Source organism: Lacisediminimonas profundi (genome assembly GCF_008831265.1).
Classification (GTDB): Bacteria; Pseudomonadota; Gammaproteobacteria; order Burkholderiales; family Burkholderiaceae_D; genus Lacisediminimonas; species Lacisediminimonas profundi.
Window position 1 is genome coordinate 228,361 of sequence record NZ_VTTH01000006.1, and the last position, 43,840, is coordinate 272,200.

Below are 43,840 nucleotides of genomic sequence, written 5' to 3' on the forward strand. Positions count from 1 at the left end.
GCTCGGTCAGGATTTCACCCTGGCCTTCGTCGGTTTCAGTAGTGTCGACGGCGTAGTCGGCCGGCGGTTCTTCAACACCGGGCGGCGTTTCGACGACGGTATCGACGGTTTCACCGGCATCGTCGATGGTCACTTCCTCGATGCGCGCAGGATCGCCATCGAAATCTGGATCGGCGAAGTGTCGGGTGGCGGTGCCGGTGAAGTCGATGATGTTGAAGTATTCCTTGCCGTAATCGACCTTCAGCCGCGTGCCGCGCCCGATGATTTGCTTGAACTCGGAACGGGAGCCGACCACGCGCGCCAGCACCACATTCTTGACCATCTCGGCGTCGACGCCGGTGGTCAGCAATTGCGAGGTGGTCAGGATCACCGGCGTGAGTTTGTCCACGTCCTGAAAGTGCGCGAGGTGGGTGAGGCCAATGGCGCCTTCGTCGGCGGTCACGCGGCAGACGTAGTCGGGGTATTGCTTGACCAGATCGCTGTTGAGGTTGACCAATTCCTGGCGTATTTCGGCAGCGTGTTCCTGGTCGACACAGAACACGATGGTCTTGGCGAAGCGGTCGGTGCCCTTGAGGAAGTCTGCAAGGTGCTTGGCAATTGCCTTGGTGCGCGCACGCAGGGCGATCACGCGCTCGAAGTCCTTGGTCTGGTATTCGTCGTCCGGCACGGGTCGGCCGAAGCGGTCGAGTTCGTCCTTGGACGGGCGCCAGCCGGCGGCATCCACGGTGGTGATGACGCGGTGCACGCGATAGGGCGCGAGAAAGCCATCCTCGATGCCCTGGCGCAGACTGTAGGTGTAGACCGGATTACCAAAATACTCGTAGCTGTCGCGGGCCTCCTCGCGCAGTGGCGTGGCCGTCATGCCGAATTGCACGGCGGGGGCAAAGTAGTCGAGTACCGCGCGCCAGTTGCTGTCATTGCGGCTGGAGCCACGATGACATTCGTCGATGATGATCAGATCGAAGAAGTCCGGTCGGTATTGGCGAAACACCTCTTCGTTGGCGGTGGACAGTGCCTGATAGATGCCGAAGTACATGTCCCGACTCTGGCTCACATCGCCACCGGCAATCTTGTGGCGGGCGTCTCCGAACGGCGCGAACATCTTGGCCATCGGGTCATCGACCAGGATATTGCGGTCGGCCAGGAACAGGATTTTCGGGCGGCGGTATTCGCCGGTGCGATTCCAGCGGCTGTTCCACAGCTTCCAGCAGAGCTGAAACGCCACGCAGGTCTTGCCGGTGCCTGTGGCCAGGGTCGCGAGGATGCGCTTCTGACCCAGCATGATGGCCTCGACCACGCGGTTGATCGTAATCTGCTGGTAGTAGCGCGGCACCTTGCCGGAGACCAGGTTGAACGGTTCGAGCAAGTGGGGCGTGGCGGGAGCGGGCAGCGCTGTCGCGGCTGTCAGACGCTGCCAGAGTTCGGCCGGTGTGGCGAAGCGGTCCACCTCGCGCTCGATGCCGGTGGTGTAGTCGATCTCGATGATGCGGTGGCCGTTGGTGGCGCGAACTTCAGGCCGAGGATCTCGGCATACTCTTTGGCCTGTTGCACTCCGGTTTCTGCCGGCAGCCCAAGCTCCTTCGCTTCCACGACGGCCAGTGGGTAATCCCGCCGGTAGTACAGCAGGTAGTCGGCACGCTTCTGCTTGCCACGGCGCACACGGCCGCCGGCGACGATGATGCGGCCGTTGGTAAAGGTGCGCTGCTCGCCGATCACGTGCGGAGCGCTGCCCCATCCAGCATCAACCAGCTTTGGCGTGACGAGCTCCCGGCAGGTATCCGCCTCGGTCATGATCTGTGTCGTTGCCGTCATCGAGGCCACCTGTTCTGATCTTCAGTCATCCCCTCTACGGCATGGCGAAGAGGTGCGTTTGGCGCATTGCTTTGGCTCAGAGATCTGTGGTGAGCCAAAATACAAGTCGCGCCAGGACAAAGGGTTACAGCAATTTTTTCGCCTTTTTGCACGACAGCTTGGCGCAAGTCGGGCAGATAGGCCCCGGTTTGAGCCAAATTACGTGAGGCGATAGCGTGTGCCACTGCGCACTCCCTCCTGAGATAGCTTGCCTTCTTTCACCAGTTGCTCGACCGCACGCCGCACCCGGGAGCGGGGGATTTCAATGCCCACCCGCTGGTGAATGTCGCCAATCTTGGTGCCAGGGTAGCGGCCCACGTCTTCGACGATCAGCGCCAACAGGCGATGTGACTCGATGCGCTTGAGCGTGGTGCCGCCAACAAAATTGAGGGTGCGCAGCAGGCCCGGATCGACAAAGTAGCGCGTGGCCTGCGTGCGCCCTGCACTCTGGACCAGTCCCCATTCCAGCAGCCGCTTGAGCCACGGCTGCAGCGCCTCGACCGCAGGCAGCTCCAGTACGGTGGCCAGTTCGCGGGCAGTCATGGCGTCGTGCTGGGCCAGCAGGCCCAAGGAGATACGCTCGCGCTGGGTGAGATGGTAGGTCTGGTCCGCCTTGGCGATGAAGTCGATGACTTCCGGCTTAAGGATACGACGGCGCACCGTCACCTGCACGCGGTCGTGGGTTTCGATCAGATCCGGCGCAGGGCGGCCTTGCGACAGCAGCACTTCAAAGATCTTGTCGAAGCCACTGCCCTCGCGTTCCATCAGCTTCAGGTCGTGGAACAGGCGAGCCAGGTGTTCGTTGCGGCGCACGGTGGTATGCAACACGTTCTGCGGCGTGACGCCCAGTGGCAGCGGGCCGGGGTTGACCACTTCCAATCGGTCCGGGTGCAGATTCAGGAAGATGTCGCCGCGCTGGGTGTAGGGGCGATGGACCAGCGCGTTGACCAAGAGCTCGCGCACCACGATTTCATCGAAGGCTGGCACGTTCTGCCGATACAGGCCATCGGGCAGTTCGTAGCGCTCGCGGAAGTCGGGCACTTCCAGCCAGACCGCCTCAATCAGATCCATCGGGCTTTGCGTGTGGTCGTCCCACACCAGCTTGTTGACCTTCTGGCCGTGCTCGTCGTACTTGATGAACTGAATGACCGGTGAAGTGGTCAGTTGGGCGCGGTGATGCTGGCGGCCAAGGCAGAGCACGCCCAAGTTGGTGAGATCGTGCCCCTGCGCGAGTTGATAGTGATCGAGCACCTCATCGTCGGTCTTTTCCTTGACCGATGCCTTGACGCGGTCGGAGGCGCGCAAGGCCTGCAGCAGCTTGTTGCGCTTGGCGGCATCCGCCTCAACGCGCGGAATATGCAGGGTGGTCTGCGTTTCCCACGGCAGCGCGGAACGCTCGCTGGCCAGCCGCATCACGTCATCGCCCGTGACGGGCTTGCTTTGATCAGCCACGCGCAGAAAGTAGCGGCCGTCGGTGGTGGATGCCACAGCCAGGGCGCGAGGAATGCGCAACTCGATGTACTGACCGCCATTCGGGGCCGTGACAACATCGGGCAGCACAGCAACGTTGACGGTGCGCTCGGCCAGCTTGCGCCGAAGGGTGTCGGGCAGGTCGGCGGGGATGTGCTGACCGGCTGGCGGCGCATCGTGTCCATCCTCGACGCCCAGCAGCAGACGACCGCCCGTTGCATTAGCGAAGGCAATGCAATCCTTGGCGATTTCGTTCCAGTCTGCCGTCTTGCCGGTCACTGCCCGCAAGGACTTCTGGTCGAGGAGTTGTCCCTCCTGACTCACGCGATCCTTCCCCTGCTGTGCTTCATTTTTGTTCGCTCCCGCTCTCCGTCTCGTCGTCGGCGCCGCCTGCGCGCACCCATTCATCGACTTCGGACAGGTGGGATTTCCACAGCCGGCCGATCTTGTGCGCGGGCAGTCCTTTGCGCTCGCGCCAGCGGTAAACGGTGTCCTTTACGACGCCCAGATGCCGGGCGACATCGATTGCAGTGACCCACGGTTCGGAGTTCATGGCATTGGCGCTCAGCTTGTGGCCTCAAAGTCGTTCAAAATCGTCACGAGCCTACCAGAGTGTAGCTATGGTGGCCATCATCACTCCTTCGGTGGCCTCCACATTTTGGATGGCATCACTGCGCGCGCAGCGTGTCTAGTATCTGGAGGCCCTCAGGCGGCGCACGCCGTGCGTAGCCCATCTGGTGGGTGGCTGATTTGCCGGTTTCCGGCGACGAATCGCTCGCAAACTCTCGTCAGCATTGAATTTCCATCCCTGGCAGTTTTTGTGCACTCGGGGTGCAAACCTGCAAACCCGGTACGCACTTCGGTTCGCAGCGTCGCTCCTCCAGAACATCCCGCACACGTCAGCGCTGACGCTGCATTCCACCCCATGGCCCGCGGCACCGGGTGGGAACCGCAAACCCTGCAAACCTTGTTTTTGTGGCAGTCGGTAGCGAAATGCTGCGCTCGCGCCCCCCCGCATTGGAATATCGCCAGGAAGGCCCCCTTTCGCATGGGGCATCTGTGTATGCGCCGACCATAACAATAAACCATCACCACCTTCACAAACTTCACAAGCGTCGGCCCGGTTTGACGGTGGTGATGGTTGTGACGATGCTTCCTCTCTGCTTGGCCCGCAGCACGCACCATACTGACGAATCTGTATCGCGCCGATGTTCGACCCCGTTGTCCTAACAACTTTGCAGCAGACCTCGTTCGGCACGGCGTGCGTGAGCAATTCATCCTGGAATCTAAGCTCGCCGTCCAGGTCTGCAAGTGACGTAGGTATCTCGTCCGGAAAAACCTACACCACGCCTACATGAATCCAAGAAAGCAAAAAGCCCCGCCGGTTGGCGAGGCTAAGTGCTTGAATCTATTGGTGCCGGCTGCAGGACTCGAACCCGCCACCCCCTGATTACAAATCAGGTGCTCTACCGGATGAGCTAAGCCGGCACTTGAAGAGAGACGCGATTATACGCGATTGATGCTATTTGATGCGCGTGAGTGTTGGACGCCCACCACCTGGCCGCGGTGGTTGCGGCGTGTCGTCACCGCCCTCGCCTGGCTTGCGGTCCGGGACTGCGCTGAGCGCGGGCTCTGCAGCCGGGGCATCCTGGTCCTGCGCCACCTCGGCCTCGCCGGGTTTCGTCTGTTCGAACGCCATGCCCTGCCCGTTCTCACGGGCGTAAATAGCAAGTACATTGTCGACCGGAACGATCAGGTCGCGGGCGTGGCCGGAGAAGCGTGCGTTGAAGTAGATATAGTCGTTCTCCATCTTCAGCCCCTTGGTGGCAGTGAAGCTGATGTTGAGCACGATCTCGCCGTTCTTCACGTGTTCCATCGGAACCACGGTGCGGCCATCGACAGCGACCGCAAGGTAGGGCGTAAATCCGTTGTCGGTGCACCATTCGTAAATGGCACGCAATAAGTAGGGCTTGGTCGAAGTCGCCGCCATGTGCGCCTCCAGGGAAAATTGGCCCGCAGATGCGGGCCAGGTCAGGCTTGATTTAACGACGCATCACTTTTTCGGATGGCGTCAGCGCTTCAATGTAGGCCGGACGGGAGAAGATGCGTTCAGCATACTTCATCAGCGGCGCTGCAGTCTTGGACAGTTCGATGCCGTAGTGGTCGAGTCGCCACAGCAAAGGAGCGATTGCCACGTCCAGCATCGAGAACTCGTCGCCGAGCATGTACTTGTTCTTGATGAACAGCGGCGCCAGCGTGGTGAGGCGATCGCGGATTTCCGCGCGCGCCTTGTCGTGCACTTTCTCGGCGCCCTTGGACTTGTCGTTCTCCAGGGTGTGGACGTGAACGAACAGTTCCTTCTCGAAATTGAACAGCATCAGCCGGGCACGTGCCCGCATCAGCGGATCCGCTGGCATCAGTTGCGGATGCGGGAAGCGCTCGTCGATGTATTCGTTGATGATGTTCGACTCGTACAGGACGAGGTCGCGCTCGACCAGGATGGGTACCTGGCCGTACGGATTCATCGTCGAGATGTCTTCCGGCTTGTTGAACAGGTCAACATCGCGCACCTCGAAGTCCATGCCTTTTTCGAACAGGACCAGGCGGCAGCGCTGGGAGAATGGGCAGGTCGTGCCCGAATACAAAACCATCATGTTCGCAGTCCTCAGAAACAAAGAGGGTGAGACCGCTAAACGGCTCACCCTGTTAACCCGGCCCTTCAGGGACGTGTAATTTTTTGACTACTTGACTTCTTTCCAATACGACGCGGAGAGTCTCCACGCCAGAACCATCAGCAAGCTCAGGAACAGCAGGACGATTACGCCCAGTTGCTTGCGCTTTGTCGCGCCGGGCTCAGCCATCCAGCTCAGGTAGGACACCAGGTCCGCAACCGCCGTATCGTATTCGAGGGTGGTCATCTTGCCTGGGGTGACCTGCTCGAAGCCGGCGAAGGCATGCACGGTCTTCTTGGGATCGTGCGGATCTTTTGCATCCACGAATTTCGCGGTGCGCACACCCTGCAACTCCCACAGTGCGTGCGGCATGCCGACGCTCGGGAACACCATGTTGTTCCAGCCGGTAGGCTTGGTGTCATCACGGTAGTAGGTGCGCAGGTAGGTGTAGATCCAGTCTGCGCCGGAACCGTCAGCCGAAGACCTGGCCCGCGTGATCACGGACAGGTCCGGCGGCACTGCGCCGAACCAGGTCTTGGCATCGGCCGGCGACATTGACGTCTTCATCAGGTCGCCAACTTTGTCCGATGTGAACAGCAGGTTGTTCTTGATCTGGTCTTCGGTCAGGCCAATGTCGCGCAGGCGGTTGTAACGCATCGACGCAGCAGAGTGGCAGTTCAGGCAGTAGTTCACGAACAGCTTGGCGCCGTTCTGAAGCGATGCCAGGTCATGCCGCTCCGGTGCACGATCCAGTGGAAAGCCGCCTGCGCTGGCAAACACCAGCGTCGGAAGCAGGGCAGCAGCCGCGATCAGTTTTTTCAGCAATTTCATTCTTGTCTTCCTTTGCGGCTTAGTGCGGATGGAACGTGACACGGCTCGGGACGGGCTTGAACTTGCCCATCGCGCTCCACCACGGCATCAGCAGGAAGAAACCGAAGTAGATGAACGTGCTGATCTGCGCCACCAGCGTGCGGGTTTCGGTCGGCGGCATCACGCCCAGGTAGCCCAGCGCCAGGAATGCAATCCCGAACAGGATGTAGACATACTTGTGCCAGGACGGACGGTAACGCATCGATTTCACCTCCGACTGGTCAAGCCAGGGCAGGCCGGCCATGATCAGCACCGATACGCCCATCAGAACCACACCCCAGAACTTGGCGTCGAGCACCAGCATGCCGAGGACGGCGACCAGTGACACCGCAGCGATCGCGACCTTGGTCTTGAACGAAAGACGCGATTTGAGCCAGATCAGGGCGACATAGCCAAGCACACCGATGATCAGCGCCCACATGAACTGCGACGTGGTGGCACGCAGGATCGAGTAGAACGGCGTGAAGTACCAGACCGGCGCGATGTGCAGCGGGGTCTTCAGCGGATCGGCCGGCAGGAAGTTGTTGTACTCGAGGAAATAGCCGCCCATTTCCGGCGCGAAGAACACGACTGCGCTGAAAATGACCAGGAAGATCGTGACGCCGAACACATCGTGTACGGAGTAGTACGGATGCGAAGGAATCGAGTCGAGCGGATGGCCGTCCGGACCCAGCGTATCTTTTACCTCGATGCCGTCGGGGTTGTTCGAACCCACTTCGTGCAACGCGATCAGATGGGCAGCAACGAGGCCGATCAGCACCAGCGGAATCGCGATCACGTGGAACGCGAAGAAGCGGTTCAGCGTGGCGTCGGACACGACGTAGTCACCGCGAATCCACAGCGACAGGTCAGGACCGATGAGCGGAATGGCGCCGAACAGGTTAACGATAACCTGCGCACCCCAGTAAGACATCTGGCCCCACGGCAGCAGGTAGCCGAAGAATGCCTCGGCCATCAGCATCAGGAAAATCCCGACGCCGAACAGCCAGATCAGTTCACGCGGCTTGCGGTATGAACCGTACAGCAGCGCACGGGTCATGTGCAGATAGACAACGATGAAGAATGCCGAGGCGCCGGTGGAGTGCATGTAGCGCACCAGCCAGCCCCATGGCACGTCGCGCATGATGTACTCGACCGAGGCGAACGCGAGGGCGGCGTCCGGCTTGTAGTGCATCACCAGGAAAATGCCGGTGACGATCTGGATCACCAGGACCAGCATGGCCAGCGAACCGAAGATGTACCACCAGTTGAAGTTCTTGGGCGCGTAGTACTGGCCCCACTGGTCGTTCCACAGCTTGGTGAGCGGGAAGCGGGCGTCAACCCAGTTCAGCGCCTTGGCGGCGGCTGGTGCGTCGTCAGGTAGTTTTTTTTCTACGAATGCCATCGTCAAGCCTCGCCTTTCTCGTCCTTGCCGATCACCAGTTTGGTGTCGCCAACATACATGTGGCGCGGCACTTGCAGATTGTCCGGCGCCGGTTTGTTCTTGTACACGCGACCGGCGAGGTCGAATGTCGAGCCATGGCAGGGGCACAGGAAGCCGCCTTCCCAATCATCGGGAAGCGAAGGCTGGGCGCCCGGCTGGAGCTTGGTCGTTGGCGAGCAACCCAGGTGGGAGCAGATGCCGACGGCGACCAGGTAGTCCGGCTTGATGGAGCGGTATTCATTGCGCGCATAGGGCGGCGTCAGATCGTCCGGGTTACGCTCGGACTTGGGATCGGCCACTTGCGGGTCGGTCTTCTTCAGCGTCGCCACCATTTCGGGGGAGCGGCGAAGGATCCATACCGGCTTGCCCCGCCATTCGACGGTTTTCATCTCGCCCGGCTGCATGCCGGCGATGTCCACCTCGACCGGCGCGCCAGCTGCCTTTGCACGTTCGGACGGCTGGAAGGTCGAAACAAATGCACCTGCCGTGGCCAATCCAGCCACACCGCCCGCCGCGCAGGTAGCGGCGAGCAAGCCTCGCCGACCTGAGTCGACCTGCTTTTCGTTACTCATACCAACCCCAAAAAGTGAATGCGAAATCTGTATAAAGCTAATAGCAACCCTAGATTATAGCCGAGCGTGTGGCTTTTTTTAAAGCAAAACGACGTACTTTGGGGCTTGGGGGAACTCGGGAACGGGTGTTATCGTTGTCGCGGGGCAATGCTGCTTCACAAAAAAACACCATTCAAACAGGGAAAACAGGAAAAAACCATGAGCATGATGAAGGAATTCAAGGCCTTTGCCATCAGGGGCAATGTGATCGACCTGGCCGTTGGCGTCATTATCGGTGCCGCATTCGGAAAGATCGTCGAGTCACTGGTCCAGGACGTCATCATGCCGGTGGTCGGCAGCGTGATCGGCGGACTCGATTTCAGCAACTACTTCATCCCGCTGAACGGCCAGTCATGGACCCTTACCCTGGTAGAAGCAAAGAAGGCCGGCGCCGTGCTCGCCTACGGCAGCTTCATCACCATCATGCTGAATTTCCTGATCATGGCATTCATCATTTTCCAGATGGTGCGACTGATCAACCGCGCCCGGCGCAATGAGCCGGAAGTCACACCGGCGCCGGCACCGCCGCCACCGCCAAATGAGGAAGTGATGCTGCTGCGCGAAATCCGCGACTCGCTCAAGCAAGCCGAGCTCAATACCTGAGCTACTTGCGCAGCTTGGGCAGGTTCATGCGCAGCAGCCCGCGTCGCTGCGCTTCGTACACGGCTTCGCCACGCGAGTGAACCGACAGCTTGCCGTAGATATTCTTCACATGCGTCTGCACTGTGCCAACTGACAGGCACAGTGCGACCGCCACTTCACCGTAACTGTCCCCGCGTGCGATCAGCTCCAGTATTGATGCTTCGCGATTGGTCAGCAGCCCGGGGTTGCGGCGGTCGACTGCTGGCCTTGCCGGAACAACGCCACGCATGCGCGCCAGTACCTTGCGGGCAATGATCGGACTGATCGGAGAGCCGCCGGCGTGCAGGTCCAGCAAGGCCTGCACGATATCGGTACGGCCGGCATCCTTGAGGACGTAGCCCGAAGCGCCAGCCTCGATGCAAGACAGTATCTCGTCCTCGTCGCTGGACATGCTGATGACCATGATGCTTGTGTCGGGGGTATAACGGGCGCAGGCACGTATCACTTCAACCCCCGACCCGTCAGGCAGGCCGAGGTCGGTCAGCAGCAGATCCGGCTGGTTGCTGGCCAGCCAGGCAATGGCCGACCGCGCGCGATCGAACGCGGCGATCAGGGCGAAGGCAGGCTCGGATTCGATTGCCAGTGACAACAGGCTGCGCGTTACCGCGTCATCCTCGACGATGGCAACACTGATGCGCGGCGGCGGTACTGCTTCTTGCCCCATATGATTTCCCGATGAGCTTTGACCGGCGCGATATTAACATATTGACAATCATGTAAGCATTGCCAAATTGGCATCGGTCTCTGCTCGATCTTGTCAACTCACACCGGATTGGGAATATCGATGAAACGGTGCTCCATGCCAAACACATCGGCCAGGTGCTGCCCGAGCGCCTGCACACCATATCGTTCTGTAGCATGGTGGCCGCAAGCCAGGTAAGCAATGCCGCTTTCGCGGGCCAGATGGACGGTCGGCTCGGAAATTTCGCCACTCAGGTAAGTACCTGCACCAGCCGCTGCGGCGTCGCCGAGATATCCCTGCGCAGCACCGGTGCACCATCCTACCGGGCCAAGCGGCGCTGCACGGTCGCCTATTACCAGTGGCTCGCGGCCAAGTACTGCGGCGATCTTGTCAGCCAGTTGCCCGACGGTCCGGATCGCATCATCCGCAGGCTGTCCCAGCCAGCCGATGCCGTCCTCGCCAAAACGGGATGCCGGCAGCAAGCCCAGCTGGCGCGCGAGCTGGGCGTTGTTGCCCATCTGTTCATGCATGTCCAGCGGCAAATGGTAGGCGAACAGGTTGATGTCATTAGCCAGCAATACTTTCAGCCTGCCATGCTTCTGCCCGACCACGCGGCCATCCTCGCCGCGCCAGAAATAGCCGTGGTGCACCAGCACCGCGTCGGCGCCGGCCTCGACCGCCTGTTCAAGCAGGGCCAGACTGGCAGTCACTCCCGTGACAAGCCGCCGGATCCTGTCCCGCCCTTGCACCTGCAAGCCGTTTGGGCAATAGTCCCGAAAGCGGTTAATATCCAGCGTCAGTGCTAGATATTTCTCCATCTCGTCCCTATCTACGCCTTCGTTCATAACTTCCTTTCGACTATCCGGTTCATGCGACGTATCTGGCTGCTGTTTGCGCAAACTGTCACAGTTCTGCTGGCGCTCTGGTTCATTGTAGCGACCCTCAAGCCTGAATGGCTTGCTGGCGGCCCGCGACCGGGCGCCCCACAGGTTTCGTCCTCGGTCGTGCCGCTCCAGGAATCGACGGCCGGGCCGGCCTTACAGTCGTCCTACCGCGAAGCCGCCCGGCGATCCATGCCAGCGGTGGTGAACATCTACACCTCCAAGACGGCACGGCAGGTCCCGAATCCGTTCATGGACGACCCGTTCTTCCGGCGCTTCTTCGGCGACCGCTTGCCGGAACAGGAAAAGCAGGTGAGCCTGGGCAGCGGCGTCATCGTCAGCCCCGACGGCTTTGTGCTGACCAATAATCACGTGGTCGAAGCGGCGGACGAGATCGAGGTCGCGCTGTCAGACGGACGCAAGGCAGCCGCCAAGCTGGTCGGCACCGACCCCGAAACCGATCTCGCGGTCATCAAGGTCAACCTCAAGGATCTGCCCGCCATCACGCTGGGCAACCTGGACCAGACCCGCGTCGGCGATGTGGTCCTGGCGATCGGCAATCCGTTCGGCGTCGGCCAGACCGTCACCATGGGCATCGTGTCTGCGCTTGGCCGCAGCCACTTGGGAATCAACACCTTCGAGAACTTCATCCAGACAGATGCCGCCATCAACCCGGGCAATTCGGGCGGCGCGCTGATTGACACCAACGGCAACCTGCTCGGCATCAATACCGCCATCTATTCGCGCAGCGGGGGCTCGCTCGGCATCGGATTTGCGATACCGGTGACGACGGTGAAAACCGTCATGGAGTCGATCATCAAGACTGGCCGGGTGGTACGCGGCTGGATCGGGGTGGAGCCGCAGGACATCACGCCCGAACTGGCGGAAAGTTTCGGCTTGGGCAATCGATCGGGGACGATCGTGGCCGGCGTGCTCAAGGGCGGCCCGGCGGACCGCGCCGGAATGCGGCCGGGCGACATACTGACCGCAATCGACGGCAAGCAGATCAGGAACACCACCGAGATGCTGAATTCCATTGCACAGCTGACACCCGGCAACCGGGCAAAGCTCACCGTGCTGCGGCGAAACGAGCAGACGACGCTGGACGTGACGGTCGGCACGCGGCCGCGCAAGAAACCCGAGACCGAATAGCACCATGCACGTGCCCGACCTGATCGGCTATCTGTCCGAGCTCGAGCAGAGCAACAACCGGGCATGGTTCGTGATGAACAAGCCGCGCTATGACATATTGCGCGCGGAATTCCTCGAACTGGTCACGGCACTGATACGCGACATCGGCAAGCAGGATCCTGCCGTACTGGGTTGCAACCCTGCCAAGGCGCTGTTCCGGATCCATCGCGACGCCCGCTTCGCGAAAGACAAGCGGCCGTACAAGACCACGTTTTCAGCGGCGATCACGGCCACCGGCCTGAAGAAACCCAGCCAGGGCGGAGGCCCGGCCTATTACTTCCATATCGATTCAAAGGGCATGCTGCTGGTGGCAGGCGGAGAATACATGCCGCCGCCGGAACGGCTGCGCCGGATCCGGCAAGCGATCGACGCCGATCCGGCAGGACTCAGGAAAGCACTGGCCGGGAAGCGATTCCGCAGCAGGTTCGGAGGACTTCAAGAGGAAGGAAAACTGGCGCGTGCGCCAAAGGGCTACGACCCGGGACATCCGGACATCGACCTCATCCGCAACAAGAACTTCATCGCGTGGACCGAAACGGACCTGCGGCGCCAACTGCCAGCCGACTTGAAAAAAGAGATCGTTGACCAGTTCCGCGACGCCTGGCCACTGGTGTCATGGCTGCGCTCGGCTCCACAGGCAGACCAGGCAAGCTGAGCGCAGCCGGGCAGTACCCGGCCACGCGGTCAGCTACCTGAGTCCGCGCTTTCTTCCGGCGCCCGCGTGACGCGGGCAAACAGCGGCGCCAGCAGGATGCCGACTTCATAAAGCAGGCACAGCGGCACGGCCAGGAGCAGTTGGCTCAGCACATCTGGCGGCGTGACGATGGCGGCGATGACGAATGCGCCGACCACAACGTAAGGCCGGATCGCCTTGAGCTTCTCGACCGTCACGAGATTCATGCGCACCAGGATGACCACGACCACCGGGACTTCGAAAGTCAGGCCGAAGGCCATGCACATCATCAGCACGAAATCGAGGTAATTTTCGATATCCGGCGCAACCGAGATGCTTTTTGGCGCGAAATCGTTGATGAAGCCGAACACCGTTCCGAACACGAAGAAGTAGCAGAAGGCGACGCCGGCCAGGAACAGTATCGAAGACGACACCACCAGCGGCAGCACCAGCCTCTTCTCATGGGTGTACAGGCCGGGCGCCACGAAGGCCCATGCCTGGTACAGCACCCACGGCAGCGACACCATGAAGGCGACCAGCAGGGTCACCTTCATCGGCACCATGAACGGGGTGATGACACCGGTGGCAATCATCTTCGAACCGTGCGGCAGCGTGCTCAGCATCGGCTGGGCGACGAAATCATAGAGCGCCGCGGGACCGGGCCAGACTGCAAACAGCAGGATGAAAACCACGAGCACCGCGATCGACGCGCGCACGAGACGCGTGCGCAATTCGATCAGGTGGGAGATGAAGCTCTCCGGTACGCCAGTCTGCTCGTCGGACATTTAGTGGAATGAAAAGTTGGAAGAGCGGCTGCCCGGGGGACGGAATCTGGCGACGCGCGCGGCGCCGGACAGCACGCGGGAGCGACGCCCCGATTGTTGCTTGTACCAGCCGGGAACGGCTGCCTGGCGCAGGATCTTCTTCTTGCGAAAGTCGCGGGCCTTGAGTGCAATCTTCTCGGTGGTAGCCGTGGAGTCCAGCGGCACGTCCAGCGACAGGTCGCGTCCGCCATCCCAGTCGGTGTTCATGTCGCCGACCGAGGTCAGGTCGCTGGAGATGGTCTGCTCGACGCTGCTTGCCGCATCCTTCACGTCTTGCTGCATCTTGCGCAGCTCGTCGAGCTCGATCTCGCGGCTGACTTCGGCCTTTACGTCATTGATATAACGCTGGGCGCGGCCGAACAGCGACCCGGCCATGCGTGCCAACTTGGGCAACTTTTCGGGACCGATGACAACCAGTGCCACCGCGCCGATCAGCGCGATTTTGGTAAGACCGAGATCGATCATGGATTGGGACGGTCAGGACGGGCTGCGCGGGATGGCAGCCGTCGGAAAGCCCCCGATGCGGGGGTATCGATCAGATTTTATTTTTTTCTTTTGCTTCGACGTCGATCGTGGTCTTGCTTTCGGCGACCTGCGAGGGCTGCGCGGACTTGTCTTCCTCGCTGCCTTTCACACCGTCCTTGAAGCCTTTGACGGCCTTGCCGAGGTCAGAACCCATACTGCCGATCTTCTTCGTGCCAAACACCAGCATGATGATGACCAGCACGATTAGCCAATGCCAAACACTAAATGAACCCATCATATTCTCCTGTGGGACTTCGTCCCGTTTTCTGTACTACGCCGCAGGCTTTGCTCAGCGCTGCCCGCGCCATGGTCGTGGACCACCCATGACATGCAGATGAAGATGGTACACCTCCTGTCCGCCGTCGGGTCCGGTATTGAACTGCGTCTTGAAACCTCCGCTGCCATTACCCGTTCCATCGCCTTGGTACCCGCACCCCAATTGCTCTGCGAGCCGGGGCGCCAACACCATCATTCTACCCAACAAAGCCGCGTGCTTCTCGTCGCAATCGCTGAGCGTGGCGATATGTTGCTTCGGAACGATAAGGAAATGAACCGGCGATGCCGGATTGATATCGTGGAAAGCAATCAGGTCGTCATCCTCGTACACGCTTTTCGAAGGGATCTGCTTTGCTGCAATCTTGCAAAAAATACAGTTGTCCATGCTGGTCCTGTCAGTCCTTGCGTTCAGCCTGCTCGCGCTGCTCAAGCTTGCGTGCAGCCTTTTCCTCGATTCCCGAAATGCCTTCCCGGCGCGCCAGCTCATCCAGCACCTGCTGCGGCGTCAGGCCGAACTGCGCCAGCATGATCAGCGAATGGAACCACAGGTCCGCACACTCATACAGAACGGCATCGGTACCGTGGCCGGCACGCGCGTCCTTGGCCGCCATCACCGCTTCGGTAGCTTCCTCGCCGATCTTCTTCAGGATGGCGTCGTCACCCTTGGAAAACAAGCGGGCGACATAAGATTTTTCAGGATCGCCGCCGTTTGCCAGCTTGCGGGATTCGATGATTTCGGCCAGTCGGTTCAGGGTATTGCTCATTTGTTCATTTGCTCATTTCTTGTAGATGCTTGCCGGATCCTTGAGCACCGGATCGACGGCGATCCACTCGCCCTTCTGATGGTCGCCCGAGAATTGCTGGAAGAAACAGGAGTGGCGGCCAGTATGGCAGGCAATGCCCCCGACCTGCTCGATCGTCAGAAGCACCACGTCTTCGTCACAGTCCAGGCGAATTTCATGCACCTTCTGGATGTGACCGGACTCTTCACCCTTGTGCCAGAGTTTCTTGCGCGAACGACTCCAGTACACCGCCTCGCCGAATTCGACCGTGCGGGAAAGCGCCTCGCGATTCATCCACGCGAACATCAGCACCTGGCCGGTGCCCGCTTCCTGGGCGATCACGGGCACCAGGCCATGCTCGTCCCATTTGACCTTGTTGAGCCATTTGTCGCTGACGCTCATGCCAGCCTCATCGGAATGCCCTGCGCTGCCATGAAGCGCTTGGCCTCTCCCACGGTGTGCTGGCCATAGTGAAAGATGCTGGCAGCAAGGACGGCGTCAGCATGTCCCTTCTTGATGCCGTCCGCGAGGTCCTGCAGGCCGCCCACGCCGCCAGAGGCGATGACCGGAATGCTGACCGCGTCCGACACCGCGCGGGTCAATGCGAGATCGAAGCCGGCACGGGTGCCATCGCGGTCCATGCTGGTGAGCAGGATTTCACCAGCGCCCAGTTGTTCCATCTTGCGCGCCCACTCGACCGCATCGAGTCCGGTCGCGTTGCGTCCGCCGCGCGTAAACACTTCCCAGCGTCCGTCGCCTGTCCGCTTGGCGTCGATCGCCACCACGATGCACTGCGAACCGTACTTCTGGGAAGCGTCGAAAACCAGTTGCGGATTGGTGACGGCCGAGGTGTTGATGCTAACCTTGTCGGCTCCCGCATTGAGCAGGCGCCGCACGTCCTCGACCGCGCGCACCCCGCCGCCAACGGTCAGCGGAATGAATACCTGCGACGCAACGGCCTCGATGATATGCAGGATCAGGTCGCGCTCGTCGGATGACGCTGTGATGTCGAGAAAGGTGATTTCATCGGCGCCCTGCTCGTCATAGCGACGGGCGATTTCGACGGGATCGCCGGCGTCGCGCAGCTCTACGAAATTGATGCCCTTTACCACCCTGCCGGCGGTCACATCCAGGCAGGGGATGATGCGTTTTGCCAGTGTCATAAGTCGTCTGTTTCCGGCTCCACGAAGCCGGACAATTCATCGGCCCGCTGCTGCGCCGAGCGCAAGTCCAGCGTCCCTTCGTAAATCGACCTGCCGCAGATGACGCCCTCGATGCCTTCATCCTGCACGGCACACAGTGCTTCGACATCCTTGATGCCATGCACGCCGCCGGATGCAATCACGGGGATGGTCATGCTCTGCGCCAGTTTCACGGTGGCCTCGATGTTGACGCCGCCCATCATGCCGTCGCGGCCGATATCGGTATAGATGATCGCTTCGCAGCCGTAGTCTTCGAACTTGCGGGCGAGGTCGATCACTTCGTGCCCTGACAGCTTGCTCCAGCCATCGGTCGCGACCTTGCCATCCTTGGCGTCCAGTCCGACGATGATCTGGCCCGGGAAGGCGCTGCACGCGTCGTGCAGGAAGCCCGGGCTCTTGACTGCCGCCGTGCCAATGATGATGTACGACAGCCCGCCATCGAGATAGCGCTCGATGGTGTCGAGGTCGCGAATGCCGCCGCCAAGCTGGACCGGTATTTCTTCGACACCGTTGGCTTCGGCAAATTCCCGTACCGCCTTGATGATGGATTTGACGGCGGCTTCGTTCTTCGGCTTGCCGGCGAATGCGCCGTTGAGGTCGACCAGATGCAGCCGCCGCGCCCCCTGCTCAAGCCAGTGCCGCGCCATCTGCGCGGGGTCTTCCGAGAACACGGTGGCCTGGTTCATGTCGCCTTGCTTCAGGCGTACGCAGTGACCGTCCTTGAGATCGATAGCGGGAATAAGCAGCATGTCTTCGGTGCGGGCAAGTGGTGGTTGAAGGGGAAACTGGTGTCGACCGGGAGATCGGTCAAGGATTCCAATGTACGAAATTTTTGTAAAGTTGCAAACCTGCAGCCGCGCTTTTTTCCGGATGAAACTGCGTGGCAAACAGGTTATCGCGTCCTACGACGCTTGCAAACGGTGCGCCATAAACAGTTTCGCCGAATATTTGCGACGCCTCGGCCGGCACCGCATAGTAGCTGTGCACGAAATAGAAGTAACTGTTGTCCGCGATACCGGCCCACAAGGGATGGGAGGAAGTCTGCCGGACCGAATTCCAGCCCATCTGCGGCACCTTGTAGCGCGAACCATCCGCCTGCAACTGTCCGTCCAGCCGGAAACGCACGACTTTCCCTGGCAGCAGGCCAAGTCCGGGCGTATCGCCCTCCTCGCTCCAGTCGAACATCATCTGCTCACCGACGCACACGCCGAAGAACGGCTTGCTGCGCGAGGCCGCGATCAGCGCTTCCTCGACACCCGACTCGCGCAGGCTGCGCATGCAGTCGCGCATTGCGCCCTGGCCGGGCAGGACGATCCGGTCAGCAGCGCGGATGTCATCCACCTCGCCCGAGATACGGATGTCGGCCTCGGGCGCGACATGGCGCAAGGCCTGGGCGACCGAGCGCAGGTTGCCCATGCCGTAATCGACTACTACGATTTTATTCATGATTTGCCAGGCTAAAAACAGCGGGTATGCTGCCTACAGACTGCCCTTCGTGGAAGGAATGGTGCCAGCCGCGCGCGGATCCAGCTCCGCAGCCATGCGCAATGCGCGGCCGAATGCCTTGAACACGGTCTCGCACTGGTGGTGCGCATTTTCGCCGCGCAGATTGTCCACATGCAAGGTGACCAGGGCGTGGTTCACAAAGCCCTGGAAAAACTCGTGCGTGAGGTCGACGTCGAAACTCCCGATCATCGAGCGCTTGAACGGCACATGAAATTCAATCCCGGGACGGCCGGAAAAATCGATGACCACGCGCGACAAGGCTTCATCCAGCGGAACGTAAGAATGACCGTAGCGGCGGATGCCGGACTTGTCGCCGATCGCCTTGGCGACCGCCTGTCCGAGGGTAATGCCGACGTCTTCCACGGTGTGGTGGGCGTCGATATGCAAGTCACCCTTGGCCTCGATGTCGAGGTCGATCAGCCCGTGACGGGCAATCTGGTCGAGCATGTGGTCGAGGAAGGGCACGCCGGTGTTGAGCTTCTGGCGGCCGGTGCCGTCGAGATTGATCGCGACGCGAATTTGCGTCTCGTTGGTGTTGCGAACAATTTCGGCAGTGCGTTGGGTAGACATGGTCAGGATCGTTATGGTGCCAGCGATGCACGGAGGGCATCGAGGAATAGCTGGTTTTCTTCCGGCGTACTTACTGTCACGCGCAAGCAGTTTGCCAGCAATGCGTGCATTTTACCGACATTTTTGATCAACACCTTCCGATCCAGCAGCCGGGAGAACACGCCGTCGGCGTCCGCAACCCGCAGCAGCAGGAAATTTGCCGCCGACGGGAACACTTCCACCCCGGGTAGCGTTGACAGTGCGGCAACCAGCTGCCCTCTCGCCTGCCGCAGTGCAGCAGCCTGCTGGTCCAGCACCTCGATGCGGTCGAGCAGGCATTCGGCGGCGGCTTCGGTCAGCACGTTGATGTTGTACGGCGGGCGCACCTTGTCGAACTCGGCCAGCAGTTCGGCGCTGGCAGACATGTAACCCAGGCGTATGCCGGCCAGCCCGAGCTTGGAAACAGTGCGCATGACGACCAGGTTGGCAAATTCAGGCAGCCGGTCCATGAAACTTGCCTGCGCAAACGGCTGGTAGGCCTCGTCGACGATCACGACGCCATCATTGCCGACAGCGCGCAATATTTCGATCATCTGCCCCGCATCGAACAGGTTGCCGGTCGGGTTGTTGGGGTAGGCAAGGTAGGTAACGGCCGGCTTGTGCTGGCGCACCGCATCAAGCATGGCCGGCAAGTCGAGCGTGAAATCCGCCTTGAGCGGCACGCCGACGAATTCCATGCCGGCGAAACGGGCAGACATGGCATACATGACGAATCCGGGCACCGGCGCCAGCACCTTGGCACCCGGCCGGGCGCAGGCCACGGAAATCATCGAAATCAGCTCGTCCGATCCATTGCCAAGCAGGACATCGAAACCCGCCGGCACGCCCAGATGCGTGCGGATCTTTTCCTTCAGCGCGCTGTAAGTGGGCGTCGGATAGCGGTTGAGCGCGACCTCGGCCAGCCGCTGCCCCAATTCGCGAGCCAGCGCCTCGGGCAGGCGGTAGGGGTTTTCCATCGCGTCCAGCTTCAGGAAACCTGCGGATGCCGGCACATGGTAGGCCGCAAGCTCCCGCACTTCGGGCCGGATTACTTTTTCGCTCAGTGTCATTGCTCGTGCTCGCCTTTGCATTCAGGCCACTTTGGTGGCGCTATCCTTGTCCATGATCTGTTGCGGCCCCTGCAACGCCTCCAGGCGTTTGGCAATCAGCTCGCAGTAAACCGGATTCATTTCAAACCCGGTGAAATCCCGGCCCAGCATCCGCGCGGCCACGGCGGTGGTGCCGCTCCCCATGAACGGGTCCAGCACCAGCCCGCCGGGCGGACAGGACGCCTTGATCATGCGCTCGATGATTTCGAGCGGCTTTTGGGTCGGATGGTCGGCGCGCTCGCGGTGCTCGCGATGCAGCCGGGACACGCTCCAGACGTCTTTCGGGTTGTAGCCCATTTCCAGCCACTTCGCACCCACGAAAATCGATCGCGAGCGCGCTTTCTTGGTTTCGGCGTCATACGGGATGCGTATGGCGTCGAGGTCGAAATAATGATCCCGCGCCCGCGCAAAGAAACCGATGGTGTCGTGCACCGAGGAGTACTTGCGGGTGCCGCCGCCCATCGACGGCACCCGCCGGTCCCAGATGATTTCATTCAACATGGTCATGCGCTGCTTGAGCATGACGAACACCTCGGGCGAATAGCGCCAGGTCAGGAATATGTACAGACTGCCATTGCGCTTGAGCTTGGGCAGGGCCAGGTCAACCCAACGAGTCATCCAGGCCAGGTATTCCTCGGCCTCCATCTTGTCCGAATCATTGCCGTAGTCCTTGCCCAGCCCGTATGGGGGGTCGGCAACCAGCAGGTCGACCACGCCATCCGGTATGCGAGCCAGGCCGTCCAGCGCGTCTTCCGCAAAAATACGGTTGCGCCAGATATCCCGGGGCAGTTCAGCCTGGGTCATTTCAACCGCAGCTCGGCCGAACGCGCATGCGCCTGCAAGCCCTCCCCGTGCGCCAGTTCGGAAGCGATCCTTCCCAGCACCTGGGCGCCCGCTTCGCTGACCTGGATGATGCTGGAGCGCTTCTGGAAGTCATACACGCCAAGCGGCGACGAAAAGCGCGCGGTGCGCGAGGTCGGCAACACATGGTTGGGACCGGCGCAATAGTCACCCAGCGCCTCCGACGAGAAGCGGCCAAGGAACATGGCACCGGCGTGGCGCACCTTGGCGGCCCACTTCCCGGCGTCCATGGCGGAAATCTCGAGATGTTCGGGGGCGATGAAATTGGCGATTTCACAAGCCTCATCCATGTCGCGCACAAGGATCAGCGCGCCACGGTCGGCCAGCGATGTCCGGATGACGCCGGCGCGCGGCATGGTTGGCAGCAGCCGGTCGACGCTGGCCTGGACCCGATCGATATAGGCGGCATCGGGGCACAGCAGGATCGACTGCGCCAGCTCATCGTGCTCGGCCTGCGAGAACAGGTCCATTGCCACCCAGTCCGGATCGGTGGTGCCGTCGCAGATCACCAGTATTTCGGAAGGTCCGGCAATCATGTCGATGCCGACAGTGCCGAATACGCGCCGCTTGGCGGCAGCGACATAGGCATTGCCAGGGCCGACGATCTTGTCGACCGGCGGCACGGTTTGCGTGCCGTAGGCCAGTGCGCCGACTGCCTGCGCGCCGCCAATGGTGAATACCCGGTCCACGCCTGCTATCGCGGCGGCGGCCAGCACCAGGGGGTTCTTGATCCCCTGCGGCGTCGGCACCACCATGACGATCTCGTGCACACCGGCGACCCGCGCAGGTATCGCATTCATCAGCACCGAGGACGGATAGGCGGCCTTGCCGCCCGGCACGTAGATGCCGACGCGATCCAGCGGCGTGACTTTCTGTCCGAGCACGGTGCCGTCAGCCTCGGTGTACAGGAAACCGTCGGACCCGCATTCGGTCTTTTGCCGTTGGTGGTAACTGCGCACCCGGTCCGCTGCCGACTGCAAGGCGGAGCGGCGCCCTGGCGCCAGCTGCTCCAGCGCCGCCCGCAGTTCGGCCTGCGGCAACTCGAGTTCGGAGAGGGAGCTGGCAGCCAGCTTGTCGAAGCGGTTCGTGTATTCCAGCACGGCCGCGTCACCGCGTGACTTGACGTCGGCCAGTATGGTCGCGGCCGCGCGGTCGATCGCTTCGTCCTCGCTCGCCTCGAAGGCAAGCACTGCTGCCAGTTGCTCGCGAAAGCCGGCCTCGGTGGAATCGAGCCGGCGGATGGAAATGGCGGAGTCGGGCATGATGTCAGAGTCCGGATGTCAGAGGGTGGCGGCGGCGGCTCGCTCGAATGCGGCCAGTATCGGCTGCAAGCGCTCCCGCTTCATCTTCATGGCCGCCTGATTTACGACCAGGCGCGACGAAATCTGCATGATCTCCTCGACCTCGACCAGGTTGTTGGCGCGCAGCGTGCTGCCGGTGCTGACCAGGTCGACGATGGCGTCCGACAGGCCAACCAGCGGCGCCAGCTCCATCGAGCCATACAGCTTGATCAGGTCGACGTGCACGCCTTTTGCCGCAAAGTGCTGGCGGGCTGTCTCGGTATATTTGGTCGCAACCCGCAGCCGTGCTCCCTGCCTGACGGCGCTGGCATAGTTGAATCCGGCCGATACCGCAACAGACATGCGGCAACGAGCGATATTGAGGTCGATCGGCTGGTACAGCCCTTCCCCGCCGTGCTCGAGCAGCACATCCTTGCCAGCCACGCCGAAATCCGCCGCGCCATACTGGACATAGGTCGGCACATCGGAGGCCCGCACGATGATCACCCGCACGCCGGGATCGTTGGTCTGGAGGATCAGCTTGCGCGAGGTTTCCGGGTCTTCGGTGACGACGATGCCGGCAGCATTCAGCAGCGGCATGGTTTCTTCAAAGATGCGCCCCTTGGACAGGGCAAGGGTCAGTTGCTGGCTCATGATTTCACTCTTTCGATCCGCGCGCCGACGGCCCGCAGCTTCAGTTCCATCCGATCGTAGCCCCGGTCGAGGTGATAGATGCGGTCCACCATGGTCTCGCCTTTGGCAGCCAGGCCCGCGATCACGAGCGACGCCGACGCCCGCAGGTCAGTCGCCATGACGGGGGCGCCGAACAGTTGCTCGACACCGTCGATGATGGCCGTGTTTCCTTCGATGACGATAGCCGCTCCGAGACGGTTCATTTCCTGCACATGCATGAAGCGGTTTTCGAAAATGGTTTCGGTCACGCGGCTGACACCGTCGGCAATGCTGTTGACCGCCATGAACTGGGCCTGCATGTCGGTCGGGAATCCCGGATATTCGGTAGTGCGAAAGCTCACGGCCTTTGGCCGCGATGCCATTTGCACGCGAATCCAGTCCGGCCCGCTGGTCAGCACGGCGCCGGCTTCCCGCAATTTGTCCATGGCCACGTCCAGCAGGTCGCTGCGGGTGTTGCTCAGCGTGACATCGCCGCCAGCCGCCGCAACCGCGCACAGGAACGTGCCGGTTTCGATGCGGTCGGCAATGACGGCATGGCTGGCGCCGTGCAGTCGCTCGACGCCGTCCACCACCAGCCGGTCGGTGCCGATGCCCTCGATGCGGGCACCCATCTTCACCAGCAAGTTCGCCAGGTCGGTGACCTCCGGCTCGCGCGCCGCGTTCTCCAGCACCGTGCGGCCGTCGGCCAGCGTCGCGGCCATCAGCAGGTTCTCGGTGCCGGTGACCGTAATCATGTCGGTCACGACACGCGTGCCCTTGAGCCGCTTGGCCTTGGCATGGATGTAGCCGGCTTCGATCGCGATCTCCGCGCCCATCGCCTGCAATCCCTTGATATGCTGGTCCACTGGACGCGATCCGATGGCGCAGCCGCCCGGCAGCGATACTTTCGCCTCGCCGAAGCGCGCCAGCAGCGGGCCCAGCACCAGGATCGATGCGCGCATCGTCTTGACCATCTCGTATGGCGCTTCCAGCTTGTCCACGGCGCTGCCGTTAAGCAGGACCTGTTCTGCGTCCCGATCAGCGCGCAGGCCCATCTGCTGCAGCAGCTTGATCATGGTGCTGACATCCTGCAGGTGCGGGACGTTGGACAGCTTGATGTCGTCAGCAGTCAACAGGCCGGCACACAGGATGGGCAGGGCGGCGTTCTTTGCGCCCGATACCGTGATCTCGCCAGACAGACGGTTACCGCCGGTAATCAGCAGCTTATCCATTGCGGGCAAACTCTTCGGGCGTCAGGGTTTTCATCGACAGCGCATGGATCTCCTCACGCATGCGGTCGCCCAGCGCGGCATAGACCAGCTGGTGGCGCTGGATCAGCCGCTTGCCGGCGAAGGCTTCGGAGACGATCACGGCGCTGAAATGCTGTCCGTCGCCCTCCACCTCAAGATGGGTGCAGGACAGGCCCGCGGCAATGTATTGTCTGACGAGGTCGGGTGTAGGCAGCACGATGACGCTTTCGGAATCGGTGAATTTGGTGGAGATGGATCAGGTTACGCGGTAGTTCAGTGGCGCAGCTTGTAACCGCTGCGCAGGAGCTGGATGGCCAGCCCGGACACAACGACGAAGAAGGATCCAACGATAGCAAGGCTGACGAGCGGATTGATGTCCGACTGACCAAAAAATCCGTAGCGAAAGCCGTCAATCATATAAAAAAACGGGTTCACGTGCGACACCGCCTGCCAGAACGGCGGCAGCGAGTGTATGGAGTAAAACACGCCGGCCAGGAAGGTTGCCGGCATGATCAGGAAATTCTGGAAGGCCGCCAGCTGGTCGAACTTCTCCGCCCAGATGCCTGCGATCAGTCCCATGGTGCCAAGGATGCCGGCGCCCAGCAACGCGAAAATGACAATCCACCATGGCGCGACGAAGCTGGGTCGCCCAACCCACGCGGTAATCGCGAAAACGCCCAGTCCTACTGCGAGGCCACGCACCACCGCCGCCAGCACATAGGCGCCGTACAGCTCCCAGTGCGACAACGGCGGCAACAGCACGAACACCAGGTTGCCGGTAATCTTGGACTGTATCAGCGACGATGACGAATTGGCGAACGAGTTTTGCAGCACGCTCATCATCACCAGGCCCGGAATCAGGAATGCCGTGTAGGTGACGCCAGGGTAGACCTGGACATGCTCCTGCAGCACGTGGCCGAAGATCATCAGGTACAGCATGGCAGTCACGATCGGCGCGGTCAGGGTTTGTGTGGCCACCTTCCAGAATCGCAGCACTTCCTTGTAAAACAACGTTTGAAACCCGGTCATTTCTCGCCTTCCATGATCTGGATGAACACATCTTCCAGGTCGGCCTGGTGCAGCTGCATGTCGCCGATCTCGGCGCCGGCCTCGCGTAACGCGGCGAGTATCGGCTCCACTTCGGCGTATTCGTTGACACGCAGTACGTATTTGTTGGCGGGCCCGCCCGCTTCCGGATGCGAAACCAGCGAGCGCAGCGATTCCGGCAACTCGCCCCTGGCCAGCGTCAGCTCGAGCTGGGAGCCGGAAATGCGGCGGATCAGCCCGGCCATCGTATCAAGGGCGACCACCTTGCCCCCCCTGAGCATGGCAACCCGGTTGCACAAGGCCTGCGCCTCTTCAAGGTAGTGGGTGGTCAAAACCACCGTATGCCCTTCCTTGTTCAGCCGCGAAATGAATTTCCACAGAGTCTGGCGCAACTCGACATCGACTCCGGCAGTCGGTTCGTCGAGCACGATCACGGGCGGCTTGTGCACCAGCGCCTGGGCCACCAGCACCCGGCGCTTCATGCCGCCGGACAGGGAACGCATGTTGGCATCGGCCTTGTTCGTCAGATCGAGGTGATGCATCACTTCATCTATCCACGCATCATTCTTCTTCAATCCGAAGTAGCCCGATTGCATGCGCAAGGTCTCGCGCACCGTGAAAAACGGGTCGAACACCAGTTCCTGCGGCACCACGCCGAGACTGCGCCGGGCATTGCGATAGTCGCGAACCACGTCGTGTCCGCGAATGGTGACCGTGCCGGAGTCAGCACGGTTAAGTCCTGCGAGAATGGAGATCAGGGTGGTCTTGCCGGCGCCGTTAGGGCCGAGCAGGCCGAAAAATTCGCCCTCTTCGATGGCCAAGGACACGCCATCGAGCGCCTGCAGGGCGCCGTAACGTTTCTTGACTTCGGTAATCTGGATGGCCGCCATGGTTGGCTGATTCACTCTGGTAATGGATGTCGGCCGGCATCAGCCGTCCGCCCGATACGGGAAGGGGAACCTGCCATTATAAAAGAATTGCTCTCAGCCAGCCTGTGTGCCAGCAGGGAGCCGGCACAGCGGACTCAGGCGGGGAGAAGCCGGGCAACACCATAGAGTTGCGCCAGGCTGGTCAGGTTGGCCGGCGCATTCACCACTGAAAGGACCGCGCCCCGCGCGCGGGCGGCGCGCTGCCACGCAAGCAACGCAGCGACGGCAGTGGAATCGACCTCAGTCACAGCGGACAGGTCAAATGCCGTCTCCCCGGCTTCGATTGCCTTCAGCCCCGCCGCCAGAGCGGCACGGGCGTTGGCAAATGTCAGGGACGGACCGGGCTGGTACATGGCAACTCAGGCAGGCTGACGGGATGCAACCCGGGCTTTGCCGGTGCCGGCCCGGAGCTTGGCATTGCGTTCGGCCAAGGTCTTGATCAGGCCGTCGATGCCGCCCTTGCTGATTTCCGTAGCAAAATTGCCCTTGTAGGTCTCCACCAGCCAGGCGCCGAGCACATTCATGTCATAGATCTTCCAGCCGTTCGGCGTCTTTTCGAGCCGGTAATTCAACTGGATCGGCTCGCCGCGCGATTGCTGGACCTCGGAGCGGACCTCTACTTCATCGTCATTCACACTGCCACGCATGGGCTTGAACACCAGCTTCTGGTCGCGGACCTGGGAGATTGCACCGGAATAGGTATGAACGAGCAAGTCGCGGAACTCGGCGGTCAGGCGCTTCTGCTGTTCCGGGGTTGCTTCGCGCCAGTAACGTCCTGCTGCCAGCGCGGTCATCCGCGGGAAATTAACGTGCGGAATGATCTTGGCTTCGACCAGTTCCAGAACGCGTTGCTGGTTGCCACCCTGGATTTCCTTGTCGGCCCTGGCGGTATCCACCACGTCCTGGCTGATGCGCTTGACCAAGGCGTCAGGCGCTTCCTGCTGCGCATGGGCCAGGCCAAACGGGAGAAACGATAGGGCGACGACCGCCGCTGCCAGAATTTTTTTAAGTGAACTCATTTGTAAAGCCTTTGAAGGGATCCCAAGTCATATGTCCCATAACTCGCGAGAACCCTGAATGGATGACATCAGGAAGGAGACGGCCCCGGCTCGGCGCGTTGGCGGACGGCCGGGGACAGGCGCAGGCGTATGCCCTCGGCCATGACCGGTGGCACCTGAGGAGCAGATTCGACGGCACCGAATTCTCGAGGTTCCTGCAAATCTTGCCAAGATGAAACCGGTTTTACCTTTTGTTGCTCTTCCTTTTGTTGCTCTTCCTGTTCGTCACGCTGCCGTTTCGGGGGGGCATCGCCGCGGACTTTGTATTCACGGCGCTGCAAGTAGCCGTCGCGGACGAATTCATAGCGATCCAGCGCTGCTTCTTCGATCAGGGTCACTGCATCGAGCACGCCGGCGCGCAAGTCGACAATCCGCAAAACCCGGCCGGTGTTTCGTTGCCAGACCGGCCGGACATCGCCCCACACGTCACCGGCCATATCGGCAGGAAGCGCCACAGTATCGCGCAATGTTGAGGATCCGAAGATCGGCAGCACCACGTAAGGGCCCGAACCCACGCCCCATACCCCGAGGGTCGCACCGAAGTCCTGCTTGTGCTTTTGCATCCCGGCTTCGGACGCAATATCCAGCACGCCGCCGAACCCCAGGAACGTATTCACCGCCACCCGCATCACGTCAGTGACGCCGTCGCCGATTTTTCCCTGCAACAGATTGTTGACCGCGGTCCATACGTCGCCCAGATTGCCGAAGAAGTTGTAGACACCGGTCTGGACAAACGACGGGACGTTGTCACGATAGACTTCAGCGGTCGGCTTCAGCGCGTACTGATCCAGTTTGTCATTAACGGTGAACATCGCCCGGTTAAAGCCCTCGAAGGGGTCGCGTGGGTCTTTGCCGACGGCGCAACCGGACAGCAGGCCTGCCAGTGCGATCGTGACAAGGAAATTCATTGCCGTCTTCATTTCTTGTCTCCGCTCCCTTCCGCGGCCTTGCTGAACAGGAACTGGCTGATCAGGTTTTCAAGCACAATGGCCGACTGCGTCATCTTGATGCGGTCACCTGCCGCAAGCAATGCCGTGTCGCCACCCGGCTCCAGGCCGATATATTGCTCGCCCAGCAAGCCGGCAGTCAGGATTTTTACCGAACTATCCTTCGGAAATTTATAGCCCGCTTGCATCTGCATCGTCACCTGGGCCTGGAACGACTTGTCGTCGAAACGGATCTCGCCGACCCGGCCGACCACCACGCCGGCGCTCTTGACCGGCGCACGCGGCTTGAGCCCGCCTATGTTGTCGAAGCGCGCGACGACCGGATAGGTCTTCTCAAAGCTGAGCGAGCTCATGTTGCCCGCCTTGAGCGCGAGGAAAAACAGGGCGGCCGCGCCAAGCACGACAAACAGGCCTACCCACAGATCAATTGATTTACGTTGCATGGTGCATGTCCAGAATTAACGACTACTGATTGAACATCAGCGCAGTCAGGATGAAGTCAAGGGCCAGAACCGTTAGCGACCCGATGACAACGGTGCGCGTTGTCGCGCGCGAGACGCCTTCTGGCGTCGGCTGCGCCTCGTAACCTTGAAGCAGCGCGATGAAGGTGACGGCAAATCCGAACACCACGCTCTTGATGACGCCGTTGCCGATATCTTTCCAGATATCCACGCCGTCCTGCATCTGCGACCAGAAAGCACCCTCATCCACGCCAATCAGCTGTACGCCGACCACGTAGCCGCCGAGGATGCCCACCGCGCTGAAAATGGCCGCCAGGACAGGCATTGCAATGACGCCGGCCCAGAACCGGGGTGCCAGCACGCGCTGCACCGGGTCGACCGCCATCATCTCCATTGCCGCAAGCTGCTCGCCGGCCTTCATCAGGCCGATTTCCGCCGTCAGTGAGGTGCCCGCCCGGCCCGCAAACAGCAAGGCAGTCACCACCGGACCAAGCTCGCGCACCAGCGACAATGCGACCAGCAAACCGAGCGCCTGTTCCGAACCGTAGCGGTTGAGCGTGTAATAACCCTGCAAGCCAAGCACGAATCCGACGAACAGCCCCGACACTGCAATGATCACCAACGAATAGTTGCCGATGAAGTGAACCTGGTCGGAAACAAGCCGCGGACGCCGCAGCATTCCGCCGGATGCCCGCAGCACGGCAAAGAACATACGCGTGCCATGACCAACGTCTGCCACGTATTCGCGCAGCGCACCCCCGAGCCAGCGCAGAAAACGGCCGATCATTCCGATTGCTCCAGTGCCAGGTCTTCCGCCAGCGAACGGCCGGGATAATGGAACGGAACCGGCCCGTCCGGCTGCGCATTCACGAATTGCCGTACATAGGGATCATCCGACGCCGTCATTTCGGCGGGGGTTCCTTCCGCTACGATCTTGCCCTGCGACAAGAAATAAACATAATCGGCGATCAGGAACGACTCATGCACGTCGTGCGAGACCAGGATCGAGGTCGAGCCGAGTGCGTCATTCAGTTCCCGGATCAGCTTGGCAGTCATGCCCATCGAAATCGGGTCCAGTCCGGCGAAGGGCTCGTCATACATGACCAGCTCCGGATCCAGCGCAATGGCACGCGCAAGCGCTACGCGGCGCGCCATGCCACCAGAAATTTCACTCGGCATCATTTGTGCGGCATTACGCAGCCCCACCGCCTCCAGCTTCATCAGCACCAGGTCGCGAATCATGCCTTCCGGCAAGTCGGTATTTTCCCGCAGCGGATAAGCGACATTTTCAAATACAGACAGGTCCGTAAATAGCGCACCATGCTGGAACAGGACGCCCATCTTGCGCCGCATCCTGTACAAGGCAGCCTGATCGTCGGTACGCACGGGCTCGCCGTTGACGGTCACGCTTCCTTGCCCGGCACGCACTTGTCCTCCGATCAAGCGGAGGATGGTGGTCTTTCCGGAACCGGATCCGCCCATGACAGCCACCACTTTCCCCTTGGGGAAAGACATGGCGAGACCCGACAGGATCGACCTGTCGCCATAGCCGAACTGGACGTCACGAATTTCAACGAGATTGGACACGGGGCGGATTATTGCGAAAGCTGACATTGTAGTTCAGAAAGCCAGATCGCTCAGGATGGTACCGGGACGCCGGGCCATGCCAATTCATGTTATTGCAGGCCTGCCTACATGCCGGACTCGCGCACCAGGATCGCCAGGGCATTGCGCAAATAGCGCCAGCCGGGAACCTGCCAGGTTCCGTTTATCACCACCGTTCCGCGCCATGCCTGGGTGGACAGCGCGGCCGGCTTGTCCTCGACGGCCAGCGTGACGCGGTACATGGCCTGCTCCGGAATGACCTGGTTGTTTTTCTCCCGGACGATGATATGACCGCCATGGATCGTGGCCAGCATCGCATTGGGCAGTACCCGCGTCGCGTCGGCGTCGACGCCCATCACCTTCAGGCTGAGCGAAGGCCCGCCGCCACCGTCCGTGGAAAAGCGTCCGCTGTCGCCCACTGAAATGCGCTTGACTTCTTCCTCGTCCAGATAGGTTTCCACTACCCAGGCACCCTGCTTGACCAGGATCGCGATGCGTTCCTTGCGCCCCACCCATTGGCCACGGTGCAAGTCGGGATCGACGTCGCGCACCACGCCTGGCCAGGGCGCTTTCGGCGAATACAAGGACAACTCTTCTTCCAGGCTGGTCAGTTCGGCTTCCGCAGTCGCCAGCTCCACCTGCAAGCTTTGCAGCCGTGAACGGGTGTCGGTGTCCAGACCGGCAGCCGCAGCCTGCCAGCGAAGGCGGTCGACCTTGGCCTTCAGGCCGGCCCGGCGCCATGCCAGATCGGGGGAGTAAAGTCGCAACACCTCGGCCCCGGCGGCGATGGTGGCGCCCTCGGCCGGTGGCGCGCTTTCCACGCGCGCGCCTTGCGGGGCAAAAATCGGAACGGTCTCGGCCGGTTTCAGGACTCCGCTGACGCCGATGCGGCCAGGCCAGGGCATGAACACCAGCGCAACGAGTGCGCCGGCAATGATGGCGGACCGCCGCGAACGGGCACGGGAGGCGATGACGGGCCAGCGAGGTTTCCAGGCCATGATTTCCTGCTTTAATGGTTTCAACACGAACCAACCGATTTCAATCACGAAAAGAAGGATGCCGACCGCCTTCACGAAGAAGTGATAGACCAATACGGCGATCCCGAGGAACAACACCAGCCGATAGATCCAGACGCCCCATGCGAACAGGATGAGCGCGATCTCCTTGCGCCGCGAAAAATGCTCAGGCCTGTCCTCGCGCAAATCAAACAGCACTTCGCGCAAATGCCAGCGCGCCAATGCAAAACTGCGCTCGTGCAGGTTGGGCATGTCGAGCCAGTCGGAAAGGATGAAATACCCGTCGAAACGCATGAACGGGCTGGCATTGATCGCAATCGTGGCAATCCAGCTGGTGGTCGCCAGAAAAAATGCGGACGACCGCAGCGCCCCGTCGGGCAACAGCGCCCATGCCAGCGTGGCCCAGCTGGCAATCATCAGTTCGGTGGCAATTCCCGCGGTCGCAACCTGCAAGCGTTGCATGCGGTCGGTCAGGCGCCAGGTGTCGTTGGTGTCGGTGTAGGCAACCGGCATCATGACCAGGAAAGCAACGCCCATCGCCGGCACCCGACAGCCCAGCCGTTTCGCGCTAAACGCATGTCCGAGCTCGTGAAACACCTTCACCCCAAACAGCGTCACGCCGTAAGCCAGGAATCCGGCCAGGTTGAAGGTGTCCATCAGCGAAGCGGAAAAACTGTCCCAGTTCCGGGCCACCTCGAACAAGCCGATGCCGAACGCTGCCAGCGTAGCCAGCAGGAATTTTCGCGAGAAAAAGAACTCTGCAACCGGCAGCATGCGCCCCAGCCAACGATCGGGCCGCACCAGCGGTATGCGGAAGAACAGGTAGTGGTGGACCAGCCAATTGAAAGCCGTGCCCTGCATGGCCGCCAGCCGGTCCGCCATCTTGCGCGCGTTGTCGCCCCCGGTGCGCTGCAGCAGTTCATTGTCCGTCAGGAAGGTGCGCACGCCTTCGACATCGGCGGGCTCGGCGTGCAGCGTGGTCTCGATAGCGATGGCGCCGACAATTTCGTCGATATCATCCATCCACCATCGCTGCAGGATGACGAGCGTCAGCCAGTCGATCTTGTAGTACCGGTTTCGGACCGGGTCGTGCAGCGTCCAGCTCGGCTGCCCATCCGGCAGGTTTGCGCCGGGCATCAGGCTCAGTTCCTCGCGCAGCGCAGGCAAGGACATGCTACAGGCCCAGCGTCGAGCGGATCGTGGCCAGCGGCCGGCGCATCAGCCAGTAAGAGAACGGCACGCGTTCGCCATACAACTTGGCAGTTCCTTTCAGCCCGACACGGTGATCAGTCGACTCGTCCAGGCGGGCGCGCACACGATAGGCATAGCTGCCGTCGGGCCGCTGTACGGCGTCATGGGAAATATAGCGAAGCGTCGCCGTCACCGGAGACAAGGGGCTGGAATTCAGGTAGAGGCTGACCGAGGCGCCTTCCATCATGGGAATGGCATCGCCCATCGCCACCCAGGCTTCCACTTCCTTGTCGTTCGGCGTCGCGATGCGCATCACACGCTCGCCGACAGAGACGGGACGGCCTATCCACTCGCTGGGATCGTCAACCAGCACCATCCCGTCCTGGGGCGCCAGTACCCGGGCGCGGGCCAACTGCTCCGCCAGGTACACCACTTCCGCCCGCTTCTCCTCTATCTTGCCGGTCAACAGTGCCATCTGCGCCTTGGAACGCACGTCGGAAAGCGCCTGCTGCGTGGTTTGCCGGTATTCAGCTTCAGCGGTCGCCATGGTCTGACGGGCAACCTCGAGGCGCGATTCGATCAATGCCTCGTCGAAACTGAACAGTACCTGATTCTTCTTGACGGTCTGGTTCGGCCGCACTGCGAAGCTTTCGATCACGCCCTCAAGCGGCGAGCGGATCACTGCCGGACTGGCTGCAACCAGCTCGCCTGGAGCAAGCACGGTCAGGCGCACCGGGAAGAACAATATTACGAGCACGGCAATGGTGATCCAGACAGGACGGTGTTGCCACCATCGCCCGGCGCCCTCCTCGGGCCGAATGAAACCAAGAACGCGGCTTTTCCAGACATGCCAGGAAAACAGGGGCGGCTTGAAACGCGCCTGCCAGGCATGGTTCCAGACGTCCATCCATTCAACCAGCAGCGACCCTTCCTGCTCGGACCACGGCAGGTCGCGCACCAGCAGCAGTGCCCCGCGCGTACTGTTCTTTATATTGCGCGGCGCTGGCAACGGCAGCCACATCGCAGATTCAGGCAACCACTCGTCCCACTCTTCTGCCAGGTCTTCCGGCAGATCGGTCTTGTCGAATGCGTGCGGCCGCCTGTTCTCGATGCTCACGTGCCGGAATACTCGCTCGAGCCAATGCGCATACGGGGCATTGGCCTCGATCTGCACCACGCCGGAAAGCGCACGCAGACCGCCGCCTTCGAACCACAGCGCAGCCTGCCGATATGGCGCCAGCGAATGACTGTCGTTGACCGCCATGAACGCCAGCTCGGCCATGTCCCGAGCGTGACGGGCGCGACGGGACAAATCGAGTAGCGCTGCCAGCGGGGTGTTGGCCGTGCTGGCAGCCGGCTCGGCGCGGCCTGATGCCGGCTCCGCCGGCTTTTCCTGGATGCTTATTACCGGATCACTCATGAAGGTTTGGCCGAATCAGGGCTTCCTTTGATTATTGGTGCGGCAGGCCGAGGTTGCGGCAATTCCTTGCTGCCACCCTTGATTGCGTTTTTCAACTGGTCCGAGAAACTCGGACGGCCGCCGATCTTATCGTTCTGCTCGCCGACTTGGAAGCGGAACATGGTCCTGGCCTCGCGTCCGGCGTTGTCGTGGGCCGTCAACTTGATCTTCAGCTCACCATCGAACGCCTTGGGCGTTACGAATTTGAACACACCGCTGCGGCTGTCGAACTGCAACCATTTCGGCAGCGGGCTACCGTCAGCAAGCTCTGCTGTCAATTCGACCCAGGCATCGGATTTCGTGTGCACGAATGCATCCGGCGGGATCGGAAAGCTGCCGACCGACTCGCGTTCAGCGAACTGGTCTCCAACACCCCGGAAAACAGTCAGGTTGGCCGCTTGCGACGGCAAGACCATTGCCTGCCACCCGATGTTCATGGTGAAGTTCGGATCGGCCATTCCTCCCTTGCGTCCCCAATCGGAGAAGTTGAACCGCTCCCAGGCGCCGGCGCCGTTGGACTCCAGCCCGCTCTCGGTGGAGAAAGCGATCTGGGACGGACGCAACAAGGAATCGAATGAAGAAACCGGCTGCCTGTCGTGGGCTGTCGGCAGGCTGATGTCGACGCGGAATGCGAGCGCCGGCACATTATTGTCGATCACCACCGGCCCCAGGATCGGAGCCTGTGCCGGATCGTTCGTCGACGCCGTCGCTCCTGTGCCGGTGCCGGTGCCCGCACCCGTATCAGTGAAGGCTGCTCGCGTGCTCTCGATCAGCGCGAAAATGCCCGGATCGAGGATCGATCCGATCGTCTGGTCTTCATCGCCACGTTGGTTGTCGACGAAATAAATCTCGACATACGAGAGCCCCGCGGCCGCAAGTTGTTCGGCATTGAGCGACCTGATGTCCTGGATTTCATTGCCGTCGGCGTTGAAGAACTTGGCGCCGGTCAGCATCTGCTTTCCATTGACCACGACATTCTTCAGGACGTAGTCCTCGTAGCGGACAATGATCATGTTGCCAGTCGAGTCGAGAGCATACTCGCCAGCCGCATCGGTCTGGAACACTGGCTTCAGGAAGCTGTTGATCAACGTACCTGCCGGCAGCAGCACCTTGACCATCTGTTGCCTGGTGGCGAAGCCATCCCTCAGCTCTGCTTCGTAGCTTTGCTTGAATGCCAGGTACTCGTTGTACGCCTGCTCGTTCGCAGCCTTGAGGGCCGCCAGTTGCTGCGGCGATTCGATGATCTCGGGCTTGAGGGTGAACTGAAGGATGCCGAGCGGCGCATCCAGGCTCTGCAGGCTCATTCCGGCCACCTGCTCCGCACTGCCAACGTCGCCGAGTATCTTTCCGCCCAGTTCGCGTGACACGCTGCCCACGCCGACGCCCTCGATTTTCAGCGCCGACGAAATCGTGGCGAGCAATGCCTGCTCTTCGGCCGAATTGCCGAGCACTCCATGAAGCGCCGCATTCAACGCAACGTTCATCTCGTTCAGGGTATCGGTGATCACCGGGCTGGTGCCCCTGGTGGCCGCCAGCGACATGTAGCTGGTCGGATCGGCCGGATCCGAACTGACCGTCGGGAACGAGGCCACGTTGCTTTGCAGGTCGTCCGTGAGGCCGTCGTTGTTCATGTCGCCGGCGAACAGCTCGGTGAAATCGTCAACCCCGTCCGTATCCTTGTCCAGCGAGACATGCGCCGTATAGTCGGTATCAATCTGGTTGGCTGTGGTACGCACGGACAGATTGAAGAATCCGCTGAAGTTGGCCGGGGCCGTAATCTTCAGCATCGAGCCGCTGAGCGTGGCAGTCACGCCCGTCAGCGGGTCGGTGACAGGATTGCCAAATATCAAATTGCCGTTCGAATCAGTGAAGCCGATCTGGAACGCGATCGGCGAGCCGCCTTCCGGGTTGAAGTAAATCTTGCTCAGGTCGACCTGATTGCTGCCGCCCGCTTCTACCCCGATTTCGATGTTGCCGTCGCCGATGCCCGGCTGCGCGCCTTCGATCACATTGGTGACCTGAACCGACACATCCTTGGTCGCCACGCCGCCCCGGCCATCCGCGACATTCACGGTGAACGAGTAGACATTGTCGCCAACGGTGGTTCCGCCGAGGTCCGACGGCTTTTCGAAGTCGAGCGGCTTGAGCAGGGTGACGTTGCCCTGCGCGTCCACCGCAAACCGGCTGGAATCTGCGCCGGTCAGCGTATAACTGAGGCTCTCGTTGATCCCATCCGCATTGTCGGCCACGGCGTCGTTGCCAGCGATGGTGAACAACAGGTCCCCTGCCTTTGCTGTCTCCGCGATCTGTACCGCGCCGGGCGCAGTCAGCGTCGGTGCAATATTCGGCAATGTCTCGGGCCCGGCCAGGGTGACCGCGATCGACGCAGTGCCCGTCGCACCGGCCCGATCCTTGGCGGTGATCATCAAGGTCACCGGGCTGGAAACACCCAGCGTATTCGTCACTGTCAGGATCGAGCCGTTGACAGTTGCGGTCACGCCGTCCGCTGCGGACACGGTGTAGGTGAGCTTGCCCAGGTCCTCCGGATCGACATCGGCGAATACGGATCTGAGGTCCATCCGCACCGTCTGCCCCTGCTTCAGGGTGATCGGCTCGATCGCCTTGCCGATCGGCGCATCGTTGACGTTGCGCACGCTGAAATTCAGCTCCGACATTGTCGTCGTGCTCATCCGTCCAGGCTCGCCGTATTCGAGGTGGAAATTCAGTTTGTCGTAACGGACTGCAAACTCGTCCTGCTTGGGCGTGAACTGCAGATTCGATATCTGGTCGAGTCGTATCCGGGTGCCGGCTACGACCTCGGTCAGATTGCCATTCGCGTCAGCCAGCCTGGCAAGTCCGATGACCGGAATGCTGTCCAGCACCACCCAGATGCTGCTGTCCGGTACGCTGATACTTGCACTCGCGCTGTTCGTCAGACGCAACGGGAAATCATTTTTGCTGAGGTGCACCGTCGTGTCTTCGTTCATCACGATGACCGGCGAGGCATCAACAAAGAGCCTGACTGCCGTATCCACGCTCAGCGTGGCGTTGCCAGCAGACCCTTTGTTCCCTGCGGCGTCCGCGTAGGTCTCGGCGCCGACTGCAACCGTTACGGTCGTTGCCGCCATGTTCACCGGCGGGGTGTACAAGGCCGTGAACACTTTCGGATCGCTGGTCGGAACAAGGGCGCCGAGGGTGCCGGCGCTGACGCTGATGTCGCTCAACTCGAAGCCGGTCGGGACTTCGCCGAAAGTAAAGGTGAGCGTGGTCGATTCGCCAGCATTCAGGACTGGACTGCCTGCGGACACCGCGACTTGCGGACCGCTGAGATCCAGCGTGAAGCTCAGACTGGAGAACTCGCTATTGCCGTGGCTGTCGCTATCAATCACCTGCACCGTGTATTCGCCATCTTGCTGCGGCGGGGTGAAGGTGCTGGTGGCCGGGCCGCCATTTATGCTGTAAAGGCGAGTTACGCCAGGCGCCGGATCGCTGAACCTGAGCGAGGCGACATTCGTCACCTTGTCGGTAGTGTTCGGTCCCGAGTCCGCAAGCAGCTCGATTTCCGGCTGTACAACGCCGCGCACCTGGATCGTGACCGTTGCGATCTCGCTGTCTGCCGTGCCGTCATTAGCGCGGTAGGTGAACGCATCGCTTCCGAAATAGCCCTGATCCGGCGTATAGGTGAAGCTGCCATCTGCGTTGAGCGTAAGCGTCCCATGTTCCGGGCCGGTTACCACACTGGACGACAATGCATCACCGTCCGCATCCGTATCGTTGCCGAGAACGGAGAGCGCTACCGGGACGATCAGCGTCTGGTTCCTGTTGGTGGCGTACGAGTCACCCTGCGCTCCCGCAAGGTCATTCTTGCCATTGATGGTGAAGCTGATCTCTTTGGTACTGCCGTCCAGCGACGTGACAGCAAAGGTCTCGACCTTCACCTTTCCCACGGCAAGCGATTGCACCGCCTCATTGGAGACCGTGTAGGTGTAGCTCCCATCGGCCGCCAGTTGAAGCTGGCCTAGCGTGCCAGGCGCTGCTGTGACACTGGTCCGGAATGAATTTTCACCGGCGTCGATGTCGATCAGGCCAACTGTGCCAGTCGCAACCAGATTGCCGATGTCGTTGACACCGGTGTCTTCGGTGACAGAAGCCGCGCCCGGCGTACCGATCAGGGCGCCGTCGTTGGCGCCGCTGATGGTGACCGTAATCGTCTGGCTGCTTCCATCCAGCGTGACCACGGTGAATGTGTCGGTCAGCGTCGCGCCGGCTGGCAGCGATTGGACTGCTCCGGATCCGTTATCCACTGTGTAGGTCCAGGCGCCGGTGCCTGCTTCAAACGTGAAGCTGCCGTGCTGCCCGGCACCAGTTCCGGATTCGATCGGCGCGAATGCTGCTTCGCCGGAATCCGGATCCGAAACCGTCAACACGCCCCCGGTAGCAAGGGTCGCGTCTTCCGTGACGGCTCCCGATGCCGTGCCGCCAATCAGGGCAGCGTCATTGGTGCCTGCAATATTGATGACGACCGTGCTTGTCGTACCGTCGGCGCTGGTGACCGTGAACGAGTCGGTATAGGTCTGACCCGCGACGAATTCGTCATGCGCAGAGTCGGCCGTATAGGACCATGATCCATTGGCGCCTATCGAGAATTTTCCATAGGATCCGGCGGTACCGACCTGCTCCACGAACTGCTGTTCGCTATCCACATCGCTGATGGAGAGCGAGCCGTCCGTGCTGATTGCCGCTGCCGTGTCTGCTTCAGTCAGGTTGATTGATGCAGATGTAAGGACGGCGGCATCGTTGGTGCCGGTGATGTTCACGATCACGCTTGTCTGCGTGCCGTCGACGCTGGTCACCGTGAAGGTGTCAGTGTAGGTACGACCGGCGACGAACTCATCGTGGGCGGAGTCGGCGTTGTAGGTCCAGGCGCCGTCTGTCCCGATGGAGAACTTGCCATAGGCTCCGGCGACGTCAGTCTGCGCCGCAAAACTTGCGGCGCTATCCACATCGCTGATCGACAGCGTGCCACTGGTGCTGATCGCTGCTGCCGTATTCGCTTCGGTCAGATCGATCGTTGCTGAACCCAGGACCGCAGCGTCATTCGTACCCAGGATGTTGACGACGACCGAGGTGGTGCTGCCATCGGCGCTGGCCACGGTGAAGGATTCGGTATAGGTCACCCCCGCCACGAATTCGTTGTGGGCCGAAGACGCAGTGTAGGTCCAGGCGCCGTCCGTGCCGATCGAGAATGTTCCGTACTTCCCGGCCGTGCCTGTCTGCGCTACGAAAGTTGCGTCACTGTCGACGTCACTGATCGACAGGCTGCCGCTCGTCGAGATTGCCGCCGCCGTTGCCGCTTCGGTCAGGTTGACCGTCGCAGAGCCCAGCGCCGCCGCATCGTTGGTGCCGAGAATGTTCACAACGACGGATGTCTGCGTGCCGTCAGCGCTGGATACCGTGAAGGTGTCCGTGTAGGTCTGACCTGCCACGAATTCGTTGCGCGCCGAATCTGCCGTGTACGTCCAGGCGCCATCCGTGCCGATCGAGAACGTGCCGTAGGTTCCGGCCACATCCGTCTGGGCTTCGAACGTCGCGTCGCTGTCCACGTCGCTGATCGACAGGCTGCCGCTCGTGCTGATCGCCGCTGCCGTTGCCGCTTCGGTCAGGTTGACCGTCGCCGAACCGAGCGCCGCTGCGTCGTTGGTGCCCAGGATATTGACCACTATCAAGGTCGTTACCCCATCGACATTCGTCACCGTGAAGGTGTCGGTGTACGTCTGACCTGCAACAAACTCGTTGTTGGCAGAGTTCGCCGAATAAGCCCAGGAACCATCCGCGTCAACTGTGAATCGTCCATATGAGCCGGTGCTGGTCTGTGGGCTGAAGGCCCCAGAGCCGCCTTCGAGCGTCCCGCCAGTATTGATCGCCGCTGCACTATCTGCCTCGGTCAGACTCAGATTAATCGTCGGTGCTACTTCGTCGACGTTGTTGATCGTCAGCGTCACGGCTTGCTGGCTGGCAGTCGTCACGCCGTCATTCGCGACCACATTGAAGCTGTAGCTCGATTTCGCTTCGTAGTTGGGATTGCCGGTCAGCGTCACGGCGCCAGTGCTGCCGTTGATCGTGAACAATGCCGCGTCCGTGCCAGACAGGCTGTAGGTCACGCCGGCACTGGTGTCAGCGGTATCGGTCGCGATCGCCGTGTAGACCACCTGGCCGGCACCGCTGTTCTCGTTGATCGCCGTTGCCGTCGTCGACGACGTGATCGTCGGCGACACTTCATCGACGTTGTTGATCGTCAGCGTCACTGCCTGCTGGCTTGCTGGCGTCACGCCATCACTGGCAACGACATTGAAGCTGTAGCTCGACTTCGACTCGTAATTCGGATTGCCGGTCAGCGTCACCGCACCGGTCATCGTGTTGATCGTGAACAAGGCCGCGTCCGTACCGGACAGGCTGTAGCTCACGCCAGCGCTGGTGTCAGCGGTATCGGTCGCAATCGCCGTGTAGACGACCTGGCCCGCGCCGCTGTTCTCGTTGATCGCCGTTGCCGTCGTCGACGACGTGATCGTCGGTGCAACTTCGTCGACGTTGTTGATCGTCAGCGTCACCGTCTGCTGGCTTGCCGTCGTCACGCCATCATTGGCGACCACATTGAAGCTGTAGCTGGACTTGGTCTCGTAGTTCGGATTGCCGGTCAGCGTCACCGCACCGGTCATCGTGTTGATCGTGAACAGGCTCGCGTCCGTTCCGGACAGGCTGTACGTTACGCCGGCACTGATGTCGGCGGTATCGGTCGCAATCGCCGTGTAGACGACTTGGCCCGCACCGCTGTTCTCGTTGATCGCCGTCGCCGTCGTCGACGAGGTGATCGTCGGGGCAACTTCGTCGACGTTGTTGATCGTCAGCGTCACTGCCTGCTGGCTCGCTGCCGTCACGCCGTCGCTGGCAAGAACCGTGAAGCTGTAGCTCGATTTCGCTTCGTAGTTCGGATTGCCCGTCAGCGTCACCGCACCAGTCGTCGCATTGATCGTGAACAGCGATGCATCGTCGCCGGACAGGCTGTACGTCACGCCACCACTGATGTCAGCGGTATCGGTCGCAATCGCCGTGTAGACGACCTGGCCCGCGCCGCTGTTTTCGTTGATCGCGGTGGCCGTCGTCGACGAGGTGATCGTTGGTGCAACTTCATCGACGTTGTTGATCGTCAGCGTCACTGCCTGCTGGCTCGCTGTCGTCACGCCATCGCTGGCGACCACATTGAAGCTGTAGCTCGCCTTCGTCTCGTGGTCCGGATTCGCCGTCAGCGTCACCGCTCCGGTCGTCTCGTTGATCGTGAACAAGGCCGCATCCGTGCCGGACAGGCTGTACGTCACGCCAGCACTGGTGTCGGCGGTATCGGTCGCGATCGCCGTGTACACGACCTGGCCCGCACCGCTGTTCTCGTTGATCGCCGTGGCCGTCGTCGACGACGTGATCGTCGGGGCCACTTCGTCGACGTTGTTGATCGTCAGCGTCACTGCCTGCTGGCTTGCTGCCGTCACGCCGTCGCTGGCAACGACGTTGAAGCTGTAGCTGGATTTGGTCTCGTAATCCGGATTGCCCGTCAGCGTCACTGCGCCGGTCGTCTCGTTGATCGTGAACAGGGCCGCGTCCGTGCCTGACAGGCTGTAAGTCACGCCGGCGCTGGTGTCAGCGGTATCGGTCGCGATCGCGGTGTACACGACCTGGCCGGCGCCGCTGTTCTCGTTGATCGCGGTTGCCGTTGTCGACGACGTGATCGTCGGTGCGACTTCGTCGACGTTGTTGATCGTCAGCGTCACCGCCTGCTGGCTCGCTGTGGTCACGCCGTCATTGGCAACGACATTAAAGCTGTAGCTCGACTTCGACTCGTAATTCGGATTTCCGGTCAGCGTCACCGCGCCGGTCGTCTCGTCAATCGTGAACAAGGCCGCATCGTCGCCTGACAGGCTGTAGGTCACGCCGGCGCTGGTGTCAGCGGTATCGGTCGCGATCGCGGTGTACACGACCTGGCCGGCGCCGCTGTTCTCGTTGATCGCGGTCGCCGTCGTTGACGACGTGATCGTCGGTGCGACTTCGTCAACGTTGTTGATCGTCAGCGTCACTGCCTGCTGGCTCGCTGCCGTCACGCCGTCATCGGCAACGACATTGAAGCTGTAGCTCGATTTGGTCTCGTAATCCGGATTGCCCGTCAGCGTCACCGCGCCGGTCGTCTCGTTGATCGTGAACAGGGCCGCATCCGCTCCGGACAGGCTGTAGCTCACGCCGGCGCTCGTGTCAGCGGTATCCGTCGCAATCGCCGTGTAGACGACCTGGCCGGCGCCGCTGTTCTCGTTGATCGCGGTTGCCGTTGTCGACGACGTGATCGTCGGTGCGACTTCATCGACGTTGTTGATCGTCAGCGTCACTGCCTGCTGGCTGGCCGTCGTCACGCCGTCATTGGCGACCACATTGAAGCTGTAGCTGGATTTGGTCTCGTAGTTCGGATTACCCGTCAGCGTCACCGCTCCAGTGGTCGGGTTGATCGTGAACAGGGCCGCGTCCGTGCCGGACAGGCTGTAGGTCACGCCGGCGCTCGTGTCAGCGGTATCGGTCGCGATCGCGGTGTACACGACCTGGCCGGCGCCGCTGTTCTCGTTGATCGCGGTCGCCGTGGTCGAGGACGTGATCGTCGGTGCCACTTCGTCGACGTTGTTGATCGTCAGCGTCACTGCCTGCTGGCTGGCTGCCGTCACGCCGTCATTGGCAACGACATTGAAGCTGTAGCTCGACTTCGACTCGTAATTCGGATTTCCGGTCAGCGTCACGGCGCCGGTCGTCTCGTCAATCGTGAACAGGGCCGCGTCCGTTCCGGACAGGCTGTAGGTCACGCCAGCGCTGGTGTCGGCGGTATCGGTCGCGATGGCCGTATAGACGACCTGGCCAGCGCCGCTGTTCTCGTTGATCGCCGTCGCCGTCGTCGACGACGTGATCGTCGGCGACACTTCGTCGATGTTGTTGATCGTCAGCGTCACTGCCTGCTGGCTCGCTGCCGTCACGCCATCATTGGCAACGACATTGAAGCTGTAGCTCGACTTCGTCTCGTGGTCCGGATTACCGGTCAGCGTCACCGCGCCCGTGCTGCTGTCGATCGTGAACAAGGCCGCATCCGTACCGGACAGGCTGTAGGTCACGCCAGCACTGGTGTCAGCGGTATCGGTCGCGATCGCCGTGTAGACCACTTGGCCCGCACCGCTGTTCTCGTTGATCGCCGTCGCCGTCGTCGACGAGGTGATCGTCGGTGCTACTTCATCGACGTTGTTGATCGCCAGCGTCACTACCTGCTGGCTTGCCGTGGTCGCGCCGTCATTGGCGACGACGTTGAAGCTGTAGCTCGATTTCGTCTCGTAGTCAGGATTGCCCATCAGCGTCACGGCGCCGGTCGTCGCGTTGATCGTGAACAGGCCCGCGTCCGTTCCGGACAGGCTGTAGGTCACGCCGGCGCTGGTGTCGGCGGTATCGGTCGCAATCGCCGTATAGACGACCTGGCCCGCACCGCTGTTCTCGTTGATCGCCGTCGCCGTCGATGACGAGGTGATCGTCGGCGCAACTTCATCGACGTTGTTGATCGTCAGCGTCACTGCCTGCTGGCTCGCCGTCGTCACGCCGTCGCTGGCAACGACGTTGAAGCTGTAGCTCGATTTGGTCTCGTAATTCGGATTGCCCGTCAGCGTCACGGCACCCGTGCTGCTGTCAATCGTGAACAATGCCGCATCGTCGCCGGACAGGCTGTACGTCACGCCGGCGCTGGTGTCAGCGGTATCAGTCGCAATCGCCGTGTAGACCACCTGACCTGCGCCACTGTTCTCGTTGATCGCCGTCGCCGTCGTCGAGGACGTGATCGTTGGGGCAACTTCGTCGACGTTGTTGATCGTCAGCGTCACTGCCTGCTGGCTCGCCGTCGTCACGCCGTCATTGGCGACGACGTTGAAGCTGTATCTCGATTTCGTCTCGTAGTCAGGATTGCCGGTCAGCGTCACGGCGCCCGTGCTGCTGTCGATCGTGAACAAGGCCGCATCCGTACCGGACAGGCTGTACGTCACGCCGGCACTGATGTCAGCGGCATCGGTAGCGATGGCCGTGTAGACAACCTGGCCGGCGCCAGTGTTTTCGTTGATCGCCGTTGCCGTCGTCGACGACGTGATCGTCGGGGACACTTCGTCGACATTGTTGATCGTCAGCGTCACTGCCTGCTGGCTTGCCGTGGTCACGCCGTCGCTGGCAACGAC

39 protein-coding genes, 1 tRNA gene and 1 pseudogene (1 of these 41 cut by a window edge) are annotated in these 43,840 nt (G+C 61.3%); 3 read left to right on the forward strand and 38 right to left on the reverse strand.

Going from position 1 to position 43,840, the window contains the following annotated elements; all coding sequences use genetic code 11:
• The 9 genes and pseudogenes from hsdR to petA all read right to left on the reverse strand — a co-directional run.
• Positions 1-1,794: pseudogene (gene hsdR, locus FVE66_RS17395) on the reverse strand (EcoAI/FtnUII family type I restriction enzme subunit R) (it extends 587 nt beyond the left edge of the window).
• 216 nt (positions 1,795-2,010) lie between these two features.
• Positions 2,011-3,600, reverse strand: coding sequence for an ATP-binding protein (locus tag FVE66_RS17400; RefSeq protein ID WP_241673263.1), 1,590 nt, complete (start codon positions 3,598-3,600; stop codon positions 2,011-2,013).
• A 67-nt stretch (positions 3,601-3,667) separates the two neighbouring features.
• The gene (locus FVE66_RS17405; protein ID WP_151448734.1) at positions 3,668-3,874 is read right to left on the reverse strand and encodes a helix-turn-helix domain-containing protein; all 207 of its coding nucleotides are present in this window, start codon (positions 3,872-3,874) and stop codon (positions 3,668-3,670) included.
• A gap of 859 nt (positions 3,875-4,733) precedes the next feature.
• Positions 4,734-4,809 (reverse strand) — tRNA-Thr (locus tag FVE66_RS17410).
• 34 nt (positions 4,810-4,843) lie between these two features.
• Positions 4,844-5,311, reverse strand: a complete 468-nt coding sequence (locus tag FVE66_RS17415) for a ClpXP protease specificity-enhancing factor (protein ID WP_151448735.1) — start codon at positions 5,309-5,311, stop codon at positions 4,844-4,846.
• Between the two features lie 52 nt (positions 5,312-5,363).
• Positions 5,364-5,975: a glutathione S-transferase N-terminal domain-containing protein gene (locus FVE66_RS17420; RefSeq protein ID WP_151448736.1), complete on the reverse strand. Its 612-nt coding sequence runs from the start codon at positions 5,973-5,975 to the stop codon at positions 5,364-5,366.
• An 87-nt stretch (positions 5,976-6,062) separates the two neighbouring features.
• Positions 6,063-6,824 (reverse strand): cytochrome c1, encoded by a 762-nt coding sequence (locus FVE66_RS17425; protein WP_151448737.1) that lies wholly within the window; start codon positions 6,822-6,824, stop codon positions 6,063-6,065.
• Between the two features lie 19 nt (positions 6,825-6,843).
• Positions 6,844-8,247, reverse strand: coding sequence for a cytochrome b (locus tag FVE66_RS17430; protein WP_151448738.1), 1,404 nt, complete (start codon positions 8,245-8,247; stop codon positions 6,844-6,846).
• A gap of 2 nt (positions 8,248-8,249) precedes the next feature.
• Positions 8,250-8,858 carry a ubiquinol-cytochrome c reductase iron-sulfur subunit gene (petA, locus tag FVE66_RS17435; protein WP_151448739.1) on the reverse strand — a complete coding sequence of 203 codons (609 nt, stop codon included), beginning with the start codon at positions 8,856-8,858 and terminating at the stop codon, positions 8,250-8,252.
• Between the two features lie 198 nt (positions 8,859-9,056).
• Here petA and mscL point away from each other — a divergent pair, with 198 nt between their 5' ends.
• Entirely contained in the window at positions 9,057-9,500 is a 444-nt protein-coding gene (gene mscL, locus FVE66_RS17440) for a large conductance mechanosensitive channel protein MscL (protein WP_151448740.1), read from the forward strand.
• A gap of 1 nt (position 9,501) precedes the next feature.
• Here mscL and FVE66_RS17445 read toward each other — a convergent pair whose 3' ends face one another.
• Entirely contained in the window at positions 9,502-10,203 is a 702-nt protein-coding gene (locus FVE66_RS17445) for a response regulator (RefSeq protein WP_151448741.1), read from the reverse strand.
• A 98-nt stretch (positions 10,204-10,301) separates the two neighbouring features.
• Positions 10,302-11,066: a Nif3-like dinuclear metal center hexameric protein gene (locus tag FVE66_RS17450; RefSeq protein ID WP_151448742.1), complete on the reverse strand. Its 765-nt coding sequence runs from the start codon at positions 11,064-11,066 to the stop codon at positions 10,302-10,304.
• Positions 11,067-11,090: 24 nt separating this feature from the next.
• Between FVE66_RS17450 and FVE66_RS17455 the strand changes: the two genes are divergently transcribed.
• Together FVE66_RS17455 and FVE66_RS17460 are read left to right on the forward strand one after the other, a co-directional pair.
• On the forward strand, positions 11,091-12,254 hold the full coding sequence (locus FVE66_RS17455; RefSeq protein WP_151448743.1) for a Do family serine endopeptidase: 1,164 nt from the start codon (positions 11,091-11,093) through the stop codon (positions 12,252-12,254).
• A gap of 4 nt (positions 12,255-12,258) precedes the next feature.
• A complete protein-coding gene (locus FVE66_RS17460; protein ID WP_151448744.1) occupies positions 12,259-12,948 on the forward strand; it encodes a DUF2461 domain-containing protein in 690 nt (229 codons plus the stop codon).
• A gap of 29 nt (positions 12,949-12,977) precedes the next feature.
• Here the strand turns inward: FVE66_RS17460 and tatC are convergent, their stop codons facing one another.
• From tatC to FVE66_RS17595, 27 genes are all read right to left on the reverse strand, one after another.
• Positions 12,978-13,751: a twin-arginine translocase subunit TatC gene (gene tatC, locus FVE66_RS17465; RefSeq protein WP_151448745.1), complete on the reverse strand. Its 774-nt coding sequence runs from the start codon at positions 13,749-13,751 to the stop codon at positions 12,978-12,980.
• The gene (gene tatB, locus FVE66_RS17470) at positions 13,752-14,255 is read right to left on the reverse strand and encodes a Sec-independent protein translocase protein TatB (RefSeq protein WP_151448746.1); all 504 of its coding nucleotides are present in this window, start codon (positions 14,253-14,255) and stop codon (positions 13,752-13,754) included.
• 70 nt (positions 14,256-14,325) lie between these two features.
• On the reverse strand, positions 14,326-14,550 hold the full coding sequence (gene tatA / locus FVE66_RS17475) for a Sec-independent protein translocase subunit TatA (RefSeq protein WP_151448747.1): 225 nt from the start codon (positions 14,548-14,550) through the stop codon (positions 14,326-14,328).
• A 54-nt stretch (positions 14,551-14,604) separates the two neighbouring features.
• Entirely contained in the window at positions 14,605-14,976 is a 372-nt protein-coding gene (locus FVE66_RS17480) for a histidine triad nucleotide-binding protein (RefSeq protein ID WP_151448748.1), read from the reverse strand.
• A 10-nt stretch (positions 14,977-14,986) separates the two neighbouring features.
• A complete protein-coding gene (locus FVE66_RS17485; RefSeq protein ID WP_151448749.1) occupies positions 14,987-15,355 on the reverse strand; it encodes a phosphoribosyl-ATP diphosphatase in 369 nt (122 codons plus the stop codon).
• A gap of 12 nt (positions 15,356-15,367) precedes the next feature.
• Complete coding sequence (hisI, locus tag FVE66_RS17490) at positions 15,368-15,775, reverse strand: phosphoribosyl-AMP cyclohydrolase (protein WP_151448750.1); 408 nt, start codon at positions 15,773-15,775, stop codon at positions 15,368-15,370.
• Positions 15,772-16,536: an imidazole glycerol phosphate synthase subunit HisF gene (gene hisF, locus FVE66_RS17495; RefSeq protein WP_151448751.1), complete on the reverse strand. Its 765-nt coding sequence runs from the start codon at positions 16,534-16,536 to the stop codon at positions 15,772-15,774. The genes hisI and hisF overlap by 4 nt, the downstream gene beginning before the upstream one ends.
• Positions 16,533-17,324 carry a 1-(5-phosphoribosyl)-5-[(5-phosphoribosylamino)methylideneamino]imidazole-4-carboxamide isomerase gene (hisA, locus tag FVE66_RS17500; RefSeq protein ID WP_151448752.1) on the reverse strand — a complete coding sequence of 264 codons (792 nt, stop codon included), beginning with the start codon at positions 17,322-17,324 and terminating at the stop codon, positions 16,533-16,535. Before hisA ends, hisF begins: the two co-directional genes overlap by 4 nt.
• 58 nt (positions 17,325-17,382) lie before the next feature.
• Positions 17,383-18,021 carry an imidazole glycerol phosphate synthase subunit HisH gene (gene hisH / locus FVE66_RS17505; RefSeq protein WP_151448753.1) on the reverse strand — a complete coding sequence of 213 codons (639 nt, stop codon included), beginning with the start codon at positions 18,019-18,021 and terminating at the stop codon, positions 17,383-17,385.
• A gap of 33 nt (positions 18,022-18,054) precedes the next feature.
• Positions 18,055-18,651 (reverse strand): imidazoleglycerol-phosphate dehydratase HisB, encoded by a 597-nt coding sequence (gene hisB / locus FVE66_RS17510; RefSeq protein ID WP_151448754.1) that lies wholly within the window; start codon positions 18,649-18,651, stop codon positions 18,055-18,057.
• A gap of 11 nt (positions 18,652-18,662) precedes the next feature.
• Positions 18,663-19,739 carry a histidinol-phosphate transaminase gene (gene hisC / locus FVE66_RS17515; protein ID WP_151448755.1) on the reverse strand — a complete coding sequence of 359 codons (1,077 nt, stop codon included), beginning with the start codon at positions 19,737-19,739 and terminating at the stop codon, positions 18,663-18,665.
• Between the two features lie 21 nt (positions 19,740-19,760).
• On the reverse strand, positions 19,761-20,582 hold the full coding sequence (locus FVE66_RS17520; protein WP_151448756.1) for a DNA-methyltransferase: 822 nt from the start codon (positions 20,580-20,582) through the stop codon (positions 19,761-19,763).
• The gene (gene hisD / locus FVE66_RS17525; RefSeq protein ID WP_151448757.1) at positions 20,579-21,901 is read right to left on the reverse strand and encodes a histidinol dehydrogenase; all 1,323 of its coding nucleotides are present in this window, start codon (positions 21,899-21,901) and stop codon (positions 20,579-20,581) included. Before hisD ends, FVE66_RS17520 begins: the two co-directional genes overlap by 4 nt.
• A gap of 18 nt (positions 21,902-21,919) precedes the next feature.
• Positions 21,920-22,573 carry an ATP phosphoribosyltransferase gene (hisG, locus tag FVE66_RS17530; protein WP_151448758.1) on the reverse strand — a complete coding sequence of 218 codons (654 nt, stop codon included), beginning with the start codon at positions 22,571-22,573 and terminating at the stop codon, positions 21,920-21,922.
• Positions 22,570-23,823 (reverse strand): UDP-N-acetylglucosamine 1-carboxyvinyltransferase, encoded by a 1,254-nt coding sequence (gene murA / locus FVE66_RS17535; RefSeq protein WP_151448759.1) that lies wholly within the window; start codon positions 23,821-23,823, stop codon positions 22,570-22,572. The genes hisG and murA overlap by 4 nt, the downstream gene beginning before the upstream one ends.
• Positions 23,816-24,058, reverse strand: a complete 243-nt coding sequence (locus FVE66_RS17540; RefSeq protein ID WP_151448760.1) for a BolA family protein — start codon at positions 24,056-24,058, stop codon at positions 23,816-23,818. Before FVE66_RS17540 ends, murA begins: the two co-directional genes overlap by 8 nt.
• A gap of 56 nt (positions 24,059-24,114) precedes the next feature.
• On the reverse strand, positions 24,115-24,870 hold the full coding sequence (locus tag FVE66_RS17545) for an ABC transporter permease (RefSeq protein WP_151448761.1): 756 nt from the start codon (positions 24,868-24,870) through the stop codon (positions 24,115-24,117).
• Positions 24,867-25,778 carry an ABC transporter ATP-binding protein gene (locus FVE66_RS17550; protein ID WP_151448762.1) on the reverse strand — a complete coding sequence of 304 codons (912 nt, stop codon included), beginning with the start codon at positions 25,776-25,778 and terminating at the stop codon, positions 24,867-24,869. Before FVE66_RS17550 ends, FVE66_RS17545 begins: the two co-directional genes overlap by 4 nt.
• 134 nt (positions 25,779-25,912) lie before the next feature.
• Positions 25,913-26,170 carry an STAS domain-containing protein gene (locus tag FVE66_RS17555; RefSeq protein ID WP_151448763.1) on the reverse strand — a complete coding sequence of 86 codons (258 nt, stop codon included), beginning with the start codon at positions 26,168-26,170 and terminating at the stop codon, positions 25,913-25,915.
• A 6-nt stretch (positions 26,171-26,176) separates the two neighbouring features.
• A complete protein-coding gene (locus FVE66_RS17560; RefSeq protein ID WP_151448764.1) occupies positions 26,177-26,836 on the reverse strand; it encodes an MlaC/ttg2D family ABC transporter substrate-binding protein in 660 nt (219 codons plus the stop codon).
• Positions 26,837-26,904: 68 nt separating this feature from the next.
• The gene (locus FVE66_RS17565; protein WP_338325401.1) at positions 26,905-27,783 is read right to left on the reverse strand and encodes an MlaA family lipoprotein; all 879 of its coding nucleotides are present in this window, start codon (positions 27,781-27,783) and stop codon (positions 26,905-26,907) included.
• 8 nt (positions 27,784-27,791) lie between these two features.
• Positions 27,792-28,265 carry an outer membrane lipid asymmetry maintenance protein MlaD gene (gene mlaD / locus FVE66_RS17570; RefSeq protein WP_151448766.1) on the reverse strand — a complete coding sequence of 158 codons (474 nt, stop codon included), beginning with the start codon at positions 28,263-28,265 and terminating at the stop codon, positions 27,792-27,794.
• A 22-nt stretch (positions 28,266-28,287) separates the two neighbouring features.
• The gene (gene mlaE, locus FVE66_RS17575) at positions 28,288-29,070 is read right to left on the reverse strand and encodes a lipid asymmetry maintenance ABC transporter permease subunit MlaE (RefSeq protein ID WP_151448767.1); all 783 of its coding nucleotides are present in this window, start codon (positions 29,068-29,070) and stop codon (positions 28,288-28,290) included.
• The gene (locus tag FVE66_RS17580; protein WP_151448768.1) at positions 29,067-29,870 is read right to left on the reverse strand and encodes an ABC transporter ATP-binding protein; all 804 of its coding nucleotides are present in this window, start codon (positions 29,868-29,870) and stop codon (positions 29,067-29,069) included. Before FVE66_RS17580 ends, mlaE begins: the two co-directional genes overlap by 4 nt.
• A gap of 104 nt (positions 29,871-29,974) precedes the next feature.
• Positions 29,975-32,077, reverse strand: a complete 2,103-nt coding sequence (locus tag FVE66_RS17585) for a site-2 protease family protein (protein ID WP_151448769.1) — start codon at positions 32,075-32,077, stop codon at positions 29,975-29,977.
• 1 nt (position 32,078) lies between these two features.
• Positions 32,079-33,515: an efflux RND transporter periplasmic adaptor subunit gene (locus tag FVE66_RS17590; protein WP_151448770.1), complete on the reverse strand. Its 1,437-nt coding sequence runs from the start codon at positions 33,513-33,515 to the stop codon at positions 32,079-32,081.
• Complete coding sequence (locus FVE66_RS17595) at positions 33,512-43,822, reverse strand: cadherin domain-containing protein (protein WP_206668787.1); 10,311 nt, start codon at positions 43,820-43,822, stop codon at positions 33,512-33,514. Before FVE66_RS17595 ends, FVE66_RS17590 begins: the two co-directional genes overlap by 4 nt.
• Positions 43,823-43,840: the final 18 nt, after the last annotated feature.

Excerpts from the sequence above, each read along its gene's own strand:
- tatC (WP_151448745.1), bottom strand. The coding sequence starts at position 13,751 with ATGTCCGACGAGCAGACTGGCGTACCGGAGAGCTTCATCTCCCACCTG.
- hisI (WP_151448750.1), bottom strand. The coding sequence starts at position 15,775 with ATGAGCGTCAGCGACAAATGGCTCAACAAGGTCAAATGGGACGAGCAT.
- FVE66_RS17485 (WP_151448749.1), bottom strand. The coding sequence starts at position 15,355 with ATGAGCAATACCCTGAACCGACTGGCCGAAATCATCGAATCCCGCAAG.
- FVE66_RS17450 (WP_151448742.1), bottom strand. The coding sequence starts at position 11,066 with ATGAACGAAGGCGTAGATAGGGACGAGATGGAGAAATATCTAGCACTG.
- FVE66_RS17425 (WP_151448737.1), bottom strand. The coding sequence starts at position 6,824 with ATGAAATTGCTGAAAAAACTGATCGCGGCTGCTGCCCTGCTTCCGACG.
- hisG (WP_151448758.1), bottom strand. The coding sequence starts at position 22,573 with ATGAGCCAGCAACTGACCCTTGCCCTGTCCAAGGGGCGCATCTTTGAA.
- FVE66_RS17520 (WP_151448756.1), bottom strand. The coding sequence starts at position 20,582 with ATGACCCAGGCTGAACTGCCCCGGGATATCTGGCGCAACCGTATTTTT.
- hisB (WP_151448754.1), bottom strand. The coding sequence starts at position 18,651 with ATGTCTACCCAACGCACTGCCGAAATTGTTCGCAACACCAACGAGACG.
- hisC (WP_151448755.1), bottom strand. The coding sequence starts at position 19,739 with ATGACACTGAGCGAAAAAGTAATCCGGCCCGAAGTGCGGGAGCTTGCG.
- FVE66_RS17555 (WP_151448763.1), bottom strand. The coding sequence starts at position 26,170 with ATGTACCAGCCCGGTCCGTCCCTGACATTTGCCAACGCCCGTGCCGCT.
- FVE66_RS17445 (WP_151448741.1), bottom strand. The coding sequence starts at position 10,203 with ATGGGGCAAGAAGCAGTACCGCCGCCGCGCATCAGTGTTGCCATCGTC.
- hisH (WP_151448753.1), bottom strand. The coding sequence starts at position 18,021 with ATGAATAAAATCGTAGTAGTCGATTACGGCATGGGCAACCTGCGCTCG.
- hisD (WP_151448757.1), bottom strand. The coding sequence starts at position 21,901 with ATGCCCGACTCCGCCATTTCCATCCGCCGGCTCGATTCCACCGAGGCC.
- FVE66_RS17545 (WP_151448761.1), bottom strand. The coding sequence starts at position 24,870 with ATGACCGGGTTTCAAACGTTGTTTTACAAGGAAGTGCTGCGATTCTGG.
- FVE66_RS17550 (WP_151448762.1), bottom strand. The coding sequence starts at position 25,778 with ATGGCGGCCATCCAGATTACCGAAGTCAAGAAACGTTACGGCGCCCTG.
- mscL (WP_151448740.1), top strand. The coding sequence starts at position 9,057 with ATGAGCATGATGAAGGAATTCAAGGCCTTTGCCATCAGGGGCAATGTG.
- murA (WP_151448759.1), bottom strand. The coding sequence starts at position 23,823 with ATGGATAAGCTGCTGATTACCGGCGGTAACCGTCTGTCTGGCGAGATC.
- tatA (WP_151448747.1), bottom strand. The coding sequence starts at position 14,550 with ATGGGTTCATTTAGTGTTTGGCATTGGCTAATCGTGCTGGTCATCATC.
- hisF (WP_151448751.1), bottom strand. The coding sequence starts at position 16,536 with ATGACACTGGCAAAACGCATCATCCCCTGCCTGGATGTGACCGCCGGC.
- FVE66_RS17420 (WP_151448736.1), bottom strand. The coding sequence starts at position 5,975 with ATGATGGTTTTGTATTCGGGCACGACCTGCCCATTCTCCCAGCGCTGC.
- FVE66_RS17480 (WP_151448748.1), bottom strand. The coding sequence starts at position 14,976 with ATGGACAACTGTATTTTTTGCAAGATTGCAGCAAAGCAGATCCCTTCG.
- mlaE (WP_151448767.1), bottom strand. The coding sequence starts at position 29,070 with ATGATCGGCCGTTTTCTGCGCTGGCTCGGGGGTGCGCTGCGCGAATAC.
- FVE66_RS17430 (WP_151448738.1), bottom strand. The coding sequence starts at position 8,247 with ATGGCATTCGTAGAAAAAAAACTACCTGACGACGCACCAGCCGCCGCC.
- FVE66_RS17560 (WP_151448764.1), bottom strand. The coding sequence starts at position 26,836 with ATGAGTTCACTTAAAAAAATTCTGGCAGCGGCGGTCGTCGCCCTATCG.
- mlaD (WP_151448766.1), bottom strand. The coding sequence starts at position 28,265 with ATGCAACGTAAATCAATTGATCTGTGGGTAGGCCTGTTTGTCGTGCTT.
- FVE66_RS17565 (WP_338325401.1), bottom strand. The coding sequence starts at position 27,783 with ATGAATTTCCTTGTCACGATCGCACTGGCAGGCCTGCTGTCCGGTTGC.
- FVE66_RS17460 (WP_151448744.1), top strand. The coding sequence starts at position 12,259 with ATGCACGTGCCCGACCTGATCGGCTATCTGTCCGAGCTCGAGCAGAGC.
- FVE66_RS17585 (WP_151448769.1), bottom strand. The coding sequence starts at position 32,077 with ATGTCCTTGCCTGCGCTGCGCGAGGAACTGAGCCTGATGCCCGGCGCA.
- FVE66_RS17590 (WP_151448770.1), bottom strand. The coding sequence starts at position 33,515 with ATGAGTGATCCGGTAATAAGCATCCAGGAAAAGCCGGCGGAGCCGGCA.
- FVE66_RS17405 (WP_151448734.1), bottom strand. The coding sequence starts at position 3,874 with ATGAACTCCGAACCGTGGGTCACTGCAATCGATGTCGCCCGGCATCTG.
- tatB (WP_151448746.1), bottom strand. The coding sequence starts at position 14,255 with ATGATCGATCTCGGTCTTACCAAAATCGCGCTGATCGGCGCGGTGGCA.
- petA (WP_151448739.1), bottom strand. The coding sequence starts at position 8,858 with ATGAGTAACGAAAAGCAGGTCGACTCAGGTCGGCGAGGCTTGCTCGCC.
- hisA (WP_151448752.1), bottom strand. The coding sequence starts at position 17,324 with ATGCTGCTTATTCCCGCTATCGATCTCAAGGACGGTCACTGCGTACGC.
- FVE66_RS17455 (WP_151448743.1), top strand. The coding sequence starts at position 11,091 with ATGCGACGTATCTGGCTGCTGTTTGCGCAAACTGTCACAGTTCTGCTG.
- FVE66_RS17415 (WP_151448735.1), bottom strand. The coding sequence starts at position 5,311 with ATGGCGGCGACTTCGACCAAGCCCTACTTATTGCGTGCCATTTACGAA.